We start from the raw sequence: 57671 nt of genomic DNA, 5'->3' as shown, positions 1-57671 counted from the left end.
GCCCGCGCCACTTGCCGCGCCAGAAATGGAACGGTGTCTTCGAACAGGTAGAGAATGCCGCGCAGCTGATTGAGCTCGCTCATGGCATCGGCCGGGGCGTTTTCCAGGGTCACCTGTTCGCCCAAGGCGAAGATCGGCAGGTTCGGTGCACGCACACGGGCCAGGCGGATCAACTCGGCCATGTTCTGTAGCAGATGGGTATTTTCTCCGGCGTCTTCGGCCGCAATCAGCATGCAGGCCAGGCCGTGGTGAGTCGAGGCGACCAAGCGTCCCTCGGTATAATCCACCGCAGAAACAATACTGAAGCCTTCCTGCTCCAGCTCCCGGGCGATCCCGCGGACCCGATCACCGGCGACGGTGTCGGCCTTGATGTCGCGGTGCACGATAAGGACGGGAAATTTCAAGTCTTTATACATGGGGTCTGGTGTCCTGAGGCGGCAGACCGAGGCCTGCCAATTACCTCAGGGTAGAGGGTTGGAGCTCTTGTGGCGAGGGGGTTAACCCTTAGCCTCAGCCAACTGCACCCAAAGCGCTGGAGCGCCGGCAGATTTGGCGATCGCTTCCATCCGCGCCACATGTTCGGCCAGGTCATTTTCACTGGCACGAATGATCCGGGTCAGCTGGCGATCGGCAGGTAAACGGCGAATCTCGCTGGGCCGGTTGCCCGAGCCTTCGCCCGAACCGTTGCCGTCCGAGGCGTTGCCAGCCAGGGACAGGCTGGTCTGGCCGCCGGTCATGGTCAGGTAGACGTCGGCGAGAATCTCGGAGTCGAGCAAGGCGCCGTGCAGCTCACGGCCGGAGTTGTCGACGCCATAACGTTTGCACAAGGCATCGAGACTGTTGCGCTGCCCCGGGTGACGCTCACGCGCCATCATCAGGGTGTCGAGGATCGTGCAGTGCTGAGTGATATCAGCCCGATCCTTGTGCCCCATCAGGGCGAATTCATTGTTGATGAAGCCGACGTCGAACGCCGCGTTATGGATGATCAGCTGCGCGCCTTTGATGAACTCGAAAAATTCCTCGGCCACTTCGGCGAAACGCGGTTTGCCCACCAGGAATTCGTTGGTGATGCCGTGGACGCCGATGGCGCCTTCATCACTTTCCCGGTCAGGCTGCAGATACACATGGAAATGCCGACCGGTCAGGCGCCGACCGATCAACTCGACGCAACCGATTTCGACAATCCGGTGGCCGTCGGTCACCGGCATGCCAGTGGTTTCGGTATCGAGTACAACGGATCTGTTGGCCATCAGGGGTCAGCTCTCAACGGTTCATTCGCGCAAAAGCGGCAATGTTAACACGCCCACTGGTGTCTTTCAGATACACCGTGTTGCGGCTAATCGCGAGCAGGCTCGCTCCCACATTGTGCTCTGCGTTGAGCACAAATTCAGTGTGCACCACCAATTCAATGTGGGAGCGACGGTGCGGCGATCCGACCTGCTCGCGATGGGCGCGACGCGGTCAAACAGTCCGGAATCAGGACTGTTTGTAGCCACGCACTTCATCCACGCCACGGTTGGCCAATTGGTCGGCGCGTTCGTTGCCGTGATGGCCGATATGCCCGCGGACCCATTTCCAGGTGACGTTATGACGATTGACCTGTTCATCGAGCATCTTCCACAGGTCAGCGTTTTTCACCGGCTCCTTGGCCGCGGTTTTCCAGCCGCGTTTCTTCCAGTTGTCCATCCATTCGTTGATGCCTTTCATCACGTATTGCGAGTCAGTGACCAGCAGCACCTCGCACGGGCGTTTGAGCTCTTCCAGGCCACGAATCGCCCCCATCAGCTCCATGCGATTGTTGGTGGTATTGGCTTCGCCACCCCAGAGTTCTTTTTCAACGCCCTTGCACACCAGCAATGCGCCCCAGCCGCCTGGGCCGGGGTTGCCCTTGCAGGCGCCATCGGTGAAGAGTTCTACGCTATCGCTCATGCCAACCTATCCAGAAAATGCGTGTGGCTTGTCGATATTTGACCGACAACGCCCGAGGCCGGGCAAGCCCGGCCGACCAATATAATAGTAAAGAGAAAGAGTGTTTTACGGCTCGATGTGACGCCGATTGACCTTGGCCATCGGCAACGGAATCAGCTTGCCCATTGGCTCGCGCCGAACCTGACGCACCGGCCGCAAGCCGACCACGATCTTGCGTGCCACCAGTAAATAGAAGCCGCCACCGGACAACTGCCAGTCGCCGGCCTTGCGTTCCCAACCGCTCAGACGGGCCTGCCAGGCGGGTGACGCAAGCGGCGGACGATAGCACCCGAAGCGGCGTTTCTCCAGCGCAAAGCCTAGAAGGTTCAACCAGTCACCGACCCGCGAAGGCGAAATGCAGCGAGCCTTGCGCAGCGCGTCATGGGCAAACACATGGCGCAAGCCCCAGCTACTCCAGGGGTTGATTCCGATAATCAGCAAATGCCCGCCGGGCCGCACACTGCTGGCGGCCTCGCGGAGCAAGCCATGGGGCGACAGGCAGAAATCCAGGCCATGCTGCAACACCACTACGTCAGCGGCATGCTCACTGAGCGGCCAGGCCTGCTCCTCGCAGACGATCTCCACCCCGGGCAATGGCGCACCAAGGCGGACATTGCGCTGCACCTGCGGCGCTGCCGGAGGCGTCTCGGCCGAAGGACCGTAGTGCACCAGGTAGCCGCCAAAGAACCGGCCCAGCTCGTCTTCGAGCATGCGCCGTTCTTCATCCAGCAAAAATTGCCCGATGGGACCTGCCAGCCACTCACGGGCCGCGCTGATCAAGGCCAGCCAGTCAGGATCAGCCTGAGCGAACGCTTTATCGTTCATTGCATTCTCCAATTCGCCAGGAAGCTCTAAGATGCACCATTGTTTTCCGCTTGGCGAATCCCGTTATGATACAGATCAGTGCCCTGCCCGCCTTCACCGACAACTACATCTGGTTGTTACAGGATCACCGCAGCCAGCGCTGCGCGGTAGTCGATCCGGGCGATGCCGCACCCGTGCAGGCCTGGCTTGCGCAGCATCCCGAGTGGACCCTTAGCGACATTCTGGTCACGCACCATCACCACGATCATGTCGGCGGCGTTGAGCAGCTTAAACAAAGGACTGGCGCCAAGGTCTACGGCCCGGCGAGCGAACACATTCCGGTACGGGATGTGGCCCTGAACGACAACGATCGCATCAGCGTCCTCGGCTGTGAATTTGAGGTCATCGCCGTTCCTGGCCATACCCTGGGACATATTGCCTTTTACCATCATGGCTTGCTGTTCTGTGGCGACACACTGTTCGCAGCCGGTTGCGGGCGTCTGTTCGAAGGCACGCCCGAGCAGATGCACCGCTCATTGACGCGTCTGGCGGCCTTGCCTGAAGACACGCTGGTGTACTGCACCCACGAATATACCCTGAGCAATCTGCGCTTTGCCCAGGCGGTCGAACCGGGCAACCCGGACATTGCCGAACGTCTGGCAAAAGTCACTCAGCTGCGCGAAGCCGACCGCATGACCCTACCCTCGACCCTGGCCCTGGAAAAGCTCACCAACCCTTTCCTGCGTACCGGTGAAACATCTGTTAAAGAAAAAGCGGACGAACGGAATGGTCTGGATAACCGGGGTCCGAGTGCAGTTTTTGCTGCCTTGCGGGCCTGGAAAGATAAGTTCTAAGCCGGGCCACTATTGGTACGAAAATTCTGAATGGTTGACCGCACCCTGCGTGCTTCCTAGAATCGCCCGACATTTTTGCCCGGAACTTACTTCCAGCCAATGTCGTCATTTATTCGTAAAGCCATCAATTCAGACGCATTGACCCGCCTGGCTCAAGCCATCGCGGTGGCTGTGTCCGCCACGCTGGCGGGCTGCCAAAGCACCGGTAACGTCCCGCAAACCGACGCGGCGCACACTCCGAATCAGTCCAGTCGGATCAAGCAGAAGCCCGTCTGGCTCAGCGAAAAACCCACCCCGCAAATCCCTCAGGATGTCTGGGAGCGCATGCGCCTGGGCTTCCAGTTGCAAGACGGGCTTGGCATCAACCCACGCATCGAGCAACAACGCTTGTGGTTTGCCAGCAACCCGTCGTTTCTGGAAAACGCCGGTGATCGCGGCAGCCTGTATATCCATTACATCGTCGAACGCCTTGAAGAACGCAACATGCCGCTGGAGCTCGCGCTGCTGCCGGTGATTGAAAGTGCCTACAATCCGCTGGCCTATTCCCGGGCCAATGCCGTTGGTCTGTGGCAGTTCATCCCGTCTACCGGGCGCTACTTCAACCTGCGTCAGACCCGCTTCTATGACGGTCGCCGCGACATCACCGCGTCGACCACCGCCGCGCTGGATTACCTGACCCGCCTGCACGACATGTTCAACGGCGACTGGCTACTGGCCCTGGCGGCCTACAACTCCGGTGAAGGCACCGTCAGCCGGGCCATCGAGCGCAATGAAAAGCTCGGCCTGCCGACCGACTACTGGAACCTGCCGTTGCCGTCGGAAACCCAGGCTTACGTTCCCAAGCTGCTGGCCTTGTCCCAGGTTGTGCTGGCGCCGCAAGCCTATGGCGTCAACCTCAGCCCGATTGCCAACGAACCGTACTTCCAGGTCGTCGAAATCAACCAGCGCATGGACCTGTCCAAAGTTGCCGCGGTGGCCAACATCGACGAAGACGAGCTGTTCCAGCTCAACCCGGCCTTCAAGCAACGCACCACCATCGACGGTCCCCAGCATTTGCTGGTGCCGACGTCCAAGGCGCAGTTGCTGACCACCAGCCTGTCGACCATGAAGCCGGAAGAACTGATCAGTCAGCGCCCGCTCAAACCCGTATTCGAAGGTACCGACAGCAGCGAAATCGCCAGCCTCAAGCGCGCCTACCGGGTCAAACGCGGCGACAACCTGGGCACCATCGCCAAGGCCAACAAGGTCGACGTCAAGGACCTGCAACGCTGGAACAAGCTGACCGGCAAGAACCTCAAGGTCGGCCAGACGCTGGTGATGCAGGACACCGGCAAACGCAGTTCCGGGCGCGTCAACACCGTGTTGGCGGCCAACACCCAGAACCAGCAGACCCAATACAAGGTCAAGCAAGGCGACTCGCTGTACATGGTGGCCAAGCGCTTCAACGTTGAAATGCAGCACCTCAAGCGCTGGAATCCTCGGGTTGGCCAAGCGCTGAAGCCGGGTCAGATGCTGACGGTTTACTCCCCGCATTAAGTAGCGGCTTAAAGTCGGGCGCTTCGCGCTCATTCGCGGGCAAGCCCGCTCCCACATGGTGTTGTGCTATCCCCTGTGGGAGCGGGCTTGCCCGCGAAAGTTTCTGGAGCCGTCAGGTGCTTTACGGGGCAGTCTTTTTCCTGTCGATACAAGCTGTTACTGTACCGATCACAAAGCCCAAGCCGCCTGGATCGAATCTCTGACTTGATGCGTCCCCTCCTCCTGCTCCTAATCAGTCTGGCCTTGAGCTTCCCTGCAAGCGCAACAATCAGCGAAAGCCACGGTTATGCGCAGTTCGGCACGCTCAAATACTCAGCCAAATTCACCCATTTCGATTGGGTCAACCCGCAAGCGCCAAAAGGCGGCACCTTGCGGGTCATGGCATTTGGCACTTTCGATACGCTCAACCCCTACACTTTCAAAGGCATCAGCCCGGTTTCGACGCCCAACTTCCTGCAATACGGCGTCAACGAACTGAATGAAACCCTGATGGTCGGCACCGGCCAATACGCCCCTTCGGGTGATGAGCCGACTTCCAGCTACGGCCTGATCGCCCAATCCGTGGAATACAGCGAAGACCGCAGCTGGGTGGTGTTCAACCTGCGGCCCGAAGCGCACTTTCACGACGGCACATCGATCACCGCCTACGACGTGGCGTTTTCCTACCATTTGCTGCTCAAGGAAGGCCATCCGCGGTACCGGACCTACCTTCAGGAAGTACTGCGGGTCGACGTCCTCAACCCGCAACGCATCCGCTTCGTCTTCAAACGTGCCGGCAACCCACTGATGATCCTGCGTCTGGGCGAACTGCCGGTGCTGCCACAGCATTACTGGAAAGACCGCGACTTCAAGGCCACCACCTTCGAACTGCCATTGGGCAGCGGTCCGTACCGCATTACCCGGGTACAACCGGGACGGCAACTGCGGTTCGAGCGGGTCAAGGATTACTGGGGCAAGGACCTGCCGGTCAATCGCGGCAAATACAATTTCGACCGGGTCGAGGTGGAATTTTACCGCGACAGCGATGTGGCCTTCGAAGCGTTCAAGGCCGGCGAGTTCGATATCTATATCGAACACCAGGCCAAGAACTGGGCCAATGGCTACAACTTCCCGGCGGTTGGCCGTGGCGAGGTGATCAAGGCGCAAATCGCCCATCAGATTCCTACCCAGACCCAAGGGCTATTCATGAACAGCCGCCGCGGTACCTTCGCCGACGTCAAGGTGCGCGAAGCATTGGGCATGATGTTCGATTTCGAGTGGACCAATCGCGCGCTGTTTAGCGGTGCCTACAAACGGGCCATGAGCTACTACCCCAACAGCGAGTTTTCTGCCACCGACGTCCCGGTCGGCCATGAATGGCTGTTGCTCTCGCCCTATCGCAGCCAACTGCCCGCCAACCTGTTTACCCAGCCTTTCAGCCTGCCGCAGACCGACGGCCGCGGCATCCCCCGGGAAACCCTGCGCCGTGCCCTCGGGCTTTTGGCTGAAGCCGGCTGGAAGCTCAATGGGCAACGCCTGCTGAACAGCGCCGGCCAGCCCTTGCGTTTCGAAATACTGCTGGTCAATCCCAACCTGGAACGGCTGCTGCAGCCCTACGCCGAGAATCTCGCCAGCATCGGCATCGATGCCCATCTGCGCACGGTGGACCGTGCGCAGTACAAACAGCGCCTCGACCAGTTCGATTTCGATATGATCCTGATGACCCTCGATCAAACCCTCAGCCCGGGTCTGGAGCAATGGCAGTACTTCCATTCCAGCCAGGTTGCAGTCAAGGGCAGCAAGAATTACGCCGGTGTCGCCAACCCGGTGGTCGATCATCTGCTGGAACAATTACTTGCTGCGAAAAACCGCGACGAACAACTGGCCGCAGGCAAAGCCCTGGACCGTGTACTGTTGTGGCAGCACTACATCATTCCCAACTGGTATCTCAATTATCACCGCCTGGCGTACCGCAACCGGTTCGCCTTCGTCACCACGCCGCCCTACACCCTGGGCCTGAGCGCGTGGTGGCTGAAGCCTTCGGAGAAAGCCCAATGATGCCTTCGCGTGCCCTGCTTCTGCAGGTCTGCGGCTTGTTGTTTACGGGACTTGCGTGCGCCGCCCAGGCCGCCCCGCAACATGCCCTCACGCTGTACAACGAGCCGCCGAAATACCCGGCCCATTTCAAATACTTCGATTACGTCAATCCGGATGCGCCCAAGGGTGGCATCTTCCGCCAGGCCGGTTTCGGTGGCTTCGACAGCCTCAACCCCTTCATCAACAAGGGCGTCCCGGCCGACGAGATCAACCTGATCTACGACACCCTGGCCAAGCAGAGTCTCGACGAGCCATTCACTGAATATGGCCTGATTGCCGGCAAAATCGAAAAGGCCCCGGACAACAGCTGGGTGCGTTTCTACCTGCGTCCTGAAGCACGTTTCCACGACGGTCAGCCGATTCGTGCCGAAGACGTGGTCTTCAGCTTTCAGACCCTGATCAAAAGCGGCGCCCCGCTGTACCGCGGTTACTACAGTGACGTCGAAGAAGTGGTCGCCGAGGACCCGCTGCGGGTGCTGTTCAAGTTCAAGCACAAAAACAATCGCGAATTGCCGCTGATCCTCGGGCAATTGCCGGTATTGCCCAAACACTGGTGGGAAAACCGCGACTTCAGCAAAGGTAACCTCGAAATTCCGCTGGGCAGCGGCCCCTACAAAGTCAGTTCGCTGAAGGCCGGGCGTTCGATTCACTATGAGCGGGTCAAGGACTACTGGGGCCAGGACCTGCCGGTCAACCGTGGGTTCTACAACTTCGACACCCTGTCCATCGACTACTACCGGGACAACACCGTCGCGCTGGAAGCCCTCAAGGCCGGTCAGTTCGACTACTGGATGGAGATGGCTGCGAAGAACTGGGCCAACGCCTACAACATTCCGGCAGTTGCCGAGGGCCGTTTGATCAAGGAGCAGATCCCCAACGGCAACCCCACGGGCATGCAAGGTTTCGTCTTTAATTTGCGCCGTCCAGTGTTCGAGGATGTTCGGGTGCGTCAGGCCCTGAGCCTGTTGCTGGATTTCGAGTGGACCAACAAGCAACTGTTCAACGGTGCCTACGCGCGCACCCGCAGTTATTTCGAGAACTCGGAAATGGCCGCCAGCGGCCTGCCGGACGCCGATCAACTGGCGATACTCGATCCATTCAGAGGGAAAATTCCCGAGCAGGTGTTCAGCGAGGCGTTCCAGAACCCGCTGACCGATGCCAGCGGGATGATCCGCGCCCAGCAACGCAAGGCCTATCAACTCTTGCAAGAAGCCGGCTGGCGCATCGTCGACGACAAGATGGTCGACACTCACGGCAAACCGGTGACCATCGAATTTCTGCTGGCCCAGACCGAGTTCGAGCGGGTGCTGCTGCCGTTCAAGCGCAACCTGAGTGATCTGGGGATTGACCTGGTGATCCGTCGGGTTGACGTTTCCCAGTACATCAACCGCCTGCGCTCGCGGGATTTCGACATGGTGGTCGGCAGCTTCCCGCAGTCCAGTTCACCCGGCAACGAACAGCGCGAGTTCTGGAAATCGGAAAGCGCCGACAAACCTGGCAGCCGTAACTACATCGGCCTGAAAGACCCGGTCATCGACCAGCTCGTGGAACAGTTGATCAATGCCGATTCGCGTAAAAGCCTGGTGGCCCATACCCGTGCCCTCGACCGGGTATTGCAGTGGGGCTACTACGTGATCCCCAACTGGCACATCAAGACCTGGCGCGTGGCTTACTGGAATCATATCGGCCACCCGAAAGTCTCGCCGACCAATGACGTCGGCATTTTCACCTGGTGGATCAAGCCCGACGCCAAACCGGCGATAGAAATTGAAATCAAGGTCGTAGCCGAACCTGCAGGCGTGGAGCAATAAGATGCTGGCGTATATCTTTCGGCGACTGTTGCTGATTATCCCGACCCTGTTCGGCATTTTGCTGATCAACTTCCTGATCATCCAGGCCGCCCCCGGTGGTCCGGTAGAGCAGATGATCGCCAAGCTCGAGGGCTTCGAAGGCGCCACCAGCCGCATCGCCGGCGGCGGCGCGGAAGTTTCGGTGGCAGGCGGGAGCTATCGTGGTGCCCAAGGCCTGGATCCGGCGCTGGTCAAAGAGATCGAGCACATGTACGGCTTCGATAAATCGGCGCCGGAACGTTTGTGGATCATGGTCAAGAACTACGCCAGCCTGGATTTTGGCGACAGTTTCTTCCGTGACGCCAAGGTCGTCGACCTGATCAAGGAAAAACTGCCGGTGTCCATTTCCCTCGGACTCTGGAGCACGCTGATCATGTACCTGGTGTCGATCCCGTTGGGGATTGCCAAGGCCACGCGGCATGGCAGCCATTTCGATGTCTGGACCAGCTCGGCGATCATCGTCGGTTACGCCATTCCAGCGTTTCTGTTCGCCATCCTGCTGATCGTGGTGTTCGCCGGCGGCAGTTACTTCGACTGGTTCCCGTTACGCGGCCTGACCTCGAACAACTTCGATGAGCTGAGCTGGGGCGGCAAGATCCTCGACTACTTCTGGCACCTCGCGCTGCCAGTGACAGCGCTGGTGATCGGCAACTTCGCGACCATGACCCTGTTGACGAAAAACAGCTTCCTCGACGAGATCAACAAGCAGTACGTGGTCACCGCCAAAGCCAAAGGCCTGACCAATCGCAAGGTGCTTTATGGCCATGTGTTCCGCAACGCCATGCTGTTGGTCATCGCCGGTTTCCCGTCGGCGTTCATTGGGATCTTCTTTACCGGTTCCTTGCTGGTGGAAGTGATCTTCTCCCTCGACGGCATGGGCCTGATGAGTTTCGAAGCGGCGATCAACCGCGATTACCCGGTGGTGTTCGGCACGCTGTTCATCTTCACCCTCCTGGGTCTGGTGGTGAAACTGATCGGCGACCTCACCTACACCCTGGTCGATCCACGCATCGACTTCGAAAGCCGGGAGCATTGAGATGAATCTTTCCCCCCTCAATCGCCGACGTTTCGCGCTGTTCAAGGCCAACAAACGTGGCTGGTGGTCGCTGTGGCTGTTTCTGATCCTGTTCGGTCTGAGCCTGGGCGCCGAGTTGATCGCCAATGACAAGCCGCTGGCAGTGCAGTACGACGGCGACTGGTATTTCCCGGTGCTCAAGCGTTATCCGGAAACCACCTTCGGCGGCGAATTCCCGCTGGAAGCCAACTACAAGAGCCCCTACATCCGCGAACTGCTGAAGGCCAAGGACGCCTGGATCCTCTGGGCACCGATTCCCTACAGCTATCAGAGCATCAACTACGACCTGAAAGTCCCGGCCCCCGCGCCGCCGTCGACCGATAACTGGCTGGGCACCGACGATCAGGGTCGCGACGTGTTGGCCCGGGTGATCTACGGGTTTCGGGTCTCGGTGCTGTTTGCCCTGACCCTGACCATTCTCAGTTCGATCATCGGCGTGATCGCCGGCGCCTTGCAGGGCTTCTACGGTGGCTGGGTCGATCTGGCCGGGCAGCGCTTTCTGGAAATCTGGTCCGGGCTGCCGGTGCTCTATCTACTGATCATTCTCGCCAGCTTCGTCCAGCCGAATTTCTGGTGGCTGCTGGGGATCATGTTGCTGTTCTCCTGGATGAGCCTGGTGGACGTGGTACGCGCCGAGTTCCTGCGTGGGCGCAACCTCGAATACGTGCGGGCGGCTCGAGCGCTGGGTATGCAGAACGGCGCGATCATGTTCCGTCATATCCTGCCCAACGCCATGGTGTCGACCATGACCTTCATGCCGTTCATCCTCACCGGCGCCATCGGCACCCTGACCGCCCTGGACTTCCTCGGCTTCGGCCTGCCGCCCGGTGCGCCATCTCTTGGCGAACTGGTGGCCCAGGGCAAATCCAACCTGCAAGCACCATGGCTGGGCATGAGTGCCTTCGCCGTGCTGGCGATCATGTTGAGCCTGCTGGTATTTATCGGCGAGTCCGCTCGCGACGCCTTCGACCCGAGGAAGTGAAATGAATCAGAACAATCTGATCGAAATCCGCGACCTCTCCGTCGAGTTTGTCGTCGGTGAGCGCCGCCAGCGGGTGGTCGAACGCGTCAGCTTCGATATCAAACGCGGTGAAACCCTGGCCCTGGTGGGCGAAAGCGGTTCAGGCAAATCGGTGACCGCGCATTCGATCCTGCGCTTGCTGCCCTACCCCCTGGCACACCATCCGACCGGCGCGATTCTGTACGCCGGGCAGGATTTGTTGAGCCTCAGAGAGAAAACCATCCGCCACATCCGCGGCAACCGGATTGCGATGATCTTTCAGGAGCCGATGACGTCGCTGAACCCGTTGCACTCGATTGAAAAGCAGATCAACGAAGTGCTCGGCCTGCACAAGGGCCTGACCGGCAAGGTCGCGACCAAACGCACGCTGGAGTTGCTGGAGATGGTGGGCATTCCCGAGCCGCACAAGCGCCTCAAAGCCCTGCCCCACGAACTGTCCGGCGGCCAGCGCCAGCGCGTGATGATCGCCATGGCGCTGGCCAACGAGCCGGAACTGCTGATTGCCGACGAACCGACCACCGCACTGGACGTGACCGTACAGCTGAAAATCCTCGAACTGCTCAAGGAATTGCAGGCCCGTCTGGGCATGGCATTGCTGCTGATCAGCCACGATTTGAACCTTGTGCGAAGAATTGCGCATCGCGTATGTGTCATGCAGCGCGGTTGCATCGTCGAACAGGCATCGTGCGAAGAATTGTTCCGCGCACCGCAGCATCCTTACACTCAGGAACTGCTGGCAGCGGAGCCTCGCGGCAACCCGGCGACCAATGTGGCTGGCGCGCCGTTACTGGAAGTCGAGGACCTGAAAGTCTGGTTCCCGATCAAGAAAGGCTTTCTGCGCACCACTGTCGATTACGTGAAAGCGGTGGATGGCATCAATTTCAGCCTGCCCCAGGGCCAGACCCTGGGGATCGTTGGGGAAAGCGGTTCCGGAAAATCCACCCTGGGTCTGGCGATCTTGCGGTTGATCGCCAGCAAAGGGGCGATCCGTTTCGAGGGCAAGCAGCTAGACTGCCTGTCGCAGCAACAGGTTCGACCGCTGCGGCGGCAGATGCAGGTGGTCTTTCAGGACCCCTTCGGCAGCCTGAGCCCACGGATGTGCGTGAGCCAGATTGTCGGTGAAGGCCTGCGGATTCATAAGATGGGTACGCAGGAGGAACAGGAACAAGCGATTATCGCGGCGCTCGAGGAGGTAGGTCTGGACCCGGAAACCCGGAACCGCTACCCCCATGAGTTCTCCGGCGGGCAACGGCAAAGAATCGCCATTGCCCGGGCATTAGTGCTAAAACCGGCGTTGATTCTGCTGGACGAGCCCACTTCGGCGCTCGACCGGACAGTCCAGCGCCAAGTGGTGGAGCTGCTGCGCAAGCTGCAAACCAAGTACAACCTGACGTATTTGTTTATCAGCCATGACCTGGCGGTAGTCAAAGCACTCAGCCACCAGTTGATGGTGGTCAAGCAGGGCCAAGTAGTCGAACAAGGTGACGCGCAAAATATCTTTGCCGCACCGCAACATCCCTATACACAGCAGCTGCTGGAGGCCGCTTTTCTGGCCCCAACAGCTGTCGAATAACCTGAAGAGAGGAGCAACACATGGGTTTTCTCGCCGGTAAGCGCGTACTGATCGTCGGTGTCGCCAGCAAGCTGTCCATCGCATCCGGCATCGCTGCCGCCATGCATCGCGAGGGCGCTGAGCTTGCCTTCACTTATCAGAACGACAAACTCAAGGGTCGTGTCGAAGAGTTCGCCGCAGGCTGGGGTTCAGGCCCTGAGCTGTGCTTCCCTTGCGATGTGGCCAGCGATGAAGAAATCGCCAAGGTCTTCGAAGAGCTGAGCAAGAAGTGGGATGGCCTGGACGTGATCGTTCACTCTGTCGGCTTCGCCCCTGGCGACCAACTGGATGGCGACTTCACCCAAGCCACCACCCGCGAAGGTTTCCGCATCGCTCACGACATCAGCGCCTACAGCTTCGTGGCCCTGGCCAAAGCCGGTCGCGAAATGATGAAAGGCCGCAATGGCAGCCTGCTGACCCTGTCGTACCTGGGCGCCGAGCGCACCATGCCGAACTACAACGTGATGGGCATGGCCAAGGCTTCCCTGGAAGCTGGCGTGCGTTACCTGGCCGGTTCCCTGGGCCCGGAAGGCACCCGCGTCAACGCTGTATCGGCTGGTCCGATCCGCACCCTCGCCGCCTCCGGCATCAAGAACTTCCGCAAGATGCTGGCCGCCAACGAAGCGCAAACCCCGCTGCGTCGTAACGTCACCATCGACGAAGTCGGCAACGCCGGCGCCTTCCTGTGCTCGGACCTGGCGTCCGGCATCAGCGGCGAAATCATGTACGTAGACGGCGGCTTCAACACCACCGCCATGGGCAACCTCGAAGAGTGATGCCCCTGCTGTAAAAAAACCCGCCAATCGGCGGGTTTTTTTATGGCGCTACAAAAAGTCGCAGGAGAACCCTGCGGGAGCTGGTTTGTGGAACTGGTTAATGTGGGAGCGAGCTTGCTCGCGATGGACGTTAACGATAACGCGTATTTTCTGAATAAACGCGCCGCCCTTGAGTCCATCGCGAGCAAGCTCGCTCCCACAGGGTTCCTCTTCACTGATGTAGATACCGTCTTAACCCTCACCGAACAAATGGGAAAAGACCGCAGCCCTCGGGATCAATCTTTTCGTAGCGCCTGCCTATGGGCATACATCGCCCCATCCGCATCGGCCAGCAGCCCCTCGATCGATTCATGACGCCGCGGGTCATATTCGATCTGGCCGACACTGAAGCAGATGGCGTAGCCGCGCTGCAAGGTCGAGTTACGCTCATCCAGAATCTCTTGCAGGCGCGCCATGATTGCCGTGGTTTCCAGGTGAGCGGCGCCAGTCAGCAACGCGACGAATTCATCCGCGTCCAGACGGCCGACCACATCACTTTCACGAAACGCGATGCGCAGCACGTCGGCAAAGGTTTTAAGCGCGTTATCACCTTCGGCACGGCCGTACAGGTCGTTGATCTGCTTGAAATTGTCGAGATCAAAAAACAGCAGCGTCGCCGGTTTTTCCAGCCGTTTGCAGGCGCTCAACCCGTGTTGGGCCAGGGCCTCGAACCCGTGGCGATTGGACAGCAACGTCAGCTCATCCATGCTCGCCACCTGCACCGCCGCCAGCTCCTGCTCAGCCATGCGCGCCAGATCACGCAGCTGCTCGCGTTCTTCGTCGTTCAGCTGCCGGGGTTTCGTATCGAACAGGCACAAGGTGCCCAGTGTGCTGCCATTGGCGGCGGTCAGCGGGCAGCCCGCATAAAAACGAACGCCCGGATCGCCGATTACCAGCGGATTGTCATGGAAGCGCTCATCATGCTGCGCATCCGACACCATCAGGATCTGGTCCTCGAGGATCGCGTGGCCGCAAAAAGAAATGTCACGCCCGGTCTCGCTGGCCGCCAGCCCGACACAGGACTTGAACCACTGCCGGTCCTCATCCACCAGACTGACCAGGGCGATCGGCACATTGAACAGGTGCCTGGCCAGACGGGTCAGGCGATCGAAGCGCTCCTCAGGGGAGGTGTCGAGGACATTCAACGAGCGCAGAGTCTCTACGCGGGCACTTTCATTGACAGGTTTCATTGGGGCCAACATCACGCACTCCCTTGGCATGTATATTCCTTTGACCAGTCCACTCGCGGATTTACTCCGCGCTATCTCTTACCTTAGCTGAGTCGTCTGCATGCCGTGTCCCAGCGGGCACGGCCCACCTGCTTCTGCCCACAGCTTGAACCGGGTGACGAAGAGGTGATGGGGAACCGGCACCGGCGCCCGCGTACCACCGGGGTTCCAGCCCCACAACACCAGTTTGTCCTCGCTGACGTGCTTGATCAGCGCGGCAAAGTCGCGGTCGCCATTGCTCGATTTGTCCTTGATGATCTGGCACAGCTTATCGGCCGACAGGCCAATCCAGGCCATTTTCTGCGCGGGCGGCGGCAGGCTCCAGTGGGGTGCACCCGGTGGCGCGTGAGGTCCGTAACTGGCTGGTGGATTGGTCTCGCCGTGGCAGCTTGCACAAGGCAATCCCGCTGCGCCCTTGCCCTCTTCACCGCGCACCACCTCCATGGCGTGAGGAAGGCCGGCGTCGAACTGCAACGGCGAGTCGCCGGGAATGTGGCAGTTCTGGCAACGCGGGCTCTGGAAAACTTTCTGCACCGTAGTGAATGCCGCCAGCGCCGCTTCATCTGCAGCAAACAGTTCCTCGGCATAGCCGCCCAGGCCGATCATTATCAGCGTTCCCAGAAACAGGTGTCTTTTCATCTCACACCCCCGCCAGTTGCAAGGGTAATTCGCGCAAACGTTGACCGGTCAGGGCAAACACTGCATTGGCCACCGCTGGCGCAATGGGTGGCACGCCGGTTTCACCAATGCCGCCGGGTTTGTCGGTACTGGGCACGATATGCACCTCGACCGATGGCATCTCGTTCAGCCGCAGCACCTGATAGTCGTGGTAATTGGACTGCACAACCCGCCCTTCCTTGATCGTGAGTTTGCTGTGCAAGGTCGAACTCAGACCGAAGGCGATGCCGGACTCCATTTGCGCGGCAATGCTCGACGGATTCACCGCAATTCCGCAGTCCACCGCGCAGACCACCCGATGCACACGGATCGCCAGGTTGTCCTGCGACACCTCGGCCACCTGAGCGACGTAACTGCCGAACGACTCATGCACGGCAACCCCCAGCGCATGCCCCTCGGGCAAGGGCGTGCCCCACCCGGCCTTCTCCACCGCCAGATTCAGCGCGCCCAAGTGCCGCGGATGGTCCTTGAGCAATATCCGCCGATATTCCACCGGATCCTTGTCGGCCGCCGTGGCGAGTTCATCGATCAACGACTCCATGACGAACGCAGTGTGACTGTGCCCGACCGAACGCATCCACAGCACGGGAATCCCGGTGTTCGGTGAATGCAGGTCGACCTGATGGTTGGCCAGGCCCTTGATATAGGGGCTGTCGGCCACGCCTTCGACGGAGGTGTGGTCGATCCCGTCTTTGACGAGAGTGGCTTCGAACGGGGTGCCGGCGAGAATCGACTGGCCGACCAGCACATGTTTCCAGGCCTGCGGCATCCCGTTGGCATCCAGACCGATACGCGCCTGATGCAGGTACGCTGGGCGGTAGTAGCCGCCATGCACATCATCCTCGCGGGTCCAGACAGTTTTGACCGGTGCCTGGGCAGCTTTGGCCACCTGTACCGCTTCGCTGACAAAGTCCGACGTCGGGTTGGCTCGCCGGCCAAAGCCGCCGCCCAGAAAGGTCGTATGAATCTCCACTTGTTCGGGTTTCAAACCGGTAATTTTCGCTGCCAATTGTTGATCCAGGGTCTGAAACTGAGTACCGGTCCAGATCTCGCATTTGTCCGCAGTGAGCTTGACCGTACAGTTGAGCGGTTCCATCGGCGCGTGGGCCAGGTATGGCACGCTGTATTCGGCAATGATGGTTTTTGCGGCCTTGGCCAGAGTGCCGACCGCATCGCCAGCCTGGGTCGCCGACGTGCCTTGGGTGGCGGCCAGCTTGCGAAATGCTTTCAGCAGTTCCTCGCTGTCCAGGTCCGCATGGGGCCCCGGGTCCCAGTCGACTTCCAGCGCATCCCGACCCCGTTTTGCCGCCCAGAAATGCTCGGCAACCACAGCAACGCCCGAGGGCACCTGCACCACCTTGCGCACCCCCGGTACGGCCATGGCCGCGGTGTCATCGAAGGATTTGAGCGTGCCGCCGAACACCGGCGAGCGAGCGACCATCGCCGTCAGCAAGCCATCGAATTGCACGTCCATGCCGAACCGGGCGCGGCCGGTGATTTTCTCCGGAGTGTCGAGACGCCTGGTCGGCTTGCCAATCACCTTCCAGTCTTTCGCCTCCTTGAGCTTTACCGAAGCCGGATCCGGAAGCGGTAGCTGACCGGCCTCATTGGCCAGTTCGCCATAACGCACTCGATGCTCACCGGCGATGACCTCTCCTTGCTCGGTGCGAATTTCGGAGGGCGCGACACCAAAGCGCTTGGCCGCCGCCTCGATCAACATCATCCGCGCTGTCGCCCCGGCCTGACGGTAGCGGTCGAACTCCATCCAGGTGGAGGTCGAGCCGCCGGTCATCTGCATCCCGCCAAAGGCCGGCAAACCATAAGCCGCGGCTGCCGGAGCATGCTCGACGCGAATCTTCGACCAATCGGCATCCAGTTCTTCGGCGATCAACATGGACAACCCGGTCCAGATGCCCTGGCCCATTTCCGAATGCGCCAACACCACGGTGACACTGTCATCGCTGGCGATACGCAGAAAGGCGTTGGGCGCAAAAGGCGTGTCCGTCGCTGACTCGGCCTGAGTGAAACGATTGGCCCCGGGAATGACGAAGGCCACCACCAGACCGCCGCCTATCAACGCGGTTTTTTTGAGGAAGTTACGCCGGGAAATTTCCATCATGCTGTTCATCACCAAGCCTCCAGTCCATAGGTACGCAGCAACGGCGCGGAGCGGGTTTCTTCAAAAACAGAGAGCCAAAAACGGCGAGCCCAGAACCGGGAGTCAACCGAGCTCGGCCGCGCGCTTCACCGCAGCGCGGATGCGTGGATAGGTACCGCAACGACAGATATTCCCCGACAGGGCCTGATCGATATCGCTGTCGGTCGGCGACGGAATTTTCGCCAGCAAGGCCGCCGCCGACATGATCTGCCCGGACTGGCAGTAGCCGCACTGCACCACATCGAGTTCGGCCCAGGCCCGTTGCACCGGGTGCGAGCCATCTGTCGACAAGCCTTCGATAGTGAGGATTTTTTGCCCATTGGCCACCGCCGAGGCCGGGGTGATGCAAGAGCGCAGCGGCGCACCGTCGACATGCACAGTGCAGGCACCGCATTGCGCCATGCCACAGCCAAACTTGGTGCCGGTCAGGTGCGCCACGTCACGCAGCACCCAGAGCAACGGCATGTCATCGGCGACGTCGAATGGCTGCTCTTTGGCGTTGATATTGAGCGTCAGCATTGTGCTTTCCTCATGCCGATGTCAGGACTCACGGCGTCCTTGAGCTGCGTCGCTGTGGCCGGCCCGGTCTACGCGCGCATTGGTCTATCCATAGAGCTAAGCGCACTTTGCCCGGCTGACCACCTTCAGCGACCACCGGTCATGAAAGGGTCAGTCCATAATTATCGATCTATGGCACGGCCAGACGACTGTCGGCGGACTACGCTGTTATTCCAGCAGCTTGACCACTCGAAGAGGAGAACCGCCATGCAACGCATTCATAAGATCACTCCCTGCCTGTGGTTTGACTACCAGGCCGAAGCCGCCGCCGGGTTCTATTGCTCGATCTTCGATCACTCGAAAATCACCGCCATCACCCACTATGGCAAAGCCGGTTTCGAACTTCATGGACGGCCCGAAGGGTCGGTAATGACTGTCAGTTTCGAGCTGGACGGTCAGACCTTTACCGGCCTTAACGGCGGTCCGGTGTTCACCTTCAGTGAAGCCGTTTCGTTCCAGATCAATTGCCAGACCCAGGAGGAAGTCGATCATTTCTGGAACTCCTTGTCTGAGGGCGGCGACAAAGCGGCCCAGCAGTGCGGCTGGCTCAAGGATAAGTTTGGTGTGTCCTGGCAGATTGTTCCGGTCGCCTTGATGCAGATGATGAAAGATCCCGACACGACAAAATCCCAACGGGCCATGCAAGCCATGCTGCAGATGAAGAAAATCGACATCGCCACACTCGAACGAGCCTTTGCCGACCAGAGCTAATACACTCCAGAGCTGGCCTGCCGATGGACGCCCGACAATGCCCCTCAACCCTGCGAAAGATTCTGACAAGGCACCACGCTTCTGGCGTGACGAGGCCCTGCCCTTCATCGAAGCCCGCTCCATCGCGGACGGCCGCGAGGTCTGCTACGGCCGACATTCCCACGAGCATTTTTCCATCGGTGCGATTACTGCCGGGCAAAGCACCTACATTCATGAGAACAGCCATCTGCAGGTTGGCGCCGGCACCGTGGTGCTGATGAACCCCGGCGATGTCCACGCCTGCAACCCGATCGACGATCAGCCATGGTCGTATCGCATGTTCTACGTCGATACGCCTTGGCTGACCGATCTTCAGCATAAACAGGGGTTTAGCCGGGAGCTGGATTTCCGGGCTTTTGCCACCACCCACACCACCGATGCCAGCCTGTATGCAGGGCTGAACCGGCTGTATGAGGTACTGGTCGACGAACAGGTCGAGACGCTGCAAAAACACAGTAGCGCAGTGGCGTTTTTCTCTGATTTGCAGCAAAGACTCAATCCCGCCGACCTCCCCGGCCGCGAGGTCAACCTCAAGCTGGAACGGGCCGCGCAGTACATCCGCGACAATTGCACCTTGGCATTGAAGCTCGAAGACATCTGCGAAGTGGCCCAGCTATCGGCCTCCTACCTGATCCGCGCCTTCAAGCAGCACTATGGCATGACGCCCCATGCATTCCTGGTCAACCGACGCATCCAGTTCGCCCGGGCGCAACTGCGCAGCGGCAAGCTGATCGCCGATGTCGCACTGGAAGCGGGGTTTGCCGACCAGGCGCATCTTCAACGGGCCTTCAAGCAGCATCTGGCAGCGACACCGGGGCAGTATCGGGGGTGATTGCTCGACACATAACTTTTGGCAATGAGGTCGGCAAGTTAACGGGAATCTATAACCTGGCGACTCATTGTGGCGAGGGAGCTTGCTCCCGCTGGGTCGCGTAGCGACCCTAAAATCAGACACCGCGGTCTATCAGGTTAACCGTGCAAGCAGGATTTACGACTGCTTCGCAGCCGAGCGGGAGCAAGCTCCCTCGCCACAGGGTCCGCGCTCGACGATTAAATTTCCCTGCGTTTACGGCAACAACAAATAAACCGCACTCGCCGCCAACAGCAACGCCATCAGCCGATTGAACAGTCGCATCCCCTTGGGATTGCCCAGATAGTGGCGCAGAAAAGTCCCCGCATACGCCCAGCACCCCACCGACAAATAGCAGACCACCAAATACACCGCTGCGAATTTCCAGATCAACGACGCTTCACCCTTCGCCGCAAATGCCCCCATCCCCGCCACGCAGGCCAGCCAGGCTTTTGGATTGAGCCATTGCATCACCGCGCCGTAAAACATCGACGGCGCCCTGGCGGTTCCTTCGGTATTCAGCCGACCCTCATCAACCGCCAGTTTCCAGGCCATGAACAACAAAAACGCCACCCCGGCCAGCTGCACGACGCGGGTCAGAAACGGCCAGAGCAGCAGCACTTCATGCAGGCCCAGCCCCATCAGCACCAACAACAAAACAAAACCAAGAGTCGCGCCGGCCACATGCCGCAGACTCGCGCGAAAACCGAATTGCGCCCCCGAACTCAGAGCGACGATATTGACCGGCCCTGGGGTGATCGAGGCGGCCAGCGCGAACGCAGCCATGGAAATGATCAAGCTCATCGCATTACCTTCTTCAGATCAGTGGTGATTCCAGCGATCAAGGTAAAGAACGCTCTGAGGCCTGTATTGAAGAAAAATGCCCCGTACACTCCCCACCAGACATGTTCACGCCCGGCACCTCACCGACGAACCCTCCCTGCACGCAGATGTCAAAAAACCTGACGGGATCGCGATCGACCAAAAGCCTCTGGCCTTCTTCAAACAGTTAAACCGGCTGCGAATCCCTGCCCTGCACTCACTGCAAAGGAGATTCACAAATGGTTACCCACTACAGAGCTGGCGGGCATCTGGCCTGCGGCCATCACGGCAAAAACCTCATTTCCACCACCGAGTTTGCGCGGGTGAAATGCCGCAGCTGTCGGAACACCGACGCCTTCAAAGACGCCAGAAAAGATGCACGTAACGCCGCCCGCCGAGCAGCTCGCAGAGCCAAGGTTGCTCATGCCGCGGTTGACTGGCGCGCCTCCTGGCTGAAAAGACTCAGCGACATGCCAGGCCAACAGCGGCTCCCACGGGGATTCAGTGGTCAGCCTTACGTTTAGTTTCCTACGTTACGCGAACCGATACGGCATTGAGTGCTACCCGGTCAGACGGGTAGCCATCGTGCGCGCCAGTGATGTACTTTCCAACCCTGGGACCGCCCGCACGCAGCATCGCGCCAATAAAAGGAATTTAAATGTCTAGCGTTTTGAACCGTCAGGACGACACCTGCAACGAAATTGACCTGCAGGCCCTGCAAGGAGCCTGGGAACAAATCGACCTGGAAGACAGCGGCGTCTCGAATCCGCCGGATGAACATGGAGCACCCGGCGCTCTGACTACTATCGAAGGCCATCAATTCAGGGTGGTCACTCCCGACGACACCTTGCTGCTGGCCGGCAGCTTTACCCTTGACGCGTCCACCACGCCAAAATCCATCACCTGGATCGATTCGATGGGCGCGGACGAAGGCAAGCAATTACCCGCCAGTTACAAACTGGAAGGCGATCATTTCGTCTTCATTGCAGCCGACGAAGGTTGCGACAGGCCGCAAGAGTTTCGCACCAAAAAGGGCGAAACCATGCGTACCTTTATCAGGCGATGCGATGCGTAGGTGCTCCCGGCTTGCGGAAGGGCAACGCCTGTCAATTAAGGAACTCTGGCTTTACAGATTCCCCGTAGCAGCTGCCGAAGGCTGCGTCCGGTCTGGGCCCAGGCTGTGTGAAAACGCTTGCACCGTTTTGAAGTCTGCGTTGCTACGTAAAATCTGCCAGCGCTTGGTTAGTCAGCAGACCTGAAATTTGCGTAGAAACGCGACTTACGTTCTGATTCTGACTGTCAAACTTGCTCTAAAACGTTTTCACACAGCCTGGGCCAAAAGCTGCCATTCGGATGCGTTTAGGAATTTAGGGCGATCTACCGTTAGAGATGCAGGCCAAATACTGAGCACCGCTTTCTCATAATATTCTGCTTATAATTTGACCTACGGTTTTAGCTGACAAAATAGCTGCAACGCGATGGAATTTGTCCCCTTTTGCAGAACCTCCGTCATCGACCACAGACTTAGCGCTAAAGAATAACGGTTGACTTTGTGCTAATCGGCACGCCTCGTAAACTGCGAACGACTCCATCTCAAAAGCCACCGCTTTCCGATGTTGCCCTTCTATCATCTTGGACATTTTTTCGTCGGCGATCACTGCATTTCCGCTGGAGGTAGGAGCCGCGATAATTTCAAATTGAAGCTCTTCCTTCTCTGGAGGGAATTCACTAGCCTTTAATACCACACCATCTTTAACTGCCAGTTTAAAAGATGGGTCATCCAAAATTTCATCGATTTTTAGTTTCAAGCCATGATTAAGCTGCACTGCGTAATGCTCGGGCTGAAAACCTTCCGCTGTCCATTTGCCGAAATCATGCTGCTGGCAAATTTGAGTAATTACCACATCGTATATATGAGCCTCTCCTGCGAAACCTGCACATATACCGCCCATACAAACAAGTCGAGGCCGAAACATATCAATTGCTCTAGCGGTAGCAATCGCCGCACCCACCAACCCCATTCTCGGCGCAGTAACAATCAAACAGGACTTGCCATTAATCGCAACTTCTCGACACTCCATTCCGTGCTGCGAGTGTAGATTTCCTACTAAGTATCCTGCCTCTTCAAATGCCTTCGCCTCCTTCTTTAACGCACAAATTATGACCACTTCATAACTAATATTTGGCATGCAGGAAATTACCTTCTCGGCAATAATCGCCTCCCAGGAGCCACTATCATCGTATGTCGCTATGGACACACCTCTTTCATTCAACTCTTTATAGTTCTCTTCTGCGGCGTAATCAAATCGGGTCAGCGCCACAATAGGAGTAGTTCGGTTCGGGCATTCATAGTCCCTTGCAGCAGCTACAACTCGTATTGCCACATCTACTGCCTCAAGATCGTCATCAAAAACCGGGACCAATAAATCAGCAATGATTAAATCGAATTGATCGCGCTCCACCAATGTTAGAAATTGCTGAAAATTAACGCATGTTTGAACGTTAATCTTCGCAGCTAGCCCACCAATATAGGAGGTTATTTTATTAAGTTTTTCGGCATTGTCTTCAAGAACAAGAATTTTCATAAGCTACCAACTATATGGCCGAGTTTATCCTTCCAGTCGCCAGAATCTTCAGAGTACTTAATACAGTCGAGTACAATGCAGCCTAATTTATCTTTAATTTCTTGTCCTGCATCATGTACAGGATAAAATACCCCGGATATTTCGATGTCTGGATACTGAGTTATTACAACGCAAGGGTCTAACCGCCCCATAGATTCAAGCTCTAACAAAACCTCGAGCCCGCCAGTTAGCAGGGAGATAGGAGCGCCACCACCATGCGTGATTGGGTGGCTAGGAATAGCCATATCAATTAAAATAAGATCATAACTCTTATTATCAATCGCCTCAATGGCATCGACTAAGCTTGGGGCTGACACGATTTGAACGTCTGGAGTGATCGAAATCAAAAAATCCGTTAAGCTTTTCTCCTTAAAGCTATCATCCTCTATAAGCAGAACATTCATAAAATGTGCTCCAAATTATAAGACATTACTGCGGACACCCTACGATTTTCGCACGAAATCTGTAGTAAATTAAAGTTTAGATCTGCGCTCTGCAACTGATGCAACTTTCTAATACCACTTCTTTCCTCTGAAAGTTGAGCGTTATCAATATCAGCGCCAGGCAGTACCTGCAGTCGCTCATTAACCAATGCCTCACAAGCGCTCTCCGCAATTTCTGATGAAAGACGGACCACGACGACACCGGAGCTATCCTTTGGCGATCTTTGAATTTCAAACGATCGCTCAATCAAACCTTTTGTTCTGCCATGTTTAGCAGCATTGTAGACAACCACGTAAAGGGCATCGTAAAGCACGTGATATGCCCCCCCCATTATTTCCACGTCTTCATTTTCCTCGTATTCAGTGTCAACTTCAAATGCTGGAAAGTACAGCTTAACCTCAGCAACAACAGCGCGATATAGCAATGAAAGCGAGGCCTTCGGGGCTACGCTTACAGGCTTTTTGAACCAACCATGCATCGTTTTGAGTTTTTCATTTATCAGGTATGTCAATTCTCGACCGAAATCTTTAGCTAAATCACGATTAACTTGACTCGAACTCAGTTCATACAGAAGATCTTGCATTAGCAATGAAGTTTTTTGCCCCTTCAAATAGGAGCTCACACTCCGTAAGTCAACCTCTGCAATACGCCAACAGTATTCTGTAAAAATTAACGAGAACCCTATAGTGCTCTTATGCTCAGTGTAGTGCTTAACCAAGCTCTTGGCGCATGCAATAGCTATGTCCTGCTTGTTGACACCCTTTGTGGTCGGCCTCATTAAACCTTCACGCTTAGAATTCGATTCAATGTGAAGTCGATGTCGAATAATGTCGTCAATCTTCGATTCGTAAGCTAGCTTCCACTGTTGCCAGCGAATCACAAACTGAGGGTCCTCAAAGAGCCTTGCAAATTTTGGAAGGCTCTCGACTCCAACCACACCTGAATACAGATGACCTTTAAAGGTGCCGTGCCTAATCCTGCGCCCTAGATAAGATGCAATCCCAAACTTATTGTTAGAGCAGAAGCTAAAGTAAGCCTTTTCAACCGACTGCATCAATATATCGTTTTCGCCGTCAGCAAAACTATTGCTATGAACCATACTAGTGAAGAGCATATTTAGTTCTTGCACTAGCTCATCATTTATCCACTCATCGAATCTGGCGGCGTCCACATATATACGATTGTCATCAAGCTCGTTACGGACCAAGTTAATTTTGTGGTCAATCAAAAGCGTCCTAGCCCGATCCAGATAAACTTTTTCTCCAGAAAGTTTACCCATCCATCGATGCAGCGCAGCTCTAGTTTCGGTTATCTGGGCTGAAGACTTTATGATCCTAGTCAGCTTTGAGATGAAATCAGCAGTAAAGACTTCGTAAGCGAATATTGCAACGTCCTTCGATCGCTCCAAAATTGCATCTATGAACGAGATCAAGTCTCCAGCATATCCGTCCCGTACCAATTTCTCGATGAGTTTCCTTAGCCTGTGATCATCTACTTCGTTTCCACTTCGCTTAGCCACCAATAGGTAATACACTAACTGAGTCCATGGAGAGTCAGTGTATTTGGCTAAGTTTTTCAAATATAAGATATTAGTGGTCTTAGCCAGATCGTACGTTTTACCCATCAAATTGTATAGGGACTCTTCACTTATGGATGCGTGCCCACCTGAAACATGAGTTAGAAAATTAAATACGGAAGATCTTGTGACATTACCATCTGACTCGAGTTGCTTTAATACATCATTATTGTGCACGGTCAAAAATTTTTCCGCCGCTACATCTTCTAACGCTACTTTCGCTACCCACTGCCCGATAGACCCCGTTAAGCGCTCATCAACAATAAAATAATTCGAGGCTGGATCGTCGTAAAAGTGATCTTGCAGGCGTCGATATTTTACAATTATTTCGTGTTCTAACCATGCGCTTGAGTGCTTGTAAAATAAAGATTCTCCGTCTTCTATGGCAATGTACATTGCCGATATCTCATCAACTTTTATATTGCATGCGTCCCAGGCATCAAAAAGCCTGCTTATCTTATCACCTGGAATTAATGGCAACATTTCGCGATTTACTTTAAGGATAATCAACGCATCTATCAACGACGATTGTAAATTGCTTTGAACCATTTCACCTAAGTCACTTAAATCCAAAGCGTGAGGGTGAAATGAAACTCGTACCATATCGCGTGTAAACTTGTTTGCCCCCTTCTTGTCTGTCAACCCCATCAAAGAGCGTTTAAGACTCAGTATACCTTGCTCTTCTTCATAGCATCTTAAAATGGAACCAGCTATGAAGTTACTGTTCGCCACCCCAGCCTTATCTAATATATCGTCAACGCCCACTAACGGTAAATCTTCACTATTGAGACTTCTTATTAAAATCGCCTTGCGCAAAATAAAATTACTATAACCGTATTTTCGCACGATTATATCTATATGCTTGTCAGCGCTGTAGAAATCACCGGCTACTATCATTCGTCCCAGCTCAACGGACAGGGAGAGGATATCTTCGACTGCGGTTAAGTTTTCTATTAGAAGACTATTGATCTGTAAAAACTGCTTAATAGGCGAAAGCGCACATAATCTGTAGTAGTTTTCCGTGGTTTGAATTTCGCTCGGAAATAAATCCGGAAGGCTTACGCCGCCCGGCCTGTTTGCATTTCTTAAAACGCGTTCTATTAGTAATATTTCATTTGCGCGTTTATCATTGCGAATCTTATTCAGTAAACGCACAGACTCTTTTAATGGAACACTCAATATCGCACGGACTTGGTTGCGCGTGCGGGGGTGGAGCATACGAATATCGAAAACCGCTGCAGTTGATACAAAATTAACCGACGTATTCACTTCAGTCCTTCCTTGTTTTTTTGGTATGCAGCCTGTCTACGGTATCTGTAGCGTAACTTGGTATATGGCCAAATGCTACAATATAAATCGCCCTTGATTCTGGGCGCTTACTGACTGCTTTCGGCCCAAAGTGTGTAAAAACGCCTTCGCGAAGCCTTGCTATGATTTCTGAGGATTTCATCGCAAGGATCGCCCATGAAGCGCTTTATTCAAGGTGAACATCGAGACCAAAGCACCTTACTGCCCGAAAGCCTCGACGATTACGTCACGGATACCAATCCGGTGCGCGTAGTCGACGTCTTTGTCGACGAACTCGACCTGGTCAAGCTGGGTTTTGAAGGCGTCATACCGGCCGATACTGGCCGGCCTGCTTATCATCCCGCGATCCTGCTGAAGATCTACATCTATGGCTATCTCAACCGCATTCAGTCGAGTCGGCGTCTGGAGCGAGAGGCCCAGCGCAACGTCGAGCTGATGTGGCTAACCGGCCGCTTGATGCCCGATTTCAAGACCATTGCCAACTTCCGAAAAGACAACAGCAAAGCCATCCGCGGTGTCTGCCGACAGTTCGTCGTACTCTGTCAGCAGCTGGGATTATTCGAAGAAAACCTAGTCGCCATCGACGGCAGCAAGTTCAAGGCCGCCAACAATCGCGACCGCAATTTCACCAGCGCCAAGTTGCAACGGCGGATGGAAGAAATTGAATCGAGCATCAACCGCTATCTGACTGCGCTCGACGAAGCCGATCAGCAAGAACCCTCGACCGTACAGCCCAAGGCTGCGCGACTGGAAGAAAAAATCGCCAAGCTGAAGGCTCAAATGAAAGAGCTTCAGGCGATCGAAGTTCGGCTCAACGACTCGCCGGACAAACAGGTCTCACTGACCGATCCGGACGCCCGCTCCATGATGACGCGTGGCACTGGAATCGTCGGCTACAACGTGCAGACAGCTGTCGATACCCAGCACCATTTGATCGTTGCGCACGAGGTCACCAATACCGGCTCCGACCGCGATCAACTCAGCTCGATGGCCAAGCAGGCCCGCGAGGCCATGGGCTTGGAAACGCTGTCGGTAGTGGCTGACCGAGGTTACTTCAAAAGCGAAGAAATCCTGGCCTGTCACAACGCAGACATCACCGCCTATGTGCCGAAGCCAATGACCTCCGGAGCCAAGGCGAACGGGCGTTTCAATAACGATGTCTTCATCTATGACGCGGCGAAAAACGAATACATTTGTCCGGCTGGACAGGCGTTGATCTGGCGCTTTTCCAGCATTGATAACGGCCTGAAGTTACACCGTTACTGGAGTTCCAACTGCCAACACTGCCCACTGAAATTGAAGTGCACACTGGGCAGGGAACGGCGAGTCCGGCGCTGGGAGCATGAAGCCGTACTGGAAAAAATGTAGAGTCGGCTGAGCAACGCGCCAGAAATGATGCGGATCCGTAAACGGACGTTTGAGCATCCCTTCGGGACGCTCAAACACTGGATGGGAACGGCCCATTTCCTGACCCGAAAGCTACCCGGGGTGAGCGCAGAAATGAGCTTGAATGTGCTCGCCTACAACCTGAAGCGAGTGATGAAAATCATGGGGGTCGGGAGCTTGATTAAGGCTCTGGCGACCTAAGATTTGGCCAACTTTGGACATGATCTGGAGGACGTTAGAGCCCGCTCAGGCCTTTCAAGTCATCGGCAACGCCAAGTTGGTGGGCCAAGGGCATCCTGGCCGTGCGCGAGTGCCGAAGCGTGAGAAAGGCCCTGGACTTGAAGTTGAAAACCTCATCCAGCGTTTTTACACACTCTGGGCCGCATCCGGACGCAGCGGTCGTAAAATCAGGCGCTGCGGTATTGCTGCGGTATTACAGGTTAACCGCGTTCGCATGATTTGCGACTGCTACGCCCGAGCGAGGACCAAGCCTGACGCAGGCTTCGTCATTATTTATCGTCCATCTTGTCTGACGATTTTGTCCGACTCTCAGTGCTCTCTTCAGCGTTGGGAGCTTCTGGAAAACTGCCTGGCATGAACACGTGGGTCCGCAATTCGCTGGCATCGACTTCAGCGACACCATGCACCGAACGGGCCAGGCCAATAGCCTGTTCACACTGTCGATGGGTGTTGACGCGACCGCTCAACGCCACCACGCCCGCATGGGTTTTGACATTGATATGCAGGCTAAGGGTTGGTTCGGGAAATGCCAGGGCCGACTTCACCTTGGCGGTAATCCACGCGTCGTGAACGGCCATTCCCAGATCATGAGAGTAATGCTGGAAGGAGTGAATTTTCATGGCTGAACCCTCTCTCGAGTAATCAGACGTACTGTCCATCCCATTTGCTGTACTGCCATCTGCCTGTCAGGCGAGCGTTATGGATAGCTGATTGGTTTTGCAGTGCTCGCCACACAAACACTGGCACACATTAATTATAGTTCGGCCGTTTTCTGTCGGTCGAGATCGGCAGAAAACGGCCAGAGCAAGCGGCATGAACGCGAAGCGAGCACACCACCTCGAACCTGCTAAATCAGTTCGCCATGCTCCGCTCCCGGCCAGCCGGCCTGACGCAGGGCTTTCAACAAGGTTGCAGCGTCCAGTCCAGACACCGTGTGGCCATTGCCTTCGGTGGTGCTGGAGGCCAACAGGGCATTGATGATGGCCTCTTCCACGGCTTCGGTGGCGGCCAGGAACAGTTCGCCGATGTGGTCGTTGTTGACCATGCTCAAGTTGTTGCAGGTGGGCGCGCCCTTGCCCTCGTAGGCGGCTGGCGGCACGTTCTGGTTCCCTGTAGAGAACGCCACGAAGAGGTCACCACTGCAGTCTTCATTGCCGCCGCCGGTGCGGGCAATGCCGAGACCGGCACGTTGCGCCAGGCGCGTGCATTGGTGCGGCAGCAACGGCGCATCGGTGGCCAGGCAGACGACGATGGAGCCCATGCCCGGATGCGGCAGGGATGCTCGAAGGAAGGGCGAGTCGGCCTTTTCCATGTAGCGCCCCACCGGGTAACCATCGACACGCAACTCGTGACGCGTGCCGTGGTTGGCCTGGACGATGGCCCCCACGGTCCAGCCACCCTGCGCTGCACTCAGTCGTCGCGAAGCCGTGCCTATGCCCCCCTTGAACTCGTGACAGATCATGCCACTGCCGCCGCCAACGGCGCCTTCGGTTACCGGACCGCCCACTGCCGCGCTCAGGGCCTGAGCCACATGTTCGGCACGTACATGGAAGCCGTTGATGTCGTTGAGCAGGCCGTCGTAAGTCTCCAATACCACCGGCATGTTCCAGTACAGGCGCCCGTCATCGGGCTGGTCCTGGCGATCCAGGGCAATCAGGGCATCGCGCACTACCCCGATGCTGTGGGTGTTGGTGAACGCTATCGGGCTGGTCAGCAGACCGGCCTCGCGAATCCACTCAAGGCCCGTGGCGTCGCCGTTGCCGTTGAGCACATGGACGCCGGCAAAGCATGGCTGCTGATTGGTGGAGCCTGGGCGGGGCTCGATCACGGTGACCCCGGTGCAGATGTCGCGGCCGCTGGCGGTCCGCCCTCGCACATTGCTGTGGCCAACCCGTACGCCGGGGACATCGGTGATGGCGTTGAGGGGGCCGGGTGGTAGCTGGCCGAACTGGATGTTCAAATCGCGGGCACGTGGATTCATGGTTGCTCTCAGTTTCATGGATGGTTCGACTGGATCACTGATCCGTTTTTCACTGTGTTGCAGACGCGAGTGCGATCAACTGCCGCTCTTGACCTTGGTCCAGACACGGGTACGCACGCGTTCCAGCTTCAGCGGCAACGGCTCGATCGGGAACAGCGTGTCCAGCACCTCTTTGGATGGGTAAACATCAGGGTTGTCGCGAATTTTCTGCTCGACCAGCACCCTGGCGTCCTTGTTGGCGTTGGGGTAAGCCAGGTAATTGGACGACTGGGCGATCACTTCCGGGCGCAGCATGTAGTTGATGAATTCCAACCCTTGCCTGGGGTTGGGCGCATCGTTGAGCAGCACCATGCTTTCCACCCAGACCGGTGCGCCTTCACGGGGGATGCTGTAGAGAATCCTGCGACCGTTGCCGGCCTGTTCTGACGATGTTTTGGCATCCTGGACCCCACCCGCCCAACCCAGCACCACGCAGACGTTGCCGTTGGCCAGGTCGGAGATGAACTTGGAGGAGTCGAAGTAACGGATGTGCGGACGCAGCTTCAGCAGCAACGCTTCAGCTTTGCGGTAGTCCTCCGGGTTCCGGCTGTTGTAGGGCAGTCCGAGGTAATGCAGCGCGATCGGAATGATCTCGCCGGGTGCATCCAGCATGGCCACCCCGCATTGGCTCAACCTGGCCAGGTTCTCCTCCTTGAAGATCAGGTCCCAGGAGTTGACCGGCGCCTCCTGACCAAGGATCGACTTTACCTTGTCCGCGTCATAACCAATCCCGGTAGTGCCCCACAGGTAGGGAACCGCGTAGCGATTGCCTGGATCATTGCTTTGTACCTTGGCGAGAATGTCCGGATCGAGATGGGGCCAGTTGGATAATTGCGAGCGATCCAGCTCCTTGAGTACGCCCGCCTTGATCAGGTTCGGCAGCAGGTCGCCGGTGGCGACCACTACGTCGTAGCCGCTGCGACCGGCCATGAGCTTGCTTTGCATGACATCGCTATTGTCGAACACGTCATATGTCGCACGGATACCCGTCTGCGCATGGAAGTTTTTTGTCGCATCCGGGGCGATGAAATCGTACCAGTTGTAAATATTCACCTTAGGCTCAGCGGCGTCGGCCCCCGCATAGGCGAGGCTGAGACCGATACTGAACACTGAGGCCAGGGCGAGTTGCAAACAGCGGATCGAATTCATCTGGATTCTCCAGAGCGGTAGCGCCCTCTTCACAGGAATGAGCGCTGCGCCTGCTGATTTATGGATTGTTATGGCAGGGCCGACATCGGCGAATTTGAAGTTGTGTGGTTGTCTGGAATACCTCGCGCGGGTCAGGGAATCAGCAGTTCGCGGCGACCGTCCGGGTGCTCGATTGGCTCGCCGGTCAGGCGCAAGCGGCGGTCGTTGAGGTAGTTGTAATCGCGGCGCGATTGCGCAAGCTGGTCGAGGTCCAGCGTGACGACCTGCCGGCACTCCTCGCGCCCGGCCTCGCACAACACCCGTCCGAACGGATCGACCGCCGTGCTGCCACCGGCGAACACCAGGCCGTCATCACCTTCCCCCACTCGATTCACCATCACGGCGAATGCCTGGTTTTCCTGGGCGCGAGCCATGATCGCGGTGCGATGGACCGGGCCGTAGGGGTCCATGTTGCCGTTGGTGACCAGGATCAGCTCGGCACCGAGCTGGCCGAGGGCTCGAGCACTTTCCGGCAGCTCGATGTCATAGCAGATCAGGATGCCGACGCGAATGCCCTTCCAGAGCGCAGTGACATAGCGGTCTCCCGGCTGGAACAGGCCGCGCTCCGAGGGCCACAGGTGAGTCTTGCGGTAGCTCAAGGCGATGCCTTGCGGGGTCACCAACAGGGAGGTGTTGTAGTAGGTACCGGCGGCGTTTTCGGCCATGCCGACGACTACCGAGACGTTCCGTTCGCGCGCGGCGCGCTGCACGGCCTGTACACTCGGCCCGTCCAGTGGCTCGGCGACTTCGGCGAGCTGCTGCGCGTCGACGAACCCCATCAACTGGGTTTCCGGAAATACCAGCAGATCGGTATCCACTGCGCAGGTAGCGATGGCCTGTAAGGTACGCTTCAGGTTATAAGCAGTATCGCCATCGCGACCGGTAAGTTGTACGAGTTCAATCTTCATCAGTGATCCTTGGACGTGTAAGTGGCTCGCAATCGCCAAACTGAACAGCACCCGCCAGGGCTGGTATGGAATGGAGTATGGAGCGCCGCAGAGCGGCAAGTAATCACGTCGATGGGGTAACCCCGTATGGGTAGCAAAGTGAACATGACATTGCAGGATGTGGCCTGGCACCAGGCGATTGGCCGGCTGATCGAGACGCTGGACCGCGCCAATTTCTGGTTGGCGCTGGTGCGCATGGTGAATGGATATATTCCGGTGGACAGCTGGGTCGTGATGATCTTCAGCAGTGGCCGGCCGCAGGTGCTCGCAGAATGCCCTGGCAAGGATGGCGGACCGGACCCGCTCTTCCAGGATTACCTCAAGGGCCTGTACCTGCTCGATCCCTTTTACCTGGCCAACCGGGAAGCACCACAGAGCGGTTTATTTCGGCTGGCCGACGTGGCGCCGGAGTGCTTCGAACACACCGACTACTATCAACGCTACTTCCGCCTCAACGTGGTGGCCGACGAAGTACATATCAACGTCCAGCTCGATGCGCAGCGCACCCTCAGCCTGTCGCTGGGAAGCGAGAGTCTTTTCGGTCCGGAGCAGCTCGCCCTGCTCAGCCTGATCCAGCCTTGGGTCGCCGGTTTGATGCGTCAGCGCATGGCTTTCGAGCGGGAGGTGCTGGAGCAGGTCGCGCCGCCGACGCCAAGCTGGCAGAGCTGGCTGGAGTCCACCGTCCAGCAGTTGGAAACGCCGCTCTCCGCCCGCGAACTGGAAGTCGGCCGGCTGATGCTCAGCGGCTGCTCGAACAAGGAGATCGCGCGCAAGCTGGCGATTTCCGCCGAGACCGTGAAGGTCCACCGCAAGCACATGTACAGCAAGCTCGGGATCAAATCCCAGTCCGAGCTGTTCTCACTGTTCCTAAGGGCGCAGAGCTGAAATAGCCGCTGCGCAGGGCAACACGCTTGGGAGCAGACGAAGGCAAGCAATCACCCGCCAGTTACAAACTGGAAGGCGGGAACCAGAAGCTTGCATTCCAAAAAGCCGGTACATGTAAGCATGCCTCCCGCCAATCCTGGCGATGTCTAATATCAACAATCAAACCGCCTACCGAGAATCTCTCCTCCCAAATCAGACGCCAGCTTTGCCGTTTCGCATTAGAACGCGAGCGCCAACATCTCGGCACCCCAGACGAGCAAAGCAAGTTTCGCTCTTGAAAAACCATTCATCGCTCATGTCGTCGATTCTCCTGACTGAATAAACGCCGTGATGCTCAGCGCCCATTCGCTGGAACAATGTTCTGATTGATGTGGAAGAGGTTGTCCGGGTCATAGGTCGCTTTCACTGCCGCCAGCCGCTCGTAGTTGGCGCCATAGTTTGCGGGCGCACGGTGATCGTCGTCGCTGGACATGAAGTTGACGTAGCCCCCATTGCCGCCCGAGTGGGGATGAATAGCGGCGTAGTAATCCTTCACCCACTTGATGCTGGCCTCGTTGTCGGCAGGGTCCGACCAGATTCCCACGATCACCGGGGCAAAGCTCTTGTCCCGATGACCGAACGCGGTCTCGTTGGCGCCGACCCGTTGCGCCGCACCGTTGATCGGATGCAGATGCATGCTCGAGCTTATGTTCGGAGTCTTTTTGCCATGCGCGACGTGAGCAGCAATCGCCTCGTCGGTGAGCTCGATGATGAAGTCTGCTTTCCAGTAATGCTGCATGCCCTTCGGGACCAAGCCGTCGAAGGCGCTTTGCAGGGCCGGGAACGGCATGACGCCGACCTGCTCCGCCTTCACTTCGGCAGCGTCGCGTAGTGGCTTAAGTACTCGCTCAGCCTCCTCGTGTGGACCGTTCCAGCACGTGACCAGTACACAGAACAGATCCCCGACCCGGTTCCTGGGGATAAACGGCAGGTCAGGGGCAATCTGCCAGCCGAAAAAGCACCCGAGCTGTTCGGGCGCATTCGCAATGAATTCGCGGTAACACTCCAGGACCGCCGCGGCATCGTCGAACTCGTAGAACAGCGGGCCGCCCACGATGTCACCGACCTCGTGGAGCTGAAACTCGAAGCTGGTGACGACACCGAAGTTGCCGCCGCCGCCGCGCAGGGCCCAGAACAAATCTTCGTTCTGGTAATCGCTCGCGGTGACCTGCCGGCCATCGGCGAGAACGACATCGGCCGCCAGCAGGTTGTCGATGGAGAGACCGACGCCGCGGGTCAGGTAGCCGATGCCGCCGCCCAGCGTCAGGCCACCCACCCCGGTCGTCGAGATGATCCCGCCGGGCGCTGCCAGGCCGAACGGATAGGTCGCATGGTCGACATCGCCCCAGGTCGCGCCGCCCCCAACCCGGGCGATCTTCTTGACCGGGTCGACCCGCACGCTGTTCATCCTCGACAGGTCGATGACCAGGCCGTCGTCCACCGTGCCGAATCCGGGAACGCTGTGGCCCCCGCCGCGAATTGCCAGGTCGAGGCCGGCGTCGCGGCCTGCGGCGACCACCGCCATCACGTCGGCCGAATCCACACACTGGATGACGGCGCGGGGTTTGCGGTCGTGCATGGCGTTGTAGACGGCACGAGCGCCGTCGTAGTCAGAATCCGAGGGGGTGATGACCCGACCCCGTACCTTTTCGGTCAATGCCTTGATTATGTCGCTCATTGGATGCTCCTCCGCTCCGGGTGCTCCTCTGCTTCGTCTTGAGATTGCGCGCTCAGGCGTTCCAAAAGCGTTCCCTCTCAATCGGTCTCGCTCAGAAAGCCGGTGGCGGCCCGGAACGCCGGGAGATCATGGCCTGACACAATGGTCTCGAGGCGGTCGCCGAGTTGCTCACGCAGTGTCTGATCGGGAAATCGCCTGGCCAAGGAGTGCAGCGCCCGAAGCTCCAGCCAGCCCGCCCCTTGAGCGCTGGCGGTCTCGACGGCACTGCGCAGAGAAGCGGCGGCTTCGGTTTCCCCGCTGCGATACGCCAGCTCGCCGTCGACTCGCCACAGCTCGGCCTCGAGATAGCGCTGGTTGCAGCGCTGTGACCACGAAAGCCCCTCGCGTGTGGCGGCGCGTCCCTGGCGGAATTCCCCGAGCATGCCGCGAGCCCGGGCGAGGAGAAGGAGGGTGTAGGTCAGATGAAGGGTCTCCCCTTCGGTACGCGAGCGTGCCACCGACCGCACGATCTTCTCGATGCCACCAGCCGATCCCCCGCAGACGTCTAGCCAGCCCCGAAGGGCTTCCAGGACGACCATGAAGTAGCGGTCCGAAAAACGCTTCCATAGAAGGTCGGCGTCCGCGAGGAGCTCGGCGAGGCGCGCGAGATCTTCGGATTCGGCGGCGAGAATCGCCGCGTAAGTGATGACGTACCCCAACGTCATTAGATGATCGAGATCCACGGCGATCTCAAGCGCAGATCGAGCTGTCTGACCGGCCCTGCCGGCATCTCCGGCCCACAGCTCGACGAGGGCCAGCCGTACGAGGCAAACCGCCTTCGGGTCCTGGGCGTACAACACCAGATGCTCGTCGCGATGGGACAGGTCATAGGCTTCGATAGCGCCATCAAGATAGTGACGGGCTCTGGCCAGATCGCCCCGCCAGAACGCGCTTACGCCGAGGAGATAGCGGCCCTCTGTCCTGGCGACCGGATCATGACTCTCATGCTCGAGAAGGGCCCGAGCGAGTTCGTCGCAATCGTCGAAGCGGCAGCCCTGCAGCCGGGCGAGGCCCAAGCCACGGAGGATCGGCGGCTCCACGGGTCTGTGAAGCTTGCGGCAAAGTGAAAGGGCTCGCTCGTAGAGTTGGTGCGCACCCTTGGAGCCGTAACCGTCGAGGGCAACGAGCGGGGATCCGAGGGCGATCCGGATATCGAGTTCGAGTGCATCGCGGTCGGGTGTCGGTGGCAGGTCGGCAAGCAGTGCGAGCGCGCGCCGAAACATGGTGACCGCTTCTTCGAGGGCCGACACAGCCACCGCTCGGCCCCCCGCCACGCGGTAGGCATCGATGGCCGGTTCAACCATGCCGGCCTGGTCGTAGTGTGCGGCCAGCTGCGGGCTGGCCGCATCGATGTCGCTGTGGCGCTCGACCGCGATCGCCTCGGCGACAGCCCTGTGGAGTTGGCGTCGACGAGCTGGGCTGACCATCTCCAGCGCGACCGCCCGAAGCTTGTCGTGACTGAAATCGTACGTGAGCCCCTGATCGCGGATGATCCGTCGACGCCAGAGTTCGTCGACGTGATCAATGAGTTCGTGCTCATCGATCCCAGTGGCCGAGACCATCAGACCGACTGAGAAGGGCCGACCGATAACGGCCGCCACTTCGGCCAGTCGCCGAGCGCCGTCAGTTAGTTGGCCCAGTCGGGCGCGCAGCACCGCCCGCATCGTCGGTGTGAGCACTGCTTGACTTCCATCAGAGGAGATCCCGGTGCGAAGAGCCTCAATGACAAAGAGTGGATTGCCTTCGGTCTCGCTCCAGAGTCGCGCCGCCAGTTTCGCATCAATCGTGTCCTCAGCGCGTAGCCGAGCAGCGAGCGTCGCAGTGGTGGCTTGGTCGAGCCGGTCGAGTGGCACGGTGGTCACTGCCTGGTCGTGGCCCAAGGCGTCGACGAGTTCAACGAGGGGATGATACTCTGGGATCTCCTCCGAGCGGACGGTACCGACGATGAGGACAGGTGCGGTCTGTGCGGAGCGGACAACGAAACCGATCAACTCGATGGTCTCGGCGTCACACCACTGGAGATCGTCGATGATCAGCAAGCGCGGGCGCTCGCCGGCGACAATGGCTCGGCTCACAGCATCGAACAACCGATGGCGCTGAGCCAAGTCGCCCGGCTGGCTCCGTTCAGATGGCTGGGAAACGTCGCGCAGTTCGGGCAGCAGACGAGCGAGCTCGGCCCTGCAGACCGTGTCGAGCGTGTCGATGTGGCTTCGCAGAGCATCCGATCGAAGTAGGTCGACGACGGGCCCCCATGGCAGTCTGCCCGCAGCCTCGTATGCACGAGCCGATGCCACCACATGTCCCTCTGCTCGAACGCGGCGGCCGAGTTCCAGCGCGAGACGCGACTTTCCGATCCCCGGTTCCCCCGTCACCAACAAGAGATGTGCCCGACCCGCCCGCGCGGCGTTCCATGCCTCATTGAGCTGGTTCCATTCGAGTTCGCGGCCGACGAAAGGCGATTCGGCGACGGGTGACAGGTCCTTGCCCTGCACTTCGTCGCGGTTTAGTGTGCCAGCCCGGAGCTGTTGGTACATGGCTCTGATCGCCTCGCCCGGTGCCACCGCGAGGTCACGCTCAAGCGCCTGCGCGTACCGGTGGTAGGCGCGCAGCGCAGCGGCTCTATCGCCAAGCGCGAGATGCGCTTGCATCTGAATTCGAACGGCTGCTTCATCGGTCGGCTCAAGGTCGATGATGCATTGGGTATACCTGAGCGTGGCTTTGTGGTCGCCGCGCCCCGCAGCCTCTTCTGTCAGCCGCATGAGGACCGCATACGCCTGCGCTCGAAGTTTCGCTCGCTCGTCCAAGACCCAGTCGTCATAACAAGCTGGAAGGAGATCGCCCGAATAGAGGCGCGCAGCGAGCTCGAAATCACCCGCGGCCATGGCATCCTGGAACCTCAGCACGTCGACTTCGCTCGGCCCGGTCGCAATCCACCGCACAATCTCGTTGTCGATCTCGACGAACTCACCGATATCGGGAAGGGAATGACGAAAGTCGTGGAGTAGCTTTCTGAGGTTGGTGCGCGCCTGCGGTTCGTCGGAGTCGGGCCAAAGCTCGAACGCGAGTCTTGAGCGGTGCTGCGGGTCTCTGCGCAACACGATCAACGCCAGGAACCGTTGCAAGCGAAGCGAGTTGAAGGCGCGAATACACCGGCCGTCCAGGATTAGCTCGACTGCACCAAGAAGTCGGACCTGTAACCGCGCCGGCGGTTGGCCACCGACCCCGCTCGTGTCGCTCGGCATATGGCTCCTCTGGTTGCGGTCCAGCTCTGAAAGTCCGCTGTCTGCCCCGCCTCTGTCGATAACAAGCCGATCAGCAGCTTGATGAGTGTCGACTCCGGGTTTGCGGGCCGGAACCGCGGGATTGTGTTGTGGTGTTCACATCCCACCTGGCTCAGTATCATTGTAGGTCCATTCCCGCGACCGTTGCCGGGTCGGGCCAAGGATCATGCCCCCCTGTTGCGTTGGCGGCGACCAAGCCCGTCATATGGGCTGCTCCAACACACTAAAGCAAACGTGGCCCACGCAAGGTGGTTTGCAATGCCGCCTCTGCCAGGCGATCGCGCACAAAATCATGCGTTTTGCGAGTCATCTGGTCGAGATGCCGGTCACGCTGCTTTTCGGCATCGAGCATCGCTCTCTTCCCATGTTTTTGAAGCAGATACGTATGAATCTGCCGCACCTCGACTGAACTGTAGATCGGTGCGACGTCCAGCAGGCCCATCAAGCCGTCAGTGCTGTGATCACGGGTATTCATCAGCACCTGAGTACCGCGCACACCCACGACCTGAAATCCTATCGATTCGAAATATGGGACCTTTGCAACGGAGCAGGTCAGCTCGGCATGCGGGTATCGGCCGACCATCTCCTGCAGCATCGCCCTAGCGACCCCACGGCGCCGATGGCTTGCGTGCACCGCCATATAGGCCACGCCGCAAGCCTCGGGATCGTCCTTGACCGGCAGATACAGCAAAAAGCCGATGACCTTCAAAGGGTCCTCATCATCCGTCGCTATGATCAATTCGACAGGAATCCCTTTGGACCCGCCGAGAGCCTCCAGGTAGAGATAAACCTCGTAGCCGATCGCATATTGATAAACGTTGTACAGAAGGTTGCTCGGCGCGATCGCCACCATGCTGATGTCGGTCAGATAATCGACGACCATCTGCAGGATCTGGCTATTGATGTGCTCGGGGCACGGGGTTTCAAAATGGGTGATCTGGGACATCGAGTTTCTGGCTCCGAGGGTTAAGGCTTGCCTGTGACAGTTAGCACCGGGCGGGGCCATCATAACGTGCTGTTGCACTGACGCCGTACGGAGATGCCGCCCCTGGTGAATTTTACGCAAACTTTACGCAGCGTCCTTTTAAGGAAATTGATACTGTGCAGCGCTCATCAGCAGGCGTTTTTTATGTCCATTGCAGTACTGCGGCTTATCGGATTTATCCTGGGTATTTTCTTGATCACGTTGGCCGTGAGCATGGTGATTCCCATGGTGACGCTGGTCGCTTATGACCGCAGTGATGATCTGTCGGCGTTTCTCTGGTCAAGCCTGATCACTTTCGTCTGTGGGTTGGCGCTGATTATTCGCGGGCGTCCAGAGGTTGCCCAACTTCGCCCACGAGATATGTACCTGCTGACCACGGCCAGTTGGGTTGTCGTCTGCGCCTTTGCGGCTTTGCCGATGGTACTCATCCATCACATCAGCTACACCGATGCTTTTTTTGAAACGATGTCCGGCATCACCACCACCGGCTCGACGATTTTGACGGGGCTGGATACCGCGTCTCCAGGATTACTGATTTGGCGCTCGATGCTGCACTGGCTCGGGGGAATTGGTTTTATCGGCATGGCTGTGGCGATTTTGCCTTTGTTGCGAGTCGGCGGCATGCGTTTGTTTCAGACAGAATCTTCCGACTGGTCAGAGAAAGTGACTCCACGCTCTCACGTCGCGGCGAAATATATTCTGCTGCTCTACCTCGGGCTGACCGGGGTATCCACTCTGGCGCTATGGGTTGCGGGAATGACGCCTTTCGAAGCAATCAATCATGCGATGTCATTTATTTCAACCGGCGGTTTTTCAACCTCGGATGCATCCCTGGCGCACTGGCCTCAACCGGCTATTCATTGGGTATCGGTGGTCGTCATGATTCTCGGCAGCCTGCCTTTCACCTTGTATGTCGCCACACTACGGGGCAACAAAAGTGCGTTATTAAAAGACCATCAGGTGCGAGGGTTCATTGGGTTTCTGGTGATTACCTGGCTGTTATTTGGTACGTGGTTGTGCTTTAACAGTGACTACAGCTGGTGGGAAGCGTTTCGTATCGTGGCCGTCAATGTAACCTCGGTGGTCACGACCACGGGATTAGCCCTCGGGGATTACACCTTATGGGGCAGCTTTTCTGTTTTGCTGTTCTTCTATTTGACCTTTGTCGGCGGTTGCTCCGGGTCCACGGCGGGGGGACTGAAGATTTTCCGCTTTCAAGTGGCCTCTTCATTGCTGGTGGGCAGTCTGAAACAGCTGATTCATCCTCGTGCAGTGATTCAGAAAAAATACAACGGCCACCCCATCGACGAAGACATCGCGCGCTCGCTGCTGACCTTTTCATTCTTCTTCACCATCACCATCGGCGGGATCGCCATGGGGTTGGCGCTGATCGGCCTTGACTGGACGACAGCCTTGACCGGCGCAGCCACGGCGGTATGCAATGTGGGTCCGGGACTGGGCACGATCATTGGTCCGGCAGGTAACTTTTCCACCTTACCCGATTCGGCAAAATGGCTGCTGACAGTCGGCATGCTCTTGGGAAGGCTGGAAATACTGACCGTTCTGGTGATGCTTACACCTGCCTTCTGGAAATATTAATTGAGTGATAATGCCCCATGGAGCCCATCATGGACCTCGCAACACTCTCACTATTTCTCCCGGCCTGCTTCGCCCTGAACATGGCTCCCGGCCCGAACAACCTGCTTTCGGTCAGCAATTCCACCCGCTATGGCTACCGCACCGCTTGCCTTGCCGGGATTGGCCGCCTGCTGGCGTTCGCCGGGATGATCGCTCTCGCTTCGGCCGGCTTGGCGGTGGTGCTGCAAACGTCGGAATTGTTGTTCTACGGGATCAAGATTCTTGGTGCGGCCTATCTGTTTTACCTGGCCCTTCAGCTGTGGCGAGCGAATCCTGAGACTGAACAGGCAGCCGCGACTGCGTCGGTGGGCGTGCTGGCCCTGGCGCGACAGGAGTTTCTGGTTGCGGCAGGCAACCCGGACGAATGCCAATATAAACTCTCTCGATAATCCGCCTTCGGCCACTAAGAGAATTCAGGTGATGAAGGGTTGAGCGATACCTTCAGGCTGGATGCAGACATGTTCGCGATGACACAGATAGCAGGGGTTACATCTTCCAGTTCAACGCCTTTAGTAGGAAGTCCATGGAGCCACCAAGATGCGGATGAGTTTGCGAAAACAGTTGGGGAATATCGCTCGCAGTCGATCGCTCAGTAGCGACGAAAAAAAATGTGGATATCTGGGCGAGTTTTCAGAGCAAAGGTCATCACAGCCAGTGCCTGGCCAAGAAGCGCGTCGTTTCTTTCAGAGCCCTCAACGAAATCCGCATGACCAGCTCCGCCATCTTGATACTTCGCGCCGTGGGCGAGGTTATTTCTCGCTCGGCGAATCGCAAGAAAGAGATCAGCCGTACTATCCACTGCGCCCATGTCTTTCCATCCAAGCGCTCCATTGGCGAGCTTCACCTGTTTTTTGGGCGGATTGCCAATTAAAGCAGGGGCAATTCCTTGAGCAACGACATCGCTCAGGAAGCCCGGGCCTAGGTCTCGGGAAAATCCATCCCAGTCGGGAGCTACCCTATCATCGTTGCCAACTGCATACGTTCCAGACCTCTTCAGTGCGCATTCGAATCTAGAGAAAACGACGAAGAAATCCATAGCCAGCTTCGGCAGCTCTGCCTCAAGTGCCTCTTCAACCAAGTTCATATTTCCCCCAGCAAGTGACCGAACTGAGATTGAGCAACTGAGCTCGCTGCTACCAATTCTTGATCGTATATCCACAAGCCCTAAGCTCTTTGACGATCTCTTTTTGCCACGCCCCGGCTTGGTCCAGAGGTACATAGACCACACCACTGATGTCGTTCGGTGTCTCAATTGTGCCTTTGACTAAGGCGCATACGTTTTCCCTGCCGAGCTTAGCCATCAGATAACCATGCTCAAAGACGACATTCTGCCGAGCTCGGTCTTTCGGTTTTTCCTGCTGCTCGTGGTATCCCCGCCCCTGATCGCAGGGCGTGTACAGCACCAGAGCAAAGTCCGCATCGTTGGTATAACGCTCAATCTTTTCGATGATCGTCAGGCCAGCGTTGGCCTGTTCATGCAGGATTATTGCCTCTAAACCGAGATTTTCGATAAACCGACTTACCTCGTACTTAGCAAGATCATCCCTCCCATGCACGATGAACACCTTTCGTTTGTTCCTTGCAACGACTGGGACTGACGATGGCCATGTGATTGCCGCGGTTGTGTGCACGGGCTTCGCGGTTTGTACCGGAGGAAAGCCTTCGTAACCTGGCGGATCCAGCGAATCTAGTAAGGGAGTGAACTGTTCAGACAGATAGGCTCTGCGCTCAGCATAGGTTGGGAATTTTTGCTTGATCCAGGTCCAGAACGAATCCAAGCTTCCGTGCTGTTTAACAAACGGCGGAAGTCGATGCCCAATTTCTGAGTCGTTTAGGAGCTGATGCCTTAGTTGGAGATATTCTGTTGGGTCCGCCGCATTCCCAGTAGCACGTGCGGACAGAAGGTTTTGCAAATAGCTAACCTTGTCGAAGTGGCTCTCCAAAAATTTTATACTCATCAAACAGATTCCGTTCTCGCGACTCAGTGACAGGACTGTTGGGTGGAACGAGCGCACCAGAAAGCTACCAATTTGCCACCACCCTGTCCACCTGATCGGCAATGACATCAGCTCTGGCGTCAAAAGCGGCCACCTAAGTCTAGGCACCAAAGAGCTAGTAGTGAAATCAGGCTGGGTACCAGCAATCCTGATGATGGGCAATATAAAATATTCTGACAGACTGCTTTCGGTAAGTCGCTCACTACGGGCAGAGCTTTGGCTCCGCCTGCGGAGGGCATAATACTGATCCCTAAATTTGCTCTTCTCTTTAAGCGTGGCACTAGGCTATCGTTCAGTCAGACCTACATCCGTATGTTGCAAAGGGACTGACCAATGGAAGGATTACGACATGTCTAGATGCACAGCACCAGTACGCGGACATAGCTCAGCAGCAGCGGCCGCTGCCTGCCCTGCATGCCGCTACCGCAGTAGCTCCCGCTCCTACTCCTCATCGGGTAGCAGCGGGAGTAGCTATGCCAACAGTGGTGGCGGTGGCAGGTCTAGCGGCAGTTCAAGGCCGCGCTGGTCGAAAGCCGGTTCGTCCGTGTCGTACACGTTTGCCCAAGTGCAGTCCCTCACGCCAATCCGCCAAACCGTTGAGACGCGAGCAGCGGCTCAGCCTGATCTACGTGATGTATTCCTTTGCCACGCGTGGGACGACCGGCAAGGGCCAGCCAAAGAGCTGCACGAGTTGCTCGTGGCGGCAGGTGTCAAAGTTTGGTTCAGCGAGAAGGACCTTGGCCTCGGCGTTCCGATGATGCGCGCCATCGACAAGGGCTTAGCGAATTCGCGAATTGGGCTTGTGCTGGTGACCCCTGCGCTTCTGGCCCGCCTCCCCAAAGAGAGCGTGGCCGACAAAGAGCTTTCGGCACTCCTGGCGGGTAACCAGCTCGTTCCCATCGTGCACAACACGACGTATGAAGCTCTCCGCAATGTCAGCCCCTTGCTCGCCTCCCGAAGCGGCCTGGACACTGTAGAAGATTCAATGGCGGTGGTCGCGGCAAAAATCGCCGAGCTGGTCGCGCTCTAGCTTTATTGCCCACACAGATTCGCCATTCTGATGCGGCTGTTCGGAAAAATGTGCTCCAAACCTTCGATCAATCAGAACTACCTCCGGAAGGCCGGTCAGCTCCAAAGTTAGAGTCCGTTTTTGGCCCCTACCTGCCCTCTGCGAAGGGCAGATAGGGGTCGAAAACGGCCGACCTGCTCGAAGGGCATCAAGCTGGACGCCAGCAATCCCAAGGCAATCCTGATTTTCACCGCCTTCCTGCCGCCGTTCGTCGACTCGACACGAGCGGTCACGCCGCAGTTCGCGGTGCTTGGCGTGTTGTTCCTGTGCCTGGAATGGATCGCCATCAGCGCCTATGCCTACATGGGTTTGCATATGCGTCGCTGGTTCGCCGAGCCGCGCGGCAAGCGGATGTTCAACCGCTGCTGCGCCGGGCTGTTGTCGGGGGCGGCCTCGGTATTGCTGATGGCACGCCGGGCCTGAGAAACTCCAGCATGCGCCTCGGAGTACAGGGTCAATGAACCTAAGCGTTTTCTATGCACTGGCGGCGGCCGCGCTCTTTGGTGCGAGTACGCCATTCGCCAAATTATTGGGCCTCGATGTCTCGCCGATATTGCTTGCCGGCCTTTTGTACCTGGGTAGCGGCATTGGCCTGACAGTCGTCAGGTTTGTCCGCGACCGCCGCTGGCAAAAAACCGGCCTTGCGCCGTCAGAATGGCCATGGCTTATCAGCGCAATCGCTTTCGGTGGGGTTCTTGGCCCCGTCGCACTGATGTTTGGTTTAAGCCGAACATCCGCTTCGACTGCATCACTCATGCTCAATCTGGAAGCCGTACTGACGGCGCTGCTGGCGTGGGTCGTTTTCAAAGAGAATGCCGATCGCCGGATCGTCGCGGGCATGCTCGCAATCGTTGCCGGGGGCCTGATCCTCGCATGGCCGCAGGACAGCACTCAGTCTTATGAGTGGATTGGCCCGCTGGCGGTCGCTTTGGCCTGTGCTTGCTGGGCTATCGATAACAACCTGACGCGCAAGGTTTCAGCCTCGGATGCCCTGTTTATTGCCGGTATCAAAGGCTTGGTGGCCGGTCTGGTGAACTGCTCCCTGGCGCTTTTTCTTGGGGCGCGGATTCCGGATTTTTTCGTACTTGGCCCGACGCTGATCGTTGGCTTTTTTGGCTATGGCATCAGCCTGGTTCTGTTCGTTCTGGCGCTTCGCGGGCTCGGCACCGCACGCACCGGCGCGTACTTCTCCACTGCACCCTTTCTGGGGGCAGCCATTTCGATCTTGATGCTGGGCGAACCGGTGTCCTTGACGTTTTGGGCTGCAGCCCTGTTGATGGGCATTGGCGTGTGGATTCACCTCACCGAAAGTCATATCCATGAACATCAACACGACCCGCTCAGGCACAACCATCGTCATGTTCACGACGAGCATCATCAACACGAGCATTCGTTTGAATGGGATGGAACGGAGCCCCACAGCCACGAACACCAGCATGCACCGATCCGGCACAGCCATCCGCATTTCCCGGACATTCATCACCGGCATAAACACTGAGCTCACGCTCAAGCAAAAGCCGGAATTCGCTGTCGATTCTCCGGTGGAGGCGAAGCGCCGGTCATTCTAGACTCGTGTCCATGAACCTGAAAAACGCCCTGCTCCCGCCCCATACCGAGATGGTTCGCGCCATGCTCGAACGAGACACCGCCTATGAGGGGGTGTTCTTTACCGCGGTCAAAACCACCGGCATCTTTTGTCGTCCGACCTGCACGGCGCGCAAACCCAAGCCGGAAAATGTCGAGTTCTTCGCCCATGCCGATGAGGCGATGTCGGCGGGCTATCGCGCTTGCCTGCGTTGCAAGCCGCTGGACGCCGTCGCCATTGCGCCGGACTGGGTGCAGCGGCTGCTCAGATCCGTGGACGCCGACCCCGACCTGCGCTGGACCGATGCCCAGTTGCTCGCCGAGGGCATCGAGCCGCTGAAGCTGCGCCGCTGGTTCAAACAGCATTTCGGCATGACCTTTCACGCCTGGCTGCGCAGCCGGCGCCTGGGCATCGCCCTCGGTGGCATCAAACAGGGCGAATCCATCGACAACGCCGCGTTTGACTCCGGCTATGAATCCCTGAGCGGCTTTCGTGATGCGTTTCAAAAATCGTTCCACATCACGCCCGGCCGCGCCGCCCAAAGCGAGCCACTATTGTTCACCCGACTGACCACACCGCTGGGGCCGATGATCGCCATGGCCGAACGGCGTGGGCTGGTGCTGTTGGAGTTTCTCGATCGACCGGCATTGACCAAGGAAATCGAGGAACTGCAAAACCGTTATGGCTATGCCGTGGCACCCGGCCACAACGGGCACTTGCAGCAGATCGAAGAAGAACTGGCGCAATACTTTGCTGGCAAACGGAGCGCATTCAACGTGCCACTGCACCTGCCCGGCAGCGCTTTCGCCCGGCAGGTGTGGGCCGAACTGATGAAAATCCCGTACGGCCAGACCAGCACTTATGGCGCTATCGCCGCACAACTGGGCAAGCCCGGCGCCAGTCGCGCCGTGGGCATGGCCAACGGACGAAACCGCCTGGCGATTATTCTGCCCTGTCACCGGGTGATGGGTGCAGACGGCTCGCTGACCGGCTATGGTGGTGGACAACCGCGCAAAGCGTTTCTGCTCAGGCTGGAAAGCGCTTCGGCGCACATCACGCAATAACTCGCATTCTGATTGCTTCGTCGTTATTTCAAGAAAAGTCATAAGGAAGGGCATTCGATGGACACACTCGACAATCAATTCCACCAGCTACACCAAAACGGCCTGCTGATTCTGACCAACGTCGCCGATGCCACCGGGGCGCGACTGGTGGAACAGCTGGGCAGCAAGGCCGTCGCCACCAGCAGCGCGGCGGTGGCCTGGGTTCATGGTTATCCGGATGGCAACACCTTGCCGCTCGAACGGCTGATTTCCACCGTCGAGTCCATCGCCCGGGTCATCACGGTGCCGTTGACCGTGGACATTGAGGCGGGCTATTCCGATGACCTGGGGCGGGTTGCGCAGGTGATCGACGCCGTCATCGCCGCCGGTGCCGTGGGGATCAATATCGAGGACGGTGCTTCACCGCCCGACCTGCTGGCCCGCAAGATCGAAATCGCTCGCCAGGTCGCCAATCGCCGGGAGGTGAAGCTGTTCATCAATGCCCGCACCGACGTATACCTCAGGGGCCTGGTGCCTGCCGAAGATCGCGTGGCAGAGACACTCAAGCGGGCTGCGGTGTATCAGGCGGCCGGTGCCGACGGGCTGTTCGCGGCTGGCGTCACGGCGGCGTATGAGATCGACGCGCTGTGCCGTGGCACGACGCTGCCGGTGAACGTGCTTGGCTTCTCGGGTCTGCCCTCGCCTGAAGAACTGCAAGCCCTCGGCGTGCGCCGCTTGAGCGCCGGCTCGAGCATCGCCGAATTCCTCTACGGCGCCATGGCGTCGGTGGCCAAAAGCTTTCTGGAGACCGGAAAACTCGATAGCAGCGACCTCAAGGCCTTCACTTATGGCCAAGTGAACGCCCTGCTGACCGCCACCGGGAAAGTTTGACCGCAAGCAATGGGGTGCGGCGCTGCGGAGGGACGACTAGTCTTCGCGCAGTTAACCGCGCCCCCCAGGATGCTTCATGCCCGACACCTATCAACTGGCCAGCGAATTTCTCTCGGCCCTCGATGCCGACTGGCAACGCCACATCAGCGCCATCGGCCCCTGCCTGCATCAGCCTCATGCGGCTCGGGATCCTTATGAGTCACTGGTGCGAGCGATTGCCTATCAGCAGCTGCATGCAAAGGCCGGCGATGCGATTGTCGGCCGGTTGCTGACGTTGTTTCCTGCGAGCACCTTCCCCAGACCCGAGCAGATTCTGGCGACAGATTTCGAGCAGATGCGCGGTTGCGGGTTTTCCGCCAGCAAGATCGCGACCATTCAGGGCATCGCTCAGGCGGCTCTGGACGGGGTGGTGCCGGATTACGCCACGGCACTGGCGATGGACGATGAAGCATTGATCGAGCGCTTGATTACCTTGCGCGGGGTGGGTCGCTGGACGGTGGAAATGCTGTTGATTTACAGCCTGGAGCGGCCAGACATTTTGCCGGCCGATGACTTTGGCGTGCGCGAGGGTTATCGGCGCCTGAAGGGACTGGAACAACAGCCGAGTCGCAAGCAGATGATTGATCTCGGGTTGGCGTGGAGCCCTTATCGGACGGTGGCGGCGTGGTATTTGTGGCGGGTGCCCGACCGTTAGACCGCGTTATCGTTCTTCGCGAGCAAGCTCGCTCCCACATTAGATCTGTGGCGTTTGCAAAAAATGGATTCACAGCAGATCCCCTGTGGGAGCGAGCCTGCTCGCGATAGCGTCAGCACATCTAGCATAAATTCAACTGTCCAGGCTAACGGTCTAGGCTGTCCTGAGTCATCCTCACCCCTCGTCGGAGGCTCCCATGCAGCTCGAAGGCTCCTGCCATTGCGGCGCGGTGTCGTTCAGTTTGACCAGCGCCCACCCCTACCCTTATCAGCGTTGCTACTGCTCGATCTGCCGCAAGACCCAGGGCGGTGGTGGTTATGCGATCAACCTGGGGGGCGATGCCGAGAGCCTGAAGGTGCGCGGCCGCAAGCACATCTCGATTTACCATGCGCGACTCAAGGACGAAGGTGATAAACGCGCCCACCTCAGCACCGCCGAGCGGCATTTCTGCTCCCTGTGCGGCTCGGGATTATGGCTGTTCAGTCCTGAATGGCCGGAGTTGATTCACCCGTTTGCCTCGGCCATCGACACGCCATTGCCGGTACCGCCGGAGCACACTCATCTGATGCTCGGCTTCAAGGCGCCGTGGGTTGAAGTCCAGGCGCATCCTGGCGACCAGCAATTCGAGGTCTATCCCGCAGAGTCCATTGCCCAGTGGCATGAGCGGCTCGGTTTGAGCCGTTAGGCCGCTTCAACCGATCAATTCACGCCGCTGCGGGTACTCCGCTATGGAAGCGAAATTCCACGTCCGGCGACTCGATCAGCTCCTGCTCGGCCGCCCTGACCTTTTCGATCACCTGGGCAATGTCCTTGGCGTCGCCGTACTGGTACGCCAGCTTCAGATAGCCCTGGAAATGCCGGGCCTCGCTTTTCAGCAAGCCGAAGTAGAACTTGCCCAGTTCTTCATCCAGATGCGGCACCAGCGCTTCGAAGCGCTCGCAGCTTCGCGCTTCAATAAAGGCGCCGACCACCAGGGTGTCCACCAGTTTGACCGGTTCGTGGTTGCGCACCACTTTGCGCAGCCCCGAGGCATAGCGGCTGGCGGAGAGCTGGCGCAGCTCGATCTTGCGTTTTTTCATCAAACGCATGACCTGTTCATGGTGGACCAGCTCTTCGCGGGCCAGGCGTGACATCAAATTGATCAGATCGACATGGGCGTGATACTTGGCGATCAGGCTCAGCGCAGTGCTGGCGGCCTTGAACTCACTATAATCTGCAATATCACTACGAATCTAATTACATCAAATACAACATGAAAAATAACCAGTAAAAAACTTGCATTGTGTTTAGAAACTCGGTTTCTAGTGGTATAAATTAGTCATCGCAAAACATAGAGCAGCCGATAGGGGCGCATCCAATCGCGCCTCCAGAATGTGTGCTTGCATCATACTTTTATAATACCCAAGGTCAAAAACAATGCCCTATGCAATCGGCTACGCGCGTTTCTCCAGTATCAAACAAGGTTCAGGTAGCAGCCTAGAACGGCAGCAAGCCTTGATAGCCAAATGGCTTGGTGAAAACCCGGAATACAAAGTTTATCCAAAAACCTTTGAAGATTTAGGACGATCTGCATCAAAAGGCGATCATTTGAAGCACGGGCTCGGAAAGCTACTCGAAGCCATTGAGGTTAAAGAAATTGGCGACGGCGATATTATTCTAGTTGAAGCCATTGATCGAATTGGACGCCTGACCGCAACAAAGATGTTTTCATTAATAAATCAAATTCTAGAAGCCGGCGTACGGATTATAACATTGCAAGATAATACGATGTATGGTCCAGTTATTAAATCAGATCAGATTTGGCAATTGCTAGGTAAGATAGAGCAGGCTTTCACATACAGTGTTGATCTTGGCAAACGAATTAAAGACAGCTATACAATTCGCGAACAAAATGCAAGAAAAGGAGTAATACCAAAAAGAAGAACACCAATCTGGTTGAATACAGACGGAACACTAAAGGAGGACATTGCAGCTGCAATGAAAACCGCCTTTGAAGATGCGTTATCTGGCCTCGGCGAACGTAGAATTCTAAAAAGATTAAAAACAAGTCATCCAACATTTGAAAAACGCCATCCAGCAAGCGTTAGGAAATGGCTAACAAACAAAGCTGCAATTGGATTTTGGCGTGAAATCTTGACTTACCCGCCAATAGTCAGTCCAGAATTATTCTATCAAGTCCAAAAGCGCTTTGAAGATGCCTACATACCAGCGTCAGCACCAACAAAACACTTCCTGTCCGGACTTGTGAAGTGCGGAAATTGTGGCTCGTCTTTCCAAGTAAAGGTTAACAAGTCGAGTCCAAATAGCATGCACTGCTCGGCACGAGCCATACATGGTATTGACAGATGTGAAAATGGAACATCTTTTCCCGTGCCTGTATTGCTCCGTATCTGCCACGATACTGCAACACTCGCGATGGAGACTGCCTTGCAAAACATTGAACTTTCAAAGGCTAAGAAAAAAAGCATAATTATCGATGGCAAATTAAATGACATCGGAAAAAAACTGAACAACCTGATAACTTCTTTACAGCAATATGGAGCCATACCGGAGATAGACAGCCAGATAAAACTACTTATTTCCGAAAGAAAAAAGCTGGAAGATGAAAAGCGTTACTTAGTCGAAGACGACGTAGCCAACACAACAAGTTATGAAGAGGCATGGGACTACCAATACGAATTGATCGAAGATGACCCTATGCGTCTAAACGCATTGCTTCAATCTGTAAAATATCAAATTAAATGCTTTGCCAATCGCAGCATATTAGCCAACACCACCGGTAACGAATTGAGCAAATCCGTTTACATGAATTACTGTAGAAAAATTCAAGCGTACCGTCTTCACGCAAACGGCAACATTTACAATATAGCAAACAGAGAAGGTACTTTTACCAAAGAACGGCTCAGGACTTTCAAAGAAATGCTACAAGCACAAAGAGAAGGAACTGCACTTTATAAAGAGGTTCTGTTGCCCCCAGAGCAACAGGAAATGATGAATTTTCTCGAATCACTTGATAGCTGATCAGTACTTCCGCCCCCATGCCTTCGCATATGACTACGTGAACCCATCATCCATCATAGAGGTGGATTATCATCCTGCGTAGGTCGGTGTTTGTAACGGCGCACATATTATTCTATAATCATATTACTGTATATTTGTACAGGCAATTGAAAATCGCTAGTTAACGATGGAACTCAAACCTCTGCGCGAAACGAGCCTTTCACGAACCTTGCATGCGGTTCATAGGTGCGAATCACCGCGATATACTTCCCCAAATATAATTTTTTAATTACATCAAATTAGCATTTGGCGAATCCGTTTAGAACACCCTAAAACAGTGGTAATATTTGTTCAATCCCAACCTTGTTTCTTCGGCACTAAAATCTATTCAAGCCCATGCTAACTGCGCTTTGTCAGCGTATGGTCGATTGCTATATAGTAATATCCAATAGAACCTATAGACCCCATGAAAGCAAGAAAGGTAATCATCAATACGGATAAGACAAATTGAAAAAGACAAAGAATCAGAAAGCCAAAAAGAATGTAACCTACAGTCCAACCTACCAAGGACTAGAAATCAACACAGGAAAGTACAAGAATCTTGGTGTGTATACGAATATGCTAAAACCAATGCTTAATCAGATCAAAGCACTGTTGACGCATCATTCAAGAATTCAGCTGTTACGGTTCGATCTTCACTTGCCTGTTACGGATATTATGGACGCCTCATCAGGCAACCTAGTGGTCTCCAATTTTTTCAAACAGGTCAAGCAAGACCTTGCAAGTTCAAATTGGAATCGTCAAAAGAATGTCATACAGGGTTGGGCAAGAGAGGTAGGCGAGTCCGACAACGCTCATTATCATTGCTACATCGGTATAAGCTCCACAGTGCAATTAGGGACGCTTTACAACGATACCCCGACCATGTTATGGAAATTGCTTTATAACCGCTGGGCAGAGCTCTCAGGCGGCTCTGTGAGGCCATCTGGCCACCATGTGATTAACAGAAGTAATCACGGACAACTTAGCACTGCTTTTTACCACCTGAGTTACCTCTGTAAAGTTAGAAGCAAAGATTTCGGATCAGGTAAACCCCATAAACGATATTCAAACTCTAGACTTAAGCCAAAACAGGCAGTGAATCAGAAACCGATCAACGATGACTGCCTGGAACGGATTATGCCAATAATGACGCCTTGACTCAATTGGATGTGGTTATATCGAGCCCGTATTTTGTGTATTAGAAGCGAAATGCTAATGAAACCCGCCGAAACCAATGTCCACTTGAGAGAGAAAAGGAAAGTGGACATAAGTGGCAGATCTTATCAGCACCAAATCATATCGAACCACACAACAGCGTTACATTGCTGGCCCCGCCATTAGCTTGCCAGACAATCTTACCCGCTAAATCATTAGGAATTCGGTAGACCAGCTTCGTTCGATATGTGACTAACGGGTTCAGCGGCTCTGGACGAATGCCGTAACCATTTTCTGGAATTAGCTCAAACTTGTCGAACTTATAAACTTTGCCATTCTTGCTAATGACCATATTTCCGGGCGAAATATATCTGCTTGCGGTCGAAACATTCTTATAACTTATATCCACAACCAGAAACTTAGATTCAGGCCAGGGCTTCGGTTCAAAAAATGGATTTGCAGTATAGATTTTTTGAGTTGCTGAGCAGCCATTGGCGGTGACTTGAAATTCGCCCGCCTTAGCCGAATTGTTTTTTGGGTTCAAAAACTTGGTTTTGTCGTCTCGCTCCTTTTTTATACGAGCCTGCTCAGCAACTTGACGAAGTTGAATTTCTGCTTCTTCTTCCGCCCTGCGCTTCGGATCTAGGTCGGACTTGGCTGCTACGAGAGCTTTCTCCAACCTATACACGACTTGCTGGTTTTCGTTAGAGTCAACGTCAGTATATGCTTTAACCGCGTAACACAGTAAAGAGTCCTTGATGAAGTCTTGGTCTACATCTTTTAGCTTTACAAGATGAGAGAAACTCGACATGCCATTTTGAGCATCTGCTTTTAGCATGTTATTCGCGTAACTTTGAAATTCTGGCTGGAGTAATTCTTTAACAAGTTTAACTAACTTCGGATCGTACTCTTCCAGGCCCTCAACATTAAACTCACCGAGCCCAAGGATAAAATAACCTACCCCATTGCTAATGGCTCCATTATACGCACCGCTGATACCTCGCTGATCTGGCCGTAGGGACACCTTCGGGCATTCAGATTTCAAACTAGCAATATACTGTGCGTTGCCCGCAGAGGCATTTACCGTGAATCCCAGCAAAGCGCACAACGCTAGTCGCCTCACGGGCGTGGCGGCGTTCACGCTTGCTATACGGCCAGGGGCGTATCGGCATATCGCAAAGCTAATATCCATTTGAAGTCTACTCTAGCTGGCGCATGACCCATTGCCACGCGGCAGCAAATTTATCTGAAAATCAGATATCTGAAAAGCGGATATAGCTTGTGAGGCTGTTTTAACTGGACAGCCTCATGCCTAAAGCCATCTATCGCCCAGAACACGACATATTTTTAGGAATACTTAAAGCTCGCAGAGCAGCGGCTGGAATGACGCAACGCGATTGTTCGCAAGCTCTTGGAAGGCCACAATCGTTCATGAGTGACGTAGAAAGAGGCGTTCGACGCTTGGATATTATCCAAATTCGGGATTTGTGCGGAATTCTTGGTTGCGAGTTCGTTGGGTTGATACAAGAGTTCGAGGACAAGCTGAAAGATGCCGGGTACTAATATAGAACGAACGCTACCCTTTTAGACCTTTAGCTGCTGACGGAGCATCCGTAGACACCATCAGCCACGGACTGGATGGAGTTTGGTGCCAAAATCAACATTCCTTCGCCGAATCTCCGATTTATACAAAACAGCGCACCCCCTAGTACATCCAGCGGTGAGCTACGATTTCCGGAACACCCCATCAAGGACGATCTCCCATGTACACCCAGAACCAAGCCGTAGCCGCTGCTGACGCGTTAACGCTGCTCCTAAGTCAGCAACACGGAATCGCCGCTGCGTTAGAAGAACTCGCTAATTGGATCTCCACCCAAGGAGGAACCGTTGCTGCTGAAAACGCATTGGCAGCTTTGGAGGTGTTGGACTCAAACGCCATGGCCCTTACCGAAGCGATCAACCGAGTGCGTCAAGGTTAATCTACTGTGTCCAATTAGGTACACCCATGAGACTACAGGCCAGCGAACACATCAGCCCCATTCATGCCGTGTTCAATAGGGTTGATTTTATAAATGAACACACTCATACTAAGGACATCTAGAACCTAATGAACACAAAACAGGTCATACAATGACAAACGTAGGCTACGTCAGAGTTTCATCGACTGATCAAAACACCGCTCGCCAGCTGGACGGGATTTCCATGGATGAGACATTCACGGACATGGTTTCAGGGGCAACCACTGAGCGCCCAGCATTGCAGGAAATGCTTAGATTCATCCGTAAGGGTGATACCGTTCACGTGCACTCCATTGATCGTTTAGCTCGTTCTCTGGAAGACCTGCTAGGACTCGTGAAAGAAATGATCACCAAAGGTGTTGCCGTCCGATTCCACAAGGAGCAATTGCATTTCACCGGCGAAGCTAACCCAATGCAAGAGCTTATGTTATCGCTACTAGGTAGCGTTGCTCAGTTCGAACGCTCGATGATTCGTGAACGACAGCGGGAAGGTATTGCCAAAGCCAAGGCGGCAGGCATTTACAAGGGACGTGTCAAGACTGTGGATGATGACGTGATACGTGCTGCTATAGCCGACGGAATGTCCTACAGAGCCGCCGCTGCTGCCCTAAATGTTGGTCTTAGCACCGTGCAACGTGCCATGAAAGCGTGATCGTTAGAAGTCTGCGGAATTGCATGCCACACAACTAACCGGGTGCATTGCTCGACCGCTCATGTGCAATACGTTTGAAAATAAAATGAGTCAGATTGATCTAGGCGCCTACTAACGATTATTGACAGAGAAATCACCGTTGCTGTTGGTCAACTCAGATAGAAACCTACCGCGCGGTCAAATCTTTAGCAGTACTCGCCGAGCCACTGACAGAATGCTGCTCTTTGACCATCTCTAGATAGGCTGTGAACGCGACCAAAGCGTAGTCATGCTCCTGTTCGATAACAGGCAGCAGCTCACTCAACTGCATCGGCTCCTGCTGCCCAAACGACCAGCCTATCCGCCCGTTGGTTTCTATCCTTCTAATGACGTTGATGTGCCCAAGTGCGATTGACCGAGGATGACCATGCTCATGTTGGTTCCGAAAGTCGCTTGTCGCTTCCTGAAAGCTGCTCTCGGCCATTCGACTCAATGAAATCGCAAGCGCGGGCCAACTAGGCCAAGCTTCGCTCATAGACTTCGCTGTCTTCATGCTAGTGTGCCCGCCATTCCAATCGGGCCGGGCTCCATCCCATTTCAGGAATAAATTCGCGTGATAAGAAGTCGCCGTTGCGGCGTGAATTAATCGGCCCCGCAGCGCCTGTGGCGCCGTGAGACACAGACTGCTCAAAGGTCGAATATGGTCCAGCAGCAGATTGTATTGATCTTCTCCTGTGGCCTTTTCATAGATTGACTGCCAGGCATACAAGGAATGAATGTATCTCCCGAAGCCATTAATTGCGTTGGCGATCTCACGCAGCGCATCCTGAGCAACCGCATGAAAGGGCATCGCTAGTATGTCGAAGCTCCCACCCTCGAACGGTCTTGGATAAGGCGCTACGCCAAGTCGCTTGGCAGTCCGCAGGTTACTCCTAAACTCAGCGTAGAGCTTAATGGCGCGATCATCTGTATATGTGTCGACCATGGATTTGTACTCGGCGAAAGGACGTAGTCGCAGCAATATAGACTTATCTTAATTGGCAGTCTCCCTGCTGCTCCCTTGCCTTTCAGCTCTTTCAGCCTTCCGAGCTTCTAGAATTGCCTGCTTTTCAGCTTTTTCGGCTTCTTCGCCGTCGGCAATGATGTTTCTGTATACCTCTGCGCAAGAATTTGGATCACCACGACCCTTTTTAACCATTTGCTCGCATAGGTCGCGTGCTTCACGGGCAGTGCTTCGATATTCAGGAATGGTTGATCCGTAGATCATCACGCCTATGAAAAGTGCGACGGGAATTCCAATGATCCAAGGCCACTTTGAAGGTGTACTGGGTGCTGGGACGGAAGCTCCACACTTGGGACAAGCGAAAGCAGTTGTGCTGATTTCATAGTGACAGTCCCTACATCTCACTAAAGCCATTGAATTTTTCCTATTGAATGCCGAGGCCCGAAAGCGGTTCTTTTCCTACGTAGCGGGCCCGCGAGGGGGGATGTTGATTGCTGCCTTTTAAACAGCTTTCAATCATTGCTTGAGGGTAGATTGACCATTACTCCAATTTTCAATTTTGCTCCGTATCCGCCTACTAATTTCGCCCTAAGCTGGAAACATGAAACACCGAAAATACCTTCCTTCGCTATTTGGTCAACAAAGCTCGCAGCCGCTTCTCTCGGTAGATAGCCTACTTTTAAGCCGTCGATAAAAACTGCGCATGCATTGGCATCGTGGAGGTTAGCAGGCTCAGTCACAATGAACGCTTCGAAGTCGTTGTCCATGTCCAAGCATCTGGAATTTCGGATCTGCCTAAGGGCCGCTTGGAAATGTGACTCCCCAACGATGTTGAACCCCTTATCCTTAGTACCTCGGATTTTTCCCGTCAGCGGTGGAAGGACCATCCTTTCAACGCAAGTGAGAGGCTCTGGGTCGCGCGGCTTATGTACGGCCTCAGTATTACAGTCCAAGAGGTACGTACTGCGCTCTACTGTCGATAACACGCGTCGTGCACCATTTGCACCTAATGACGATACGATTCCATCAGACTCCATAGTCTCGATGAAACGAGCAGCTCGGTTGTACCCAATTTTGAGGTGTCGCTGGACTGCGCTAATAGAAGCCCGCCCGGACCCTAGAACGAAGATGATCGCCTGGGTGTACATCGGGTCGTCAATTTCGCTATGAGAGCCCACGAGAACGACGGGCTGCTTTGGTAGGTCACAGCGAGATGATTCGACGTCGACTTTAGGCTGATCTAAACCATTGGGTCGGGGGAAATGAAAAAACCTATCAAACCAAGACATGTCGATCTCCATGAAGACCTGTCGAAATGGGCGAGGCTATATTTAGTACTGGTGTTCGAAGCTTGTCTGAGCTGCTTACCCCAACCGTTCCAGTCGTGCAAACATCGAGTCCTGCCAGCCGTAAGGCTCGCCAGCCAGAATGCCGACAAGCTGGAACGTCGGCGGGCAAGCCTGTGCAGATGCACAAACTCACAACAAACATAGTCGAGGAACTGAGTGGCACCCTACTACACGCTCCCAGAACGGGCCTAAAGGGCAATATGGATCCCCTTTTTGGTCGTGACCCATCCAAAAATTTTCGAATCCAAAAATTTCTGGAT

Annotated in this window: 49 protein-coding genes and 5 pseudogenes (1 of these 54 only partly in view); 28 read left to right on the top strand and 26 right to left on the bottom strand. The window is 56.2% G+C overall.

Translation table 11 applies throughout. The annotated features are described in order from the left end of the window. From AC3I0A_RS12475 to AC3I0A_RS12460, 4 genes are all read right to left on the bottom strand, one after another. Window positions 1–416, bottom strand: the beginning of a protein-coding gene (locus tag AC3I0A_RS12475) for an Orn/Lys/Arg family decarboxylase (protein WP_489378110.1). 1840 nt of this gene lie to the left of the window's left edge; 416 of the gene's 2256 nt are visible here — the first part of the coding sequence; the start codon lies at window positions 414–416; its stop codon lies beyond the left edge, outside the window. 81 nt (window positions 417–497) lie between these two features. Beyond that, window positions 498–1250: a DNA polymerase III subunit epsilon gene (dnaQ, locus tag AC3I0A_RS12470; RefSeq protein WP_489378109.1), complete on the bottom strand. Its 753-nt coding sequence runs from the start codon at window positions 1248–1250 to the stop codon at window positions 498–500. A gap of 226 nt (window positions 1251–1476) precedes the next feature. Then, window positions 1477–1929, bottom strand: a complete 453-nt coding sequence (gene rnhA, locus AC3I0A_RS12465; protein WP_489378108.1) for a ribonuclease HI — start codon at window positions 1927–1929, stop codon at window positions 1477–1479. A gap of 105 nt (window positions 1930–2034) precedes the next feature. Next, the gene (locus AC3I0A_RS12460; protein WP_489378107.1) at window positions 2035–2793 is read right to left on the bottom strand and encodes a methyltransferase domain-containing protein; all 759 of its coding nucleotides are present in this window, start codon (window positions 2791–2793) and stop codon (window positions 2035–2037) included. A gap of 65 nt (window positions 2794–2858) precedes the next feature. Between AC3I0A_RS12460 and gloB the strand changes: the two genes are divergently transcribed. From gloB to fabI, 8 genes are all read left to right on the top strand, one after another. Continuing rightward, window positions 2859–3626, top strand: a complete 768-nt coding sequence (gene gloB / locus AC3I0A_RS12455; RefSeq protein ID WP_489378105.1) for a hydroxyacylglutathione hydrolase — start codon at window positions 2859–2861, stop codon at window positions 3624–3626. A gap of 99 nt (window positions 3627–3725) precedes the next feature. Next, window positions 3726–5162 carry a transglycosylase SLT domain-containing protein gene (locus tag AC3I0A_RS12450; RefSeq protein ID WP_489378103.1) on the top strand — a complete coding sequence of 479 codons (1437 nt, stop codon included), beginning with the start codon at window positions 3726–3728 and terminating at the stop codon, window positions 5160–5162. Between the two features lie 207 nt (window positions 5163–5369). Then, complete coding sequence (locus tag AC3I0A_RS12445) at window positions 5370–7199, top strand: extracellular solute-binding protein (RefSeq protein WP_489378102.1); 1830 nt, start codon at window positions 5370–5372, stop codon at window positions 7197–7199. Next, entirely contained in the window at window positions 7196–9049 is a 1854-nt protein-coding gene (locus AC3I0A_RS12440; protein WP_489378101.1) for an extracellular solute-binding protein, read from the top strand. Before AC3I0A_RS12445 ends, AC3I0A_RS12440 begins: the two co-directional genes overlap by 4 nt. A 1-nt stretch (window position 9050) precedes the next feature. Beyond that, window positions 9051–10124, top strand: a complete 1074-nt coding sequence (locus AC3I0A_RS12435) for a microcin C ABC transporter permease YejB (protein ID WP_489378099.1) — start codon at window positions 9051–9053, stop codon at window positions 10122–10124. Between the two features lies 1 nt (window position 10125). Next, window positions 10126–11145, top strand: a complete 1020-nt coding sequence (locus tag AC3I0A_RS12430; RefSeq protein WP_489378097.1) for an ABC transporter permease — start codon at window positions 10126–10128, stop codon at window positions 11143–11145. Window position 11146: 1 nt separating this feature from the next. Then, window positions 11147–12757 carry an ABC transporter ATP-binding protein gene (locus AC3I0A_RS12425; protein WP_489378096.1) on the top strand — a complete coding sequence of 537 codons (1611 nt, stop codon included), beginning with the start codon at window positions 11147–11149 and terminating at the stop codon, window positions 12755–12757. A 20-nt stretch (window positions 12758–12777) separates the two neighbouring features. Beyond that, the gene (gene fabI / locus AC3I0A_RS12420; RefSeq protein WP_419115810.1) at window positions 12778–13572 is read left to right on the top strand and encodes an enoyl-ACP reductase FabI; all 795 of its coding nucleotides are present in this window, start codon (window positions 12778–12780) and stop codon (window positions 13570–13572) included. 275 nt (window positions 13573–13847) lie between these two features. On the opposite strand, the gene AC3I0A_RS12415 is transcribed toward fabI, so the two are convergent. From AC3I0A_RS12415 to AC3I0A_RS12400, 4 genes are all read right to left on the bottom strand, one after another. After that, the gene (locus AC3I0A_RS12415) at window positions 13848–14813 is read right to left on the bottom strand and encodes a GGDEF domain-containing protein (RefSeq protein ID WP_489378095.1); all 966 of its coding nucleotides are present in this window, start codon (window positions 14811–14813) and stop codon (window positions 13848–13850) included. Window positions 14814–14879: 66 nt separating this feature from the next. Continuing rightward, complete coding sequence (locus AC3I0A_RS12410; protein WP_489378093.1) at window positions 14880–15479, bottom strand: hypothetical protein; 600 nt, start codon at window positions 15477–15479, stop codon at window positions 14880–14882. A gap of 1 nt (window position 15480) precedes the next feature. Then, window positions 15481–17646, bottom strand: coding sequence for a xanthine dehydrogenase family protein molybdopterin-binding subunit (locus tag AC3I0A_RS12405; RefSeq protein WP_489378091.1), 2166 nt, complete (start codon window positions 17644–17646; stop codon window positions 15481–15483). 93 nt (window positions 17647–17739) lie between these two features. Next, a complete protein-coding gene (locus tag AC3I0A_RS12400; RefSeq protein WP_489378090.1) occupies window positions 17740–18195 on the bottom strand; it encodes a (2Fe-2S)-binding protein in 456 nt (151 codons plus the stop codon). Between the two features lie 246 nt (window positions 18196–18441). Between AC3I0A_RS12400 and AC3I0A_RS12395 the strand changes: the two genes are divergently transcribed. Both AC3I0A_RS12395 and AC3I0A_RS12390 read left to right on the top strand, forming a co-directional pair. Continuing rightward, window positions 18442–18945, top strand: a complete 504-nt coding sequence (locus tag AC3I0A_RS12395; RefSeq protein WP_489378089.1) for a VOC family protein — start codon at window positions 18442–18444, stop codon at window positions 18943–18945. Between the two features lie 37 nt (window positions 18946–18982). Beyond that, window positions 18983–19816, top strand: coding sequence for a helix-turn-helix transcriptional regulator (locus tag AC3I0A_RS12390; protein ID WP_489378087.1), 834 nt, complete (start codon window positions 18983–18985; stop codon window positions 19814–19816). Between the two features lie 234 nt (window positions 19817–20050). Here AC3I0A_RS12390 and AC3I0A_RS12385 read toward each other — a convergent pair whose 3' ends face one another. Beyond that, window positions 20051–20638 carry a LysE family translocator gene (locus AC3I0A_RS12385; RefSeq protein ID WP_489378085.1) on the bottom strand — a complete coding sequence of 196 codons (588 nt, stop codon included), beginning with the start codon at window positions 20636–20638 and terminating at the stop codon, window positions 20051–20053. Window positions 20639–20895: 257 nt separating this feature from the next. Here AC3I0A_RS12385 and AC3I0A_RS12380 point away from each other — a divergent pair, with 257 nt between their 5' ends. Together AC3I0A_RS12380 and AC3I0A_RS12375 are read left to right on the top strand one after the other, a co-directional pair. Continuing rightward, window positions 20896–21180, top strand: coding sequence for a hypothetical protein (locus AC3I0A_RS12380; protein WP_489378083.1), 285 nt, complete (start codon window positions 20896–20898; stop codon window positions 21178–21180). Between the two features lie 134 nt (window positions 21181–21314). Further along, the gene (locus AC3I0A_RS12375) at window positions 21315–21731 is read left to right on the top strand and encodes a TIGR03067 domain-containing protein (RefSeq protein WP_489378082.1); all 417 of its coding nucleotides are present in this window, start codon (window positions 21315–21317) and stop codon (window positions 21729–21731) included. Between the two features lie 343 nt (window positions 21732–22074). On the opposite strand, the gene AC3I0A_RS12370 is transcribed toward AC3I0A_RS12375, so the two are convergent. From AC3I0A_RS12370 to AC3I0A_RS12360, 3 genes are read right to left on the bottom strand one after another with little or no spacing between them, the layout of a single operon-like run. Continuing rightward, on the bottom strand, window positions 22075–23241 hold the full coding sequence (locus AC3I0A_RS12370; RefSeq protein ID WP_489378081.1) for a phosphorylase family protein: 1167 nt from the start codon (window positions 23239–23241) through the stop codon (window positions 22075–22077). Next, window positions 23238–23684: a response regulator gene (locus tag AC3I0A_RS12365; RefSeq protein WP_489378079.1), complete on the bottom strand. Its 447-nt coding sequence runs from the start codon at window positions 23682–23684 to the stop codon at window positions 23238–23240. The genes AC3I0A_RS12370 and AC3I0A_RS12365 overlap by 4 nt, the downstream gene beginning before the upstream one ends. Further along, window positions 23681–26569 (bottom strand): hypothetical protein, encoded by a 2889-nt coding sequence (locus AC3I0A_RS12360; RefSeq protein ID WP_489378077.1) that lies wholly within the window; start codon window positions 26567–26569, stop codon window positions 23681–23683. Before AC3I0A_RS12360 ends, AC3I0A_RS12365 begins: the two co-directional genes overlap by 4 nt. A gap of 195 nt (window positions 26570–26764) precedes the next feature. On the opposite strand from AC3I0A_RS12360, the pseudogene AC3I0A_RS12355 reads away from it, so the two are divergent. Then, window positions 26765–28195 (top strand): annotated as a pseudogene (locus AC3I0A_RS12355) (IS1182 family transposase). Window positions 28196–28503: 308 nt separating this feature from the next. Here AC3I0A_RS12355 and AC3I0A_RS12350 read toward each other — a convergent pair. The 4 genes from AC3I0A_RS12350 to AC3I0A_RS12335 form a co-directional block, all read right to left on the bottom strand. Continuing rightward, a complete protein-coding gene (locus AC3I0A_RS12350) occupies window positions 28504–28854 on the bottom strand; it encodes a BON domain-containing protein (protein WP_489378076.1) in 351 nt (116 codons plus the stop codon). A 227-nt stretch (window positions 28855–29081) separates the two neighbouring features. Beyond that, complete coding sequence (locus tag AC3I0A_RS12345; RefSeq protein WP_489378075.1) at window positions 29082–30215, bottom strand: DmpA family aminopeptidase; 1134 nt, start codon at window positions 30213–30215, stop codon at window positions 29082–29084. 75 nt (window positions 30216–30290) lie between these two features. Next, window positions 30291–31403: a polyamine ABC transporter substrate-binding protein gene (locus AC3I0A_RS12340; RefSeq protein WP_489378073.1), complete on the bottom strand. Its 1113-nt coding sequence runs from the start codon at window positions 31401–31403 to the stop codon at window positions 30291–30293. A gap of 131 nt (window positions 31404–31534) precedes the next feature. Then, entirely contained in the window at window positions 31535–32350 is an 816-nt protein-coding gene (locus AC3I0A_RS12335; protein ID WP_489378072.1) for a carbon-nitrogen hydrolase family protein, read from the bottom strand. A 138-nt stretch (window positions 32351–32488) separates the two neighbouring features. Between AC3I0A_RS12335 and AC3I0A_RS12330 the strand changes: the two genes are divergently transcribed. Next, window positions 32489–33274, top strand: coding sequence for a helix-turn-helix transcriptional regulator (locus AC3I0A_RS12330; protein WP_489378487.1), 786 nt, complete (start codon window positions 32489–32491; stop codon window positions 33272–33274). Window positions 33275–33608: 334 nt separating this feature from the next. Here AC3I0A_RS12330 and AC3I0A_RS12325 read toward each other — a convergent pair whose 3' ends face one another. From AC3I0A_RS12325 to AC3I0A_RS12315, 3 genes are all read right to left on the bottom strand, one after another. After that, window positions 33609–34991, bottom strand: coding sequence for an FAD-binding oxidoreductase (locus tag AC3I0A_RS12325; RefSeq protein ID WP_489378071.1), 1383 nt, complete (start codon window positions 34989–34991; stop codon window positions 33609–33611). Window positions 34992–35068: 77 nt separating this feature from the next. Continuing rightward, entirely contained in the window at window positions 35069–38272 is a 3204-nt protein-coding gene (locus AC3I0A_RS12320; RefSeq protein ID WP_489378070.1) for an ATP-binding protein, read from the bottom strand. A 262-nt stretch (window positions 38273–38534) separates the two neighbouring features. Beyond that, window positions 38535–39257 (bottom strand): GNAT family N-acetyltransferase, encoded by a 723-nt coding sequence (locus tag AC3I0A_RS12315; RefSeq protein WP_489378068.1) that lies wholly within the window; start codon window positions 39255–39257, stop codon window positions 38535–38537. A 183-nt stretch (window positions 39258–39440) separates the two neighbouring features. Between AC3I0A_RS12315 and AC3I0A_RS12310 the strand changes: the two genes are divergently transcribed. Continuing rightward, window positions 39441–40895 (top strand): TrkH family potassium uptake protein, encoded by a 1455-nt coding sequence (locus AC3I0A_RS12310; protein WP_489378067.1) that lies wholly within the window; start codon window positions 39441–39443, stop codon window positions 40893–40895. A gap of 29 nt (window positions 40896–40924) precedes the next feature. Continuing rightward, window positions 40925–41293 (top strand): annotated as a pseudogene (locus tag AC3I0A_RS12305) (LysE family translocator); the annotation flags it as partial. A gap of 230 nt (window positions 41294–41523) precedes the next feature. On the opposite strand, the gene AC3I0A_RS12300 reads toward AC3I0A_RS12305, so the two are convergent. Both AC3I0A_RS12300 and AC3I0A_RS12295 read right to left on the bottom strand, forming a co-directional pair. Next, window positions 41524–42018: a hypothetical protein gene (locus AC3I0A_RS12300; protein WP_489378066.1), complete on the bottom strand. Its 495-nt coding sequence runs from the start codon at window positions 42016–42018 to the stop codon at window positions 41524–41526. 49 nt (window positions 42019–42067) lie between these two features. Then, complete coding sequence (locus AC3I0A_RS12295) at window positions 42068–42892, bottom strand: TIR domain-containing protein (RefSeq protein ID WP_489378065.1); 825 nt, start codon at window positions 42890–42892, stop codon at window positions 42068–42070. A gap of 583 nt (window positions 42893–43475) precedes the next feature. Here AC3I0A_RS12295 and AC3I0A_RS12290 point away from each other — a divergent pair. From AC3I0A_RS12290 to AC3I0A_RS12260, 7 genes and pseudogenes are all read left to right on the top strand, one after another. Then, window positions 43476–43961 (top strand): toll/interleukin-1 receptor domain-containing protein, encoded by a 486-nt coding sequence (locus tag AC3I0A_RS12290; protein ID WP_489378064.1) that lies wholly within the window; start codon window positions 43476–43478, stop codon window positions 43959–43961. Between the two features lie 198 nt (window positions 43962–44159). Then, window positions 44160–44423 (top strand): annotated as a pseudogene (locus tag AC3I0A_RS12285) (LysE family translocator); the annotation flags it as partial. A 34-nt stretch (window positions 44424–44457) separates the two neighbouring features. Beyond that, window positions 44458–45498, top strand: a complete 1041-nt coding sequence (locus AC3I0A_RS12280; protein WP_489378063.1) for a DMT family transporter — start codon at window positions 44458–44460, stop codon at window positions 45496–45498. A gap of 80 nt (window positions 45499–45578) precedes the next feature. Continuing rightward, window positions 45579–46649 carry a bifunctional transcriptional activator/DNA repair enzyme AdaA gene (locus AC3I0A_RS12275; protein WP_489378062.1) on the top strand — a complete coding sequence of 357 codons (1071 nt, stop codon included), beginning with the start codon at window positions 45579–45581 and terminating at the stop codon, window positions 46647–46649. Between the two features lie 57 nt (window positions 46650–46706). Next, window positions 46707–47519 carry an isocitrate lyase/PEP mutase family protein gene (locus tag AC3I0A_RS12270; protein WP_489378061.1) on the top strand — a complete coding sequence of 271 codons (813 nt, stop codon included), beginning with the start codon at window positions 46707–46709 and terminating at the stop codon, window positions 47517–47519. A gap of 76 nt (window positions 47520–47595) precedes the next feature. Next, a complete protein-coding gene (locus tag AC3I0A_RS12265; protein WP_489378060.1) occupies window positions 47596–48213 on the top strand; it encodes a DNA-3-methyladenine glycosylase family protein in 618 nt (205 codons plus the stop codon). Between the two features lie 196 nt (window positions 48214–48409). After that, on the top strand, window positions 48410–48898 hold the full coding sequence (locus tag AC3I0A_RS12260; protein WP_489378059.1) for a GFA family protein: 489 nt from the start codon (window positions 48410–48412) through the stop codon (window positions 48896–48898). A 19-nt stretch (window positions 48899–48917) separates the two neighbouring features. On the opposite strand, the pseudogene AC3I0A_RS12255 reads toward AC3I0A_RS12260, so the two are convergent. Further along, window positions 48918–49418, bottom strand: a pseudogene (locus tag AC3I0A_RS12255) (MiaE family protein); the annotation flags it as partial. A 211-nt stretch (window positions 49419–49629) separates the two neighbouring features. Between AC3I0A_RS12255 and AC3I0A_RS12250 the strand changes: the two are divergent. Together AC3I0A_RS12250 and AC3I0A_RS12245 are read left to right on the top strand one after the other, a co-directional pair. After that, window positions 49630–51234 (top strand): recombinase family protein, encoded by a 1605-nt coding sequence (locus AC3I0A_RS12250; RefSeq protein WP_489378058.1) that lies wholly within the window; start codon window positions 49630–49632, stop codon window positions 51232–51234. 486 nt (window positions 51235–51720) lie between these two features. Further along, on the top strand, window positions 51721–52413 hold the full coding sequence (locus AC3I0A_RS12245) for a YagK/YfjJ domain-containing protein (RefSeq protein WP_489378057.1): 693 nt from the start codon (window positions 51721–51723) through the stop codon (window positions 52411–52413). 136 nt (window positions 52414–52549) lie between these two features. Here the strand turns inward: AC3I0A_RS12245 and AC3I0A_RS12240 are convergent, their stop codons facing one another. Continuing rightward, window positions 52550–53602, bottom strand: a complete 1053-nt coding sequence (locus AC3I0A_RS12240) for a DUF4352 domain-containing protein (RefSeq protein WP_489378056.1) — start codon at window positions 53600–53602, stop codon at window positions 52550–52552. A gap of 116 nt (window positions 53603–53718) precedes the next feature. Here AC3I0A_RS12240 and AC3I0A_RS12235 point away from each other — a divergent pair, with 116 nt between their 5' ends. The 3 genes from AC3I0A_RS12235 (at window position 53719) to AC3I0A_RS12225 (ending at window position 55080) form a co-directional block, all read left to right on the top strand. After that, window positions 53719–53973, top strand: a complete 255-nt coding sequence (locus AC3I0A_RS12235) for a helix-turn-helix domain-containing protein (RefSeq protein WP_489378055.1) — start codon at window positions 53719–53721, stop codon at window positions 53971–53973. Window positions 53974–54173: 200 nt separating this feature from the next. After that, complete coding sequence (locus tag AC3I0A_RS12230; RefSeq protein WP_489378054.1) at window positions 54174–54389, top strand: hypothetical protein; 216 nt, start codon at window positions 54174–54176, stop codon at window positions 54387–54389. A gap of 151 nt (window positions 54390–54540) precedes the next feature. After that, window positions 54541–55080, top strand: a complete 540-nt coding sequence (locus AC3I0A_RS12225) for a recombinase family protein (RefSeq protein WP_489378053.1) — start codon at window positions 54541–54543, stop codon at window positions 55078–55080. A 166-nt stretch (window positions 55081–55246) separates the two neighbouring features. On the opposite strand, the gene AC3I0A_RS12220 is transcribed toward AC3I0A_RS12225, so the two are convergent. From AC3I0A_RS12220 to AC3I0A_RS12210, 3 genes and pseudogenes are all read right to left on the bottom strand, one after another. After that, on the bottom strand, window positions 55247–56044 hold the full coding sequence (locus AC3I0A_RS12220; RefSeq protein WP_489378052.1) for a hypothetical protein: 798 nt from the start codon (window positions 56042–56044) through the stop codon (window positions 55247–55249). A gap of 530 nt (window positions 56045–56574) precedes the next feature. Continuing rightward, window positions 56575–56829 (bottom strand): HIRAN domain-containing protein, encoded by a 255-nt coding sequence (locus tag AC3I0A_RS12215; protein ID WP_489378631.1) that lies wholly within the window; start codon window positions 56827–56829, stop codon window positions 56575–56577. A gap of 270 nt (window positions 56830–57099) precedes the next feature. Then, a pseudogene (locus tag AC3I0A_RS12210) lies at window positions 57100–57210 on the bottom strand (DNA translocase FtsK); the annotation flags it as partial. Window positions 57211–57671: the final 461 nt, after the last annotated feature.

Source organism: Pseudomonas sp. KH_024_B2 (assembly GCF_057839965.1).
This window is presented reverse-complemented; position numbering and strand designations above follow the sequence as displayed.

Excerpts from the sequence above, each read along its gene's own strand:
- dnaQ (WP_489378109.1), bottom strand. The coding sequence starts at position 1,250 with ATGGCCAACAGATCCGTTGTACTCGATACCGAAACCACTGGCATGCCG.
- rnhA (WP_489378108.1), bottom strand. The coding sequence starts at position 1,929 with ATGAGCGATAGCGTAGAACTCTTCACCGATGGCGCCTGCAAGGGCAAC.
- AC3I0A_RS12460 (WP_489378107.1), bottom strand. The coding sequence starts at position 2,793 with ATGAACGATAAAGCGTTCGCTCAGGCTGATCCTGACTGGCTGGCCTTG.
- gloB (WP_489378105.1), top strand. The coding sequence starts at position 2,859 with ATGATACAGATCAGTGCCCTGCCCGCCTTCACCGACAACTACATCTGG.
- AC3I0A_RS12450 (WP_489378103.1), top strand. The coding sequence starts at position 3,726 with ATGTCGTCATTTATTCGTAAAGCCATCAATTCAGACGCATTGACCCGC.
- AC3I0A_RS12445 (WP_489378102.1), top strand. The coding sequence starts at position 5,370 with ATGCGTCCCCTCCTCCTGCTCCTAATCAGTCTGGCCTTGAGCTTCCCT.
- AC3I0A_RS12440 (WP_489378101.1), top strand. The coding sequence starts at position 7,196 with ATGATGCCTTCGCGTGCCCTGCTTCTGCAGGTCTGCGGCTTGTTGTTT.
- AC3I0A_RS12435 (WP_489378099.1), top strand. The coding sequence starts at position 9,051 with ATGCTGGCGTATATCTTTCGGCGACTGTTGCTGATTATCCCGACCCTG.
- AC3I0A_RS12430 (WP_489378097.1), top strand. The coding sequence starts at position 10,126 with ATGAATCTTTCCCCCCTCAATCGCCGACGTTTCGCGCTGTTCAAGGCC.
- AC3I0A_RS12425 (WP_489378096.1), top strand. The coding sequence starts at position 11,147 with ATGAATCAGAACAATCTGATCGAAATCCGCGACCTCTCCGTCGAGTTT.
- fabI (WP_419115810.1), top strand. The coding sequence starts at position 12,778 with ATGGGTTTTCTCGCCGGTAAGCGCGTACTGATCGTCGGTGTCGCCAGC.
- AC3I0A_RS12415 (WP_489378095.1), bottom strand. The coding sequence starts at position 14,813 with ATGTTGGCCCCAATGAAACCTGTCAATGAAAGTGCCCGCGTAGAGACT.
- AC3I0A_RS12410 (WP_489378093.1), bottom strand. The coding sequence starts at position 15,479 with ATGAAAAGACACCTGTTTCTGGGAACGCTGATAATGATCGGCCTGGGC.
- AC3I0A_RS12405 (WP_489378091.1), bottom strand. The coding sequence starts at position 17,646 with ATGAACAGCATGATGGAAATTTCCCGGCGTAACTTCCTCAAAAAAACC.
- AC3I0A_RS12400 (WP_489378090.1), bottom strand. The coding sequence starts at position 18,195 with ATGCTGACGCTCAATATCAACGCCAAAGAGCAGCCATTCGACGTCGCC.
- AC3I0A_RS12395 (WP_489378089.1), top strand. The coding sequence starts at position 18,442 with ATGCAACGCATTCATAAGATCACTCCCTGCCTGTGGTTTGACTACCAG.
- AC3I0A_RS12390 (WP_489378087.1), top strand. The coding sequence starts at position 18,983 with ATGCCCCTCAACCCTGCGAAAGATTCTGACAAGGCACCACGCTTCTGG.
- AC3I0A_RS12385 (WP_489378085.1), bottom strand. The coding sequence starts at position 20,638 with ATGAGCTTGATCATTTCCATGGCTGCGTTCGCGCTGGCCGCCTCGATC.
- AC3I0A_RS12380 (WP_489378083.1), top strand. The coding sequence starts at position 20,896 with ATGGTTACCCACTACAGAGCTGGCGGGCATCTGGCCTGCGGCCATCAC.
- AC3I0A_RS12375 (WP_489378082.1), top strand. The coding sequence starts at position 21,315 with ATGTCTAGCGTTTTGAACCGTCAGGACGACACCTGCAACGAAATTGAC.
- AC3I0A_RS12370 (WP_489378081.1), bottom strand. The coding sequence starts at position 23,241 with ATGAAAATTCTTGTTCTTGAAGACAATGCCGAAAAACTTAATAAAATA.
- AC3I0A_RS12365 (WP_489378079.1), bottom strand. The coding sequence starts at position 23,684 with ATGAATGTTCTGCTTATAGAGGATGATAGCTTTAAGGAGAAAAGCTTA.
- AC3I0A_RS12350 (WP_489378076.1), bottom strand. The coding sequence starts at position 28,854 with ATGAAAATTCACTCCTTCCAGCATTACTCTCATGATCTGGGAATGGCC.
- AC3I0A_RS12345 (WP_489378075.1), bottom strand. The coding sequence starts at position 30,215 with ATGAATCCACGTGCCCGCGATTTGAACATCCAGTTCGGCCAGCTACCA.
- AC3I0A_RS12340 (WP_489378073.1), bottom strand. The coding sequence starts at position 31,403 with ATGAATTCGATCCGCTGTTTGCAACTCGCCCTGGCCTCAGTGTTCAGT.
- AC3I0A_RS12335 (WP_489378072.1), bottom strand. The coding sequence starts at position 32,350 with ATGAAGATTGAACTCGTACAACTTACCGGTCGCGATGGCGATACTGCT.
- AC3I0A_RS12325 (WP_489378071.1), bottom strand. The coding sequence starts at position 34,991 with ATGAGCGACATAATCAAGGCATTGACCGAAAAGGTACGGGGTCGGGTC.
- AC3I0A_RS12320 (WP_489378070.1), bottom strand. The coding sequence starts at position 38,272 with ATGCCGAGCGACACGAGCGGGGTCGGTGGCCAACCGCCGGCGCGGTTA.
- AC3I0A_RS12315 (WP_489378068.1), bottom strand. The coding sequence starts at position 39,257 with ATGTCCCAGATCACCCATTTTGAAACCCCGTGCCCCGAGCACATCAAT.
- AC3I0A_RS12310 (WP_489378067.1), top strand. The coding sequence starts at position 39,441 with ATGTCCATTGCAGTACTGCGGCTTATCGGATTTATCCTGGGTATTTTC.
- AC3I0A_RS12300 (WP_489378066.1), bottom strand. The coding sequence starts at position 42,018 with ATGAACTTGGTTGAAGAGGCACTTGAGGCAGAGCTGCCGAAGCTGGCT.
- AC3I0A_RS12295 (WP_489378065.1), bottom strand. The coding sequence starts at position 42,892 with ATGAGTATAAAATTTTTGGAGAGCCACTTCGACAAGGTTAGCTATTTG.
- AC3I0A_RS12280 (WP_489378063.1), top strand. The coding sequence starts at position 44,458 with ATGAACCTAAGCGTTTTCTATGCACTGGCGGCGGCCGCGCTCTTTGGT.
- AC3I0A_RS12275 (WP_489378062.1), top strand. The coding sequence starts at position 45,579 with ATGAACCTGAAAAACGCCCTGCTCCCGCCCCATACCGAGATGGTTCGC.
- AC3I0A_RS12270 (WP_489378061.1), top strand. The coding sequence starts at position 46,707 with ATGGACACACTCGACAATCAATTCCACCAGCTACACCAAAACGGCCTG.
- AC3I0A_RS12265 (WP_489378060.1), top strand. The coding sequence starts at position 47,596 with ATGCCCGACACCTATCAACTGGCCAGCGAATTTCTCTCGGCCCTCGAT.
- AC3I0A_RS12260 (WP_489378059.1), top strand. The coding sequence starts at position 48,410 with ATGCAGCTCGAAGGCTCCTGCCATTGCGGCGCGGTGTCGTTCAGTTTG.
- AC3I0A_RS12250 (WP_489378058.1), top strand. The coding sequence starts at position 49,630 with ATGCCCTATGCAATCGGCTACGCGCGTTTCTCCAGTATCAAACAAGGT.
- AC3I0A_RS12240 (WP_489378056.1), bottom strand. The coding sequence starts at position 53,602 with ATGGATATTAGCTTTGCGATATGCCGATACGCCCCTGGCCGTATAGCA.
- AC3I0A_RS12235 (WP_489378055.1), top strand. The coding sequence starts at position 53,719 with ATGCCTAAAGCCATCTATCGCCCAGAACACGACATATTTTTAGGAATA.
- AC3I0A_RS12230 (WP_489378054.1), top strand. The coding sequence starts at position 54,174 with ATGTACACCCAGAACCAAGCCGTAGCCGCTGCTGACGCGTTAACGCTG.
- AC3I0A_RS12225 (WP_489378053.1), top strand. The coding sequence starts at position 54,541 with ATGACAAACGTAGGCTACGTCAGAGTTTCATCGACTGATCAAAACACC.
- AC3I0A_RS12220 (WP_489378052.1), bottom strand. The coding sequence starts at position 56,044 with ATGGTCGACACATATACAGATGATCGCGCCATTAAGCTCTACGCTGAG.
- AC3I0A_RS12215 (WP_489378631.1), bottom strand. The coding sequence starts at position 56,829 with ATGGACAACGACTTCGAAGCGTTCATTGTGACTGAGCCTGCTAACCTC.